Annotated in this window: 45 protein-coding genes, 1 tRNA gene and 1 pseudogene (2 of these 47 cut by a window edge); 30 read left to right on the forward strand and 17 right to left on the reverse strand. The window is 58.7% G+C overall.

Going from position 1 to position 57,671, the window contains the following annotated elements:
• Positions 1 to 49, forward strand: partial view of an H-NS family nucleoid-associated regulatory protein gene (locus tag HDG33_RS11555; RefSeq protein WP_008921239.1) — the 3' end only. 254 nt of this gene lie to the left of the window's left edge; 49 of the gene's 303 nt are visible here — the last part of the coding sequence; its start codon lies off the left edge, out of view; the stop codon is at positions 47 to 49.
• 285 nt (positions 50 to 334) lie between these two features.
• Positions 335 to 1,618: a cation diffusion facilitator family transporter gene (locus HDG33_RS11560; RefSeq protein ID WP_184026045.1), complete on the forward strand. Its 1,284-nt coding sequence runs from the start codon at positions 335 to 337 to the stop codon at positions 1,616 to 1,618.
• 63 nt (positions 1,619 to 1,681) lie between these two features.
• Here the strand turns inward: HDG33_RS11560 and HDG33_RS11565 are convergent, their stop codons facing one another.
• The 3 genes from HDG33_RS11565 to HDG33_RS11575 form a co-directional block, all read right to left on the reverse strand.
• Positions 1,682 to 2,140, reverse strand: coding sequence for an Lrp/AsnC family transcriptional regulator (locus tag HDG33_RS11565; RefSeq protein ID WP_012431468.1), 459 nt, complete (start codon positions 2,138 to 2,140; stop codon positions 1,682 to 1,684).
• A gap of 90 nt (positions 2,141 to 2,230) precedes the next feature.
• Entirely contained in the window at positions 2,231 to 2,863 is a 633-nt protein-coding gene (locus tag HDG33_RS11570) for an exonuclease (protein WP_090802665.1), read from the reverse strand.
• Positions 2,860 to 3,504, reverse strand: a complete 645-nt coding sequence (locus HDG33_RS11575; protein WP_184026048.1) for an MBL fold metallo-hydrolase — start codon at positions 3,502 to 3,504, stop codon at positions 2,860 to 2,862. The genes HDG33_RS11570 and HDG33_RS11575 overlap by 4 nt, the downstream gene beginning before the upstream one ends.
• Positions 3,505 to 4,153: 649 nt before the next feature.
• On the opposite strand from HDG33_RS11575, the gene HDG33_RS11580 reads away from it, so the two are divergent.
• Positions 4,154 to 4,759, forward strand: coding sequence for a septal ring lytic transglycosylase RlpA family protein (locus HDG33_RS11580; RefSeq protein WP_184026050.1), 606 nt, complete (start codon positions 4,154 to 4,156; stop codon positions 4,757 to 4,759).
• A gap of 120 nt (positions 4,760 to 4,879) precedes the next feature.
• Here the strand turns inward: HDG33_RS11580 and rsmI are convergent, their stop codons facing one another.
• Positions 4,880 to 5,764, reverse strand: a complete 885-nt coding sequence (gene rsmI / locus HDG33_RS11585) for a 16S rRNA (cytidine(1402)-2'-O)-methyltransferase (RefSeq protein ID WP_184026053.1) — start codon at positions 5,762 to 5,764, stop codon at positions 4,880 to 4,882.
• A gap of 88 nt (positions 5,765 to 5,852) precedes the next feature.
• Here rsmI and HDG33_RS11590 point away from each other — a divergent pair, with 88 nt between their 5' ends.
• From HDG33_RS11590 to HDG33_RS11615, 6 genes are all read left to right on the forward strand, one after another.
• Positions 5,853 to 6,275, forward strand: a complete 423-nt coding sequence (locus HDG33_RS11590; protein WP_260330406.1) for a YraN family protein — start codon at positions 5,853 to 5,855, stop codon at positions 6,273 to 6,275.
• Positions 6,276 to 6,417: 142 nt separating this feature from the next.
• Positions 6,418 to 7,005 (forward strand): phosphoheptose isomerase, encoded by a 588-nt coding sequence (locus HDG33_RS11595; RefSeq protein ID WP_062125567.1) that lies wholly within the window; start codon positions 6,418 to 6,420, stop codon positions 7,003 to 7,005.
• Between the two features lie 26 nt (positions 7,006 to 7,031).
• On the forward strand, positions 7,032 to 7,823 hold the full coding sequence (locus HDG33_RS11600; protein ID WP_184026067.1) for a BON domain-containing protein: 792 nt from the start codon (positions 7,032 to 7,034) through the stop codon (positions 7,821 to 7,823).
• Complete coding sequence (locus HDG33_RS11605; RefSeq protein WP_184026080.1) at positions 7,823 to 8,176, forward strand: c-type cytochrome; 354 nt, start codon at positions 7,823 to 7,825, stop codon at positions 8,174 to 8,176. The genes HDG33_RS11600 and HDG33_RS11605 overlap by 1 nt, the downstream gene beginning before the upstream one ends.
• A gap of 64 nt (positions 8,177 to 8,240) precedes the next feature.
• Positions 8,241 to 8,316 (forward strand) — tRNA-Ala (locus HDG33_RS11610).
• A 190-nt stretch (positions 8,317 to 8,506) separates the two neighbouring features.
• Positions 8,507 to 9,721, forward strand: coding sequence for a phage integrase central domain-containing protein (locus HDG33_RS11615; RefSeq protein WP_184026092.1), 1,215 nt, complete (start codon positions 8,507 to 8,509; stop codon positions 9,719 to 9,721).
• A gap of 218 nt (positions 9,722 to 9,939) precedes the next feature.
• Here HDG33_RS11615 and HDG33_RS11620 read toward each other — a convergent pair whose 3' ends face one another.
• Entirely contained in the window at positions 9,940 to 10,398 is a 459-nt protein-coding gene (locus HDG33_RS11620) for a hypothetical protein (protein WP_184026105.1), read from the reverse strand.
• A 1,039-nt stretch (positions 10,399 to 11,437) separates the two neighbouring features.
• Here HDG33_RS11620 and HDG33_RS11625 point away from each other — a divergent pair.
• The 11 genes from HDG33_RS11625 to HDG33_RS11675 all read left to right on the forward strand — a co-directional run bounded on the left by HDG33_RS11625 (position 11,438) and on the right by HDG33_RS11675 (position 33,435).
• The gene (locus HDG33_RS11625) at positions 11,438 to 11,821 is read left to right on the forward strand and encodes a hypothetical protein (RefSeq protein ID WP_184026116.1); all 384 of its coding nucleotides are present in this window, start codon (positions 11,438 to 11,440) and stop codon (positions 11,819 to 11,821) included.
• 559 nt (positions 11,822 to 12,380) lie between these two features.
• Positions 12,381 to 15,662: a protein DpdE gene (gene dpdE, locus HDG33_RS11630; protein ID WP_184026129.1), complete on the forward strand. Its 3,282-nt coding sequence runs from the start codon at positions 12,381 to 12,383 to the stop codon at positions 15,660 to 15,662.
• Positions 15,659 to 18,253 carry a protein DpdF gene (gene dpdF, locus HDG33_RS11635; protein WP_184026136.1) on the forward strand — a complete coding sequence of 865 codons (2,595 nt, stop codon included), beginning with the start codon at positions 15,659 to 15,661 and terminating at the stop codon, positions 18,251 to 18,253. Before dpdE ends, dpdF begins: the two co-directional genes overlap by 4 nt.
• Positions 18,250 to 19,179, forward strand: coding sequence for a protein DpdG (gene dpdG, locus HDG33_RS11640; protein ID WP_184026139.1), 930 nt, complete (start codon positions 18,250 to 18,252; stop codon positions 19,177 to 19,179). Before dpdF ends, dpdG begins: the two co-directional genes overlap by 4 nt.
• Positions 19,176 to 22,277: a protein DpdH gene (gene dpdH, locus HDG33_RS11645; RefSeq protein WP_184026142.1), complete on the forward strand. Its 3,102-nt coding sequence runs from the start codon at positions 19,176 to 19,178 to the stop codon at positions 22,275 to 22,277. The genes dpdG and dpdH overlap by 4 nt, the downstream gene beginning before the upstream one ends.
• Complete coding sequence (gene dpdI / locus HDG33_RS11650) at positions 22,268 to 22,984, forward strand: protein DpdI (RefSeq protein WP_184026144.1); 717 nt, start codon at positions 22,268 to 22,270, stop codon at positions 22,982 to 22,984. The genes dpdH and dpdI overlap by 10 nt, the downstream gene beginning before the upstream one ends.
• 18 nt (positions 22,985 to 23,002) lie before the next feature.
• Positions 23,003 to 27,571, forward strand: coding sequence for a protein DpdJ (gene dpdJ, locus HDG33_RS11655; protein WP_184026148.1), 4,569 nt, complete (start codon positions 23,003 to 23,005; stop codon positions 27,569 to 27,571).
• Positions 27,568 to 28,101, forward strand: coding sequence for a phospholipase D-like domain-containing protein DpdK (gene dpdK, locus HDG33_RS11660; protein WP_184026151.1), 534 nt, complete (start codon positions 27,568 to 27,570; stop codon positions 28,099 to 28,101). Before dpdJ ends, dpdK begins: the two co-directional genes overlap by 4 nt.
• On the forward strand, positions 28,098 to 30,362 hold the full coding sequence (dpdD, locus tag HDG33_RS11665) for a protein DpdD (protein ID WP_184026154.1): 2,265 nt from the start codon (positions 28,098 to 28,100) through the stop codon (positions 30,360 to 30,362). The genes dpdK and dpdD overlap by 4 nt, the downstream gene beginning before the upstream one ends.
• A 539-nt stretch (positions 30,363 to 30,901) precedes the next feature.
• Positions 30,902 to 32,554, forward strand: a complete 1,653-nt coding sequence (locus HDG33_RS11670) for a hypothetical protein (protein WP_184026157.1) — start codon at positions 30,902 to 30,904, stop codon at positions 32,552 to 32,554.
• 38 nt (positions 32,555 to 32,592) lie between these two features.
• Positions 32,593 to 33,435 (forward strand): HNH endonuclease, encoded by an 843-nt coding sequence (locus tag HDG33_RS11675; RefSeq protein ID WP_184026160.1) that lies wholly within the window; start codon positions 32,593 to 32,595, stop codon positions 33,433 to 33,435.
• A 143-nt stretch (positions 33,436 to 33,578) separates the two neighbouring features.
• On the opposite strand, the gene HDG33_RS11680 is transcribed toward HDG33_RS11675, so the two are convergent.
• The 6 genes from HDG33_RS11680 to HDG33_RS11705 are packed head-to-tail and all read right to left on the reverse strand — an operon-like array spanning position 33,579 to position 39,146.
• On the reverse strand, positions 33,579 to 33,944 hold the full coding sequence (locus HDG33_RS11680; protein WP_184027183.1) for a 6-carboxytetrahydropterin synthase: 366 nt from the start codon (positions 33,942 to 33,944) through the stop codon (positions 33,579 to 33,581).
• A 56-nt stretch (positions 33,945 to 34,000) separates the two neighbouring features.
• Positions 34,001 to 34,702 carry a 7-cyano-7-deazaguanine synthase QueC gene (queC, locus tag HDG33_RS11685; protein WP_184026191.1) on the reverse strand — a complete coding sequence of 234 codons (702 nt, stop codon included), beginning with the start codon at positions 34,700 to 34,702 and terminating at the stop codon, positions 34,001 to 34,003.
• 14 nt (positions 34,703 to 34,716) lie between these two features.
• Positions 34,717 to 35,793, reverse strand: coding sequence for a DGQHR domain-containing protein DpdB (dbpB, locus tag HDG33_RS11690; RefSeq protein ID WP_184026200.1), 1,077 nt, complete (start codon positions 35,791 to 35,793; stop codon positions 34,717 to 34,719).
• Positions 35,790 to 37,085 carry a tRNA-guanine transglycosylase DpdA gene (gene dpdA, locus HDG33_RS11695; RefSeq protein WP_184026203.1) on the reverse strand — a complete coding sequence of 432 codons (1,296 nt, stop codon included), beginning with the start codon at positions 37,083 to 37,085 and terminating at the stop codon, positions 35,790 to 35,792. The genes dbpB (HDG33_RS11690) and dpdA overlap by 4 nt, the downstream gene beginning before the upstream one ends.
• Positions 37,082 to 38,203 (reverse strand): DGQHR domain-containing protein DpdB, encoded by a 1,122-nt coding sequence (gene dbpB / locus HDG33_RS11700; RefSeq protein ID WP_184026206.1) that lies wholly within the window; start codon positions 38,201 to 38,203, stop codon positions 37,082 to 37,084. Before dbpB (HDG33_RS11700) ends, dpdA begins: the two co-directional genes overlap by 4 nt.
• A 7-nt stretch (positions 38,204 to 38,210) precedes the next feature.
• A complete protein-coding gene (locus tag HDG33_RS11705) occupies positions 38,211 to 39,146 on the reverse strand; it encodes a hypothetical protein (RefSeq protein WP_184026209.1) in 936 nt (311 codons plus the stop codon).
• Between the two features lie 352 nt (positions 39,147 to 39,498).
• Here HDG33_RS11705 and HDG33_RS11710 point away from each other — a divergent pair, with 352 nt between their 5' ends.
• A complete protein-coding gene (locus HDG33_RS11710) occupies positions 39,499 to 40,029 on the forward strand; it encodes a VUT family protein (protein WP_184026212.1) in 531 nt (176 codons plus the stop codon).
• A 268-nt stretch (positions 40,030 to 40,297) separates the two neighbouring features.
• On the opposite strand, the gene HDG33_RS11715 is transcribed toward HDG33_RS11710, so the two are convergent.
• Positions 40,298 to 40,612: a hypothetical protein gene (locus HDG33_RS11715; RefSeq protein ID WP_184026214.1), complete on the reverse strand. Its 315-nt coding sequence runs from the start codon at positions 40,610 to 40,612 to the stop codon at positions 40,298 to 40,300.
• Positions 40,613 to 40,862: 250 nt separating this feature from the next.
• Between HDG33_RS11715 and HDG33_RS11720 the strand changes: the two are divergent.
• The 4 genes and pseudogenes from HDG33_RS11720 to HDG33_RS11735 all read left to right on the forward strand — a co-directional run.
• Positions 40,863 to 41,541: pseudogene (locus tag HDG33_RS11720) on the forward strand (tyrosine-type recombinase/integrase); the annotation flags it as partial.
• A gap of 370 nt (positions 41,542 to 41,911) precedes the next feature.
• Complete coding sequence (locus HDG33_RS11725; RefSeq protein WP_221311385.1) at positions 41,912 to 42,838, forward strand: site-specific DNA-methyltransferase; 927 nt, start codon at positions 41,912 to 41,914, stop codon at positions 42,836 to 42,838.
• A complete protein-coding gene (locus tag HDG33_RS11730) occupies positions 42,835 to 44,868 on the forward strand; it encodes an ATP-binding protein (RefSeq protein ID WP_184026219.1) in 2,034 nt (677 codons plus the stop codon). The genes HDG33_RS11725 and HDG33_RS11730 overlap by 4 nt, the downstream gene beginning before the upstream one ends.
• A complete protein-coding gene (locus HDG33_RS11735; RefSeq protein ID WP_184026221.1) occupies positions 44,865 to 46,205 on the forward strand; it encodes a DNA double-strand break repair nuclease NurA in 1,341 nt (446 codons plus the stop codon). Before HDG33_RS11730 ends, HDG33_RS11735 begins: the two co-directional genes overlap by 4 nt.
• Before the next feature lie 35 nt (positions 46,206 to 46,240).
• Here the strand turns inward: HDG33_RS11735 and HDG33_RS11740 are convergent, their stop codons facing one another.
• Entirely contained in the window at positions 46,241 to 46,462 is a 222-nt protein-coding gene (locus tag HDG33_RS11740; RefSeq protein WP_184026226.1) for a hypothetical protein, read from the reverse strand.
• 200 nt (positions 46,463 to 46,662) lie between these two features.
• On the opposite strand from HDG33_RS11740, the gene HDG33_RS11745 reads away from it, so the two are divergent.
• Entirely contained in the window at positions 46,663 to 47,586 is a 924-nt protein-coding gene (locus tag HDG33_RS11745) for an AraC family transcriptional regulator (RefSeq protein WP_260330407.1), read from the forward strand.
• Positions 47,587 to 47,592: 6 nt separating this feature from the next.
• Here HDG33_RS11745 and antC read toward each other — a convergent pair whose 3' ends face one another.
• Genes antC through antA form a run of 3 tightly spaced genes read right to left on the reverse strand, consistent with a single transcriptional unit; the run spans position 47,593 to position 50,513 of the window.
• Positions 47,593 to 48,621, reverse strand: coding sequence for an anthranilate 1,2-dioxygenase electron transfer component AntC (gene antC / locus HDG33_RS11750; protein ID WP_184026232.1), 1,029 nt, complete (start codon positions 48,619 to 48,621; stop codon positions 47,593 to 47,595).
• Between the two features lie 15 nt (positions 48,622 to 48,636).
• Complete coding sequence (gene antB / locus HDG33_RS11755; protein ID WP_184026235.1) at positions 48,637 to 49,125, reverse strand: anthranilate 1,2-dioxygenase small subunit; 489 nt, start codon at positions 49,123 to 49,125, stop codon at positions 48,637 to 48,639.
• Complete coding sequence (gene antA, locus HDG33_RS11760; RefSeq protein WP_184026238.1) at positions 49,122 to 50,513, reverse strand: anthranilate 1,2-dioxygenase large subunit; 1,392 nt, start codon at positions 50,511 to 50,513, stop codon at positions 49,122 to 49,124. The genes antB and antA overlap by 4 nt, the downstream gene beginning before the upstream one ends.
• 335 nt (positions 50,514 to 50,848) lie before the next feature.
• Here antA and HDG33_RS11765 point away from each other — a divergent pair, with 335 nt between their 5' ends.
• Together HDG33_RS11765 and HDG33_RS11770 are read left to right on the forward strand one after the other, a co-directional pair.
• The gene (locus HDG33_RS11765) at positions 50,849 to 52,381 is read left to right on the forward strand and encodes a diguanylate cyclase (RefSeq protein ID WP_184026252.1); all 1,533 of its coding nucleotides are present in this window, start codon (positions 50,849 to 50,851) and stop codon (positions 52,379 to 52,381) included.
• A gap of 149 nt (positions 52,382 to 52,530) precedes the next feature.
• On the forward strand, positions 52,531 to 53,838 hold the full coding sequence (locus HDG33_RS11770; RefSeq protein WP_184026255.1) for a solute carrier family 23 protein: 1,308 nt from the start codon (positions 52,531 to 52,533) through the stop codon (positions 53,836 to 53,838).
• 62 nt (positions 53,839 to 53,900) lie between these two features.
• On the opposite strand, the gene HDG33_RS11775 is transcribed toward HDG33_RS11770, so the two are convergent.
• The gene (locus tag HDG33_RS11775; protein WP_184026258.1) at positions 53,901 to 55,556 is read right to left on the reverse strand and encodes a Na+/H+ antiporter; all 1,656 of its coding nucleotides are present in this window, start codon (positions 55,554 to 55,556) and stop codon (positions 53,901 to 53,903) included.
• Between the two features lie 312 nt (positions 55,557 to 55,868).
• Here HDG33_RS11775 and HDG33_RS11780 point away from each other — a divergent pair, with 312 nt between their 5' ends.
• Positions 55,869 to 57,155 carry an EAL domain-containing protein gene (locus HDG33_RS11780; RefSeq protein WP_184026261.1) on the forward strand — a complete coding sequence of 429 codons (1,287 nt, stop codon included), beginning with the start codon at positions 55,869 to 55,871 and terminating at the stop codon, positions 57,153 to 57,155.
• Between the two features lie 35 nt (positions 57,156 to 57,190).
• On the forward strand, positions 57,191 to 57,671 hold the 5' portion of the coding sequence (locus tag HDG33_RS11785) for a copper homeostasis protein CutC (RefSeq protein WP_184026264.1). The gene runs 236 nt beyond the window's last position; 481 of the gene's 717 nt are visible here — the first part of the coding sequence; its start codon is at positions 57,191 to 57,193; its stop codon lies off the right edge, out of view.

Below are 57,671 nucleotides of genomic sequence, written 5' to 3' on the forward strand. Positions count from 1 at the left end.
GCGCTGGATTGCAGGTCTTGATCGCGAAAAGTTTCTGATCCAGAAGTAATCACGATCAGGCGGGCGGTGAGGGTTGGCCGCACGTAGTACGAATAGCGGCAATCCACCGCGTTTATAGCCTGCTGCAGAATCTGAAAAAGCCGCGCACCGTTAAGGGCGCGGTTTTCGTCATTTGCGGCGCCGAGTTTTTTGTCGCATGCGCTTCAGGCAGCTGGAACGCGAATGCTTTTCGTTTAGATAAGCGATTGATTTAAAAAGGTTTTTTCCGCTTTTTCCTGCGCGCGCGATTCGCGGCGGGTACAATGACAATAATTGACCTTTCCGCCACTTCAGCATGCAGTCCGCCGCGATCGCCCAAACCACCGAGAAACAACGCGTTGCGCGCAAAAGTACTTTTGCGAGTATTGCGCTCAATAGCGTGTTGATGACGCTGCAAATCGCCATCGGCACGATCGCGCACTCGCAGGCGCTAGTTGCCGACGGTATCCATTCCCTTGCCGATCTTATTTCCGATTTTGTCGTGCTGATTGCCAATCGGCACAGCGGGGCCAAGCCCGACGCGGATCACAATTACGGGCATAGCCGTTATGAGACGGTGGCGTCGTTATTTCTCGGCGCGCTGCTGATCTCGGTCGGCGTCGGCATGTTGTGGCGCGCCGGTACGCGGCTCGCCGACCTGCAAAATATTCCCGCCGTCCACATGAGCGCGCTCGCGGTCGCGGCGCTCGTGCTGGTCTGCAAGGAAGCGCTGTTTCGCTACATGCTGCGCGAGGCGAAGCGCGTGCGTTCCGCGATGCTGATCGCGAACGCATGGCACGCGCGCTCGGACGCGGCGTCGTCGCTGGTGGTGGGGATCGGCGTGATCGGCAGTCTCGCCGGCTTGCGGTTGCTCGACCCGATCGCGGCGGCCATCGTCGGTTTCATGGTCGCGCGCATGGGCTGGACCTTCGGTTGGGACGCGCTGCAGGATCTGTCGGACCGCGCGCTCGACGAAACCGCCGCGGCCGACATGCGCGCATTGCTGATGTCCACCCCCGGCGTGCGTGACGTGCACGAAATGCGTACGCGCAAGATGGGCGATTTCGCGCTCGTCGACGCGCACATTCTGGTCGATCCGATGATTTCGGTATCGGAAGGGCATTACATCGCGGAGTCGGCGCGGCTGCGTGTGCTGACCGACAAGCGCGTGCTCGACGCGCTGATCCACGTCGATCCGGAAAACGATGCGCTCGCGCATCCACCGGTCGATCTGCCGCCGCGGGAGCGCGTGACCGCCGAGGTCGACGCGGCGCTGGCAGCCTGGGGCTTGCAGGCCGCTGGGATAAATCTCCACTACCTGAGCACCGGGCTCGACGTGGAGGTGGTGTTACCGGCGGCGGCGTCCGTTGAAGGGCGCGCTGCAGACGGCCCCGAGGCCGCGCGTCTGCTGGAAAGCGAGGCGCAGTCGCTTGGGCGCGTCGATCTGGAGGCGCTCAAGCGTCGTCTCGGCGCGCGCAAGCTAGACGTGCTGCTGCAACGGGATATCTCGGCCGCGCAAGGCGGTCCGGCGGCGGAACTCAAGACTGGCGTCGCCCCCGGCGGTCGGTCAATCGCCACGGAGCCTCACAACGCCGCCTGAGTCCGATGAGTTTCGGACACCCGATGCCGCGAACCTTCATGCCGCCCGCAGCGGCGGCATGCGTCACAACGGCAACTGCGTATCGAACTTGATTTCGCGCAGCACGACGCTCGTCCGCACCTGCGCGACGGCTGGAATCTTGAAAATGCGTTCGTGCAGGAAGCTGTCGTACGCCTTGATGTCCGGCGCGACGATCTTCAGGATGTAATCGGATTCACCGGTCGTGCTGTAGCACTCGGTCACTTCGGGGCAGGTGGCGATTTCCCGCTCGAACTGCTCCACGCCGCCTTCGGTGTGGCGCGTCAGATGGATATGCGCGAGCGCGCACACATGCAAGCCGAGTTTTTCGCGATCGAGCAGCGCCGTGTAGCGCTGGATCACGCCCGACTGTTCCATGTCCTTGATGCGCCGCCAGCACGGCGTGCTCGACAGCCCGACCTGGTCGGAGATTTCCTGCACGGAACGACGTGCGTCGAGCTGCAGTAGGCGCAGGATCTTCTGTGAGAACGTATCGAGTGTCAACTGCGCCTCCGTTAGCGTCGCCGTATCAACGCATGGTAGAGGGCGCGAAAACGAAACGCAATGTAAAACGGCTCTCGCGAGCGAGATTGCCTAATTTACCGGGTCGGGAGCGGCGTTTTGCCCTGAGCCGTCCCCATCATCCTTGCCGTCCCCCGGCAGCTCGGGCTGACGCGCGCGCAAGTCCTTCAGCATGTTGCAAAAGAGGGCACCCTGCTCGATGGCGTCGTCGAGCGCGACGTGCGTGTGCGGATGCTCGTCGAACCAGTGCTTCGGAAAACGCGGCTTGATGTTCTTGCGGTACGGCAGGCCGGTCATCGCGAACGCGAGCGTCTTGATGTCGAGCGCCGACCACGAAAACGGGCAGCGGCCGACGAAGCGCATCATGTACCAGAACATATAGGTGAAGTCGAAGCCGGCCGGCATCGCGACGAACACCGGCTTGCCCGGCAGCGCCTCGACCCATTCGACATAGGCGGTCAGGGCGGCCTCGGGTTTCTGCAAGTCCTGGCGGCAGGCCGCCCATGCTTCCGGCTGGGTCTTCCACCACGCTTCCTGAACCGGATGCGGCGCTGCACCTTCGAGCAGTTCGAGATTCGCCGAGAACGTCGCGATCAGCTGCTTGTCTTCGGTGTATGCGGCGGATGCGAAGCTCAGCATCGAATGCGGGCCGGGGATCGGGCCGTCCGCTTCGACGTCGGTACTGACATAGATTTCGCTGCTCATGCGCCCACTCCGTCTGCGACGTAGGGATTCGTGCGGCGCTCGGCGCCGAACGTCGAGGTCGGGCCGTGGCCAGGCACGAACGTGACGTCGTCGCCGAGCGGCCAGAGTTTGTCGCGGATCGAGCGGATCAGGTCCGCATGATTGCCACGCGGGAAATCCGTGCGGCCGATCGAGCCGGCGAACAGCACGTCGCCAACTAGTGCAAGCCGGTGCGCGCGGCTGAAGAAGACCACGTGGCCCGGCGTGTGGCCGGGGCAGTGGTAGACCTCGAGGGTTTCGTCGCCGAAATGCACGGTGTCGCCGTCTTGTAGCCAACGGTCCGGCTCGAAGGCGTCGGCGGCCGGGAAGCCGAAGCGCGTGCTCTGGTCCGGCAGCTTGTCGAGCCAGAAGCGTTCGTCGGGATGCGGACCTTCAATCGGTACGCCGTAGTGACTGGCGAGTGTCTTCGCGCCGGCGCAGTGATCGATGTGGCCATGGGTCAGCAAGACCTTGTCGACGGTCACGTTCTGCCGCGCGATCTCGCGCTGGATCATGTCGAGGTCGCCGCCCGGATCGACGACGGCAGCGCGCCCGGTGGCCTCGCAAACGAGCAGCGAGCAGTTCTGCTGGAACGGCGTGACGGGGATCAGGGTGACTTTCATGGCTGGACGAAGCGCTGGAAAAACGTTGATTGTACCGGGCCTCGCGACAGCCTCCGCCGCCCATGCGACGGGGCCGGCTCCCGGCCCGTCTCGGTCTTTCGTATGTCCATTTTTGCGATAAATGTGAAGATTGATCAAGTTTTTGAGCAGCTCGCCATCCCTAAAAAAAGTTTTGGGTATAATGGACTCCATGCACTAGGAATTGTGCTGCCACAAGGCGATGCGTTCCCACAAAAAGGGAATGCCGCTCGCCGTTCAAGTAAGGGCTGTCGGAATGCCGACGGCCATCCAGTATCGATGCGTTCGATGCACACGTCTTGCCCAGCCAGGCGCCGCGCGCCTGCTACGGAATTAATCTCCGTGACGCTGGGTGGGGCCTACGCCGCCGTTCCTGCGCGCTGAGTTGCGCGCGCAAGAACGTGTCATTGCCACGTTCAGTTGGCGGCATGTGGGGTCTGGTCAGGCTGCCGGGGACAGGTTGCGCCAGACGTGAAAATTAACCGTGCGGTAGCGGCTGAGTGAGCCGTATCCGGGCTTTGACGTACTGCGCATTTTCGCGCGGCGCGTTGTCGTCCCTACCGCCGGAGCCGCAAGCAACCTACCCAGCAGTTTGCGGGTGACGCGGCTCGACAATGTGATTGCACGTCTTATGAAAACTCGGCTGACCCGTGGTCTAGGGACTCTTTTTGCCTTTTTTGTACTGGCCGGCTGTGCCACGCCTCCGGGCGCGCGCGATACGTCCGCGAACGACACGCCGCCAAGTACAAAGAACACGCACCTGAGCTCTTTCGGGCCGCAATCGTTCGGTAGCGCGCCGGCCTCGAGCCCGAGCGCGTCGAACGCGCCCGCGTCGCCGCTGGCTGACGCGCAGCCGCTCACCGACGACGGCGTCGACGTCGCGGACTTCCATCAGATCGGACGCGCGTCGTGGTACGGACGCTTCTTCCACGGCCGCCGCACCGCCAATGGCGAGCGTTACGACATGCATGCCCTGACGGCCGCGCATCGCACCTTGCCGCTCGGCTCGTACGTGCGCGTGACCAATCCGGCCAATTCGCGCTCGGTGATCGTACGGATCAACGACCGCGGCCCGTACGCCCGCGGCCGCGTGATCGACCTGTCGATGGCGGCCGCCGCCATGCTCGACATGCGCCACACCGGCACCGCGCGGGTCAAGATCGAAGGGCTCACGCAGCAGGAAGCGCGCGCAGAGCTGAACGAGACGCTCGCGTCGAACTCGGATTCGAACAAGTGATGTGACGTTACGTGGCGATGATGCCGCGTCGGCTGAACCAACCGTCTGCAGAAAATCGAAGGGCCGCGACATGCGGCCCTTTTCTGTTGCCGTCAGCCTTTTACCCGCCGGGCTCGACCCTCACGTTTCGGGCTTGTCTTCCTTCAGCGCCAGCGCGCGCGCGTACAACACGTTGCGCGATGCGCCCGTGAGCGCTGCCGCGACCTTGGCCGCGCTGCTCACCGTCAATTCTTCCAGCAGGATGCCGAGCAGCGCGTCGTGATCGTGCTCGCCGGCCGCTTCGGGCGCCGCGCCTTCGACCACCAGCACGAATTCGCCACGCTGCCGGTTCGCGTCGGCAGCGAGCCACGTTGGCCCTTCGGCCAGGGTGCCCTGGTGCAGGGCTTCGTGTAACTTCGTCAGTTCCCGCGCGATCAGCAGACGGCGTGTGCCGCCGAACGCATCGGCGAGCGCCTGCACCGTCTCGACGATCCGGTGCGGCGCTTCGTAGAACACCATCGCGTGAGGATGTTGCGCGAGCGCCTGCAAGGCGGCGGCGCGCGCCTTCGGCTTCGGCGGGAGGAAGCCGAGGAACGAGAACGTCGCGACCCAGTCGCCGGTTGCGCTGAGCGCGGTGGCGAGCGCACTCGCGCCGGGCAGCGGGACCACCACGAAGCCGGCCTCGCGCACGGCTTCGACGAGCTTGGCGCCGGGGTCCGAGATGCCCGGCGTGCCCGCGTCGGACACGTAGGCCACGCGCTCGCCGGCCTGCAGATACTCGATCACGCGCTGCGCGGCGGTGCGCTCGTTGTGCTGATGCACGGCGACGAGCGGCTTCGAGATGCCGTAGCGCGCGAGCAGCTGTCCGGTGTTGCGGGTGTCCTCGGCGGCGATGCGATCCGCGAGTCCGAGCACGTGCAGCGCGCGCAGCGTGATGTCGGCGATGTTGCCGATCGGCGTGGCCACCACATACAGCGCGGCGGCGGGGTACTGCTGCCCTTGCGCGAGTTCGGAGAGAGGAGTCATGACACGGAAGACACAAACAGACGGAACGAGGCCGACATTGTGCCATGTGGGCTTGCGCGAGCAGGCCGCGCCGAACACTGCGCAAAAGATGCCCATAAACGCCGGTCCAAAAACCGCCCACAACTTTTCCTGCGCTCACCAGTCCAAATCCGTCGGCGCGGCTTTCGAAGCACGCGCGCGAGAATTTTTGCAGCGCCAGCGTCTGCGCTTCGTGGCGCGCAACGTCACCTGTCGGGGCGGCGAGATCGATCTCGTGATGAGTGATCGTGACGGCGCGCTGGTGTTCGTCGAAGTTCGCGCGCGTGCGCAGCGGCATTATGGCGGTGCGGCTGCGAGCATCGGTTGGCAGAAGAGACAGCGCATCGTGCGAGCGGCGCGGCACTATCTCGCGACGCGCGCCAAGACGAACCGCGGCCCGCGCGACGAACCCGCGTGCCGTTTCGACGTCGTCGCGTTCGAGGGCGGCAGGCTCGTGTGGTTGCGCGATGCGTTTCGCGCCGACGAAGTCTGACCGACAGCGCAGACAACGCGCGTGAGTGCGATAAACTTGCGCTCGCGTGCCGCGCGAACTCATCGGCGGCCACAGCCTGGCAGTACGACTTCACAACACGGCCGCGCAGTGCGGTCCATTCGCGGTACAAGATAGAGACTCGATGTCAGTCGAACGCATCCAACAACACTTCCGCGACAGCGCGGCAGTCAAACTCGAAGCCCTCGAAACCCTGTCGATGCCGATCGCCGCCGCGATCGACACGATGTTCGCCGCGCTCGCCAACGGCAATCGCATCCTCGCGTGCGGCAACGGCGGTTCGGCCGCCGACGCGCAGCATTTCGCGGCCGAGCTGATCGGCCGCTTCGAGCGTGAGCGGCCAGGTCTGCCGGCCATTGCGCTCAGCACCGACACCTCCGTGCTCACCGCGATCGCCAATGACTATTCGTTCGAACAGATCTACGCGAAACAGGTCTGGGCGCTCGGTCAGCCCGGCGACGTGTTGCTCGCGATCACCACATCCGGCAATTCCGCGAACGTGCTGGCCGCGATCGAAGCCGCGCATGAGCGCGAAATGATCGTCGTTGCGCTGACCGGCAAGGGCGGCGGACGCGCGCAGGAGGTGCTGAGCGACACCGACATCCACGTGTGCGTGCCGTCCGACCGCACGGCGCGCATCCAGGAAGTGCACCTGCTGACCATCCATTGCCTGTGCGACGGCATCGATGCCATGTTGCTCGGCGAAGACTGAGACTGATTTCGAAGGAGAGCTAGTTGATGAGCGTTTTCCGCATCAAGAAGACACTGGTGAGAACCGTGCTCGTGGTCGGGGTCGCGGCGGGCCTGTCGGCCACGCTGCAAGGCTGCTTTCTCGCTGTCGGGGCCGCGGCGGGCGGCGGTGCGCTGATGGCGACCGACCGCCGCACGCTCGGCGCGCAGACCGAGGATCGCGAGATTCAGGTGAAGGCGCTGTCGCAGATCAGCCAGAATCTGCCGGACTCCGCGCACGTCAACGTCACGGTGTTCAACCGCCGCGTGCTGCTGACCGGCGAGGTCGCGGGCGAGGCGTCGAAGCAGCGTGCAGAGAGCATCGTGCGGAACATGAACAACGTGAATACGATCGTCAATGAACTGGCGATCGCGCCGGCGAGCTCGTTCTCGTCGCGCACCAACGACACCTACCTCGAAACGCGCGTGAAGACCGCTCTGATCGCCGAGAAGAACATTTCGGCGAACAATTTCAAGGTCGTGGCCGAGCGCGGCAACGTCTATCTGATGGGCCTCGTCACGATGAATGAGGGCAATATCGGCGCCGACGTCACGAGCCGCGTGCCGGGCGTCGTGCAGGTGGTCAAGGTGTTCCAGTACATCCAGCCGCAGGAAGCCGAAGCTGCTGCGGCCGCCGGTGCGACGGCGCCGGTGGCCGCCTCGCAGCCCGAGGTCAGCGAGCCGACGGTCGGCGCCATTCCTGATTCGTCGGTGAGCGCGCGGCCGCTCGATCAGCAGGCGCCTGCGCCGGTCAACTCGTCGACGTCGGTGCGACCGGGTAATCCGAAGGCGGTGCCTTGATGCGTGGTATGACGCGTGGGGGTGTCGTGTTCGCGTTGGTGGTGGGCGCGCTCGCCGGCACGATGACGTCGGGTGCTCGCGCGGCCGAGGCGCCGCGCGGCCAGCAGGTCGCCGCCGCGAATGCGTGCATGGGCTGTCACGCGGTCGATCGCAAACTGGTCGGTCCGTCGTTCCAGCAAATCGCCGCGAAGTACAAGGGCGACGGGCAGGCGCCGGCCAAACTCGCGCGCAAGGTGAAGGATGGCGGCTCCGGCGTATGGGGCATGATTCCGATGCCGGCGCATCAATCGATGAGCGACGCGGATATCCGAGCGGTCGTCGACTGGGTGCTCGCGGGCGCGCCGTCCAGATGAGGTTTTCCCGGGGCTGGAGGCTTGGCAAAAGGGAAAATGGCTGTGCTAGAATTATTTTCGTGTTGGGGGGGTAGCTCAGCTGGGAGAGCGTCGCGTTCGCAATGCGAAGGTCGGGAGTTCGATCCTCCTCCTCTCCACCATCACGTGTTCCAGGCAGTTCCAGAGAATTCCGCAAACCCCGCGTCCCGTAAGGCTCGCGGGGTTTTTGTTTCCATTCCGGGATTGTGGTTTCCGTTGACAGCCGGGGGCCTTTCAGAGCAGCTTTAGGGGCATCAGGCTCATTTCTGAGCCCGCCGGAAATTTAGGCCCCCACGCTGTCGGAGGTGTCCCATGCCTCTTACCGATCTGGAAGTTCGCCGCGCTGCGGCTCGCGAGAAGACCTACCGGGTCTCCGACGGCCGCGGAATGTATCTCGAGATTTCTCCGTCCGGCGGCAAATACTGGCGCCTCAAATACCGGTTCAATGACCGGGAGCGGAAGCTGGCGCTGGGCGTCTATCCCGATGTCACGCTTGCCCACGCCCGCAGGAAGCGCGACGAGGCGCGTACGATGCTCGCCGATGGCATTGATCCCGGTCAGGCGAAGAAGGACAAGAAACGCCTGGCACGGCTGAACGCCGCCACTACCTTCGAGGCCGTCGCACTCGAGTGGTTCGAGCAGCAGGCGCCCGGCTGGGCACCGAGCCACTCCGAGAAGATCATGGGGCGCCTGAAGAAGGACCTGTTTCCCTGGCTTGGGTCGCGTCCCATCGCCGACATCACTCCACCTGAAGTCCTTGAAGTGCTGCGCCGTGCCGAAAAGCGCGGTGCTCACGACACCGCACACCGGCTTCAGCAGAACTGCGGTCAGATCTTTCGCTACGCCGTGGTGACCGGGCGTGCCATTCGCGACGTAAGCGCCGACCTGCGCGGCGCGCTGCGGCCCAACCGACATACCCACTTCGCCTCGATTACGGATCCCGAGAAGGTCGGAGAGATGCTGCGCGCCTTCGATGGCTTTTCAGGGACGCTGGTCGTGCGCGCAGCGCTGCAACTTGCGCCATTGCTGTTCGTGCGACCCGGCGAGTTGAGGCAGGCCGAGTGGGCGCAGATTGATCTGGAACGGCGCGCATGGTCCTTTACTGTTTCGAAGACGAAGACCGAGCATCTGGTCCCGCTGGCCAACCAGGCTGTGGAGATCCTGAAGGAGTTGCAGGCGCAAACCGGCAAATGGCGTTGTGTCTTTCCGGGCCGGGATCGTAGGAAGCCCATGAGCGGCGCGGCGATCAATGCCGCGCTGCAGCGACTGGGCTTCGACACGAAAACCGAGATCACCGGCCACGGATTCCGGGCGATGGCTCGGACCATCCTGCATGAGCGGCTACGATTTCCCGCCGAAGTCATTGAGCACCAGCTGGCGCACCGGGTGCCTGACTCGCTCGGCAGCGCCTACAACCGCACGCGGTTCATCGACGACCGGGTCGTCATGATGCAGGCGTGGGCCGATTACCTGGATCGGCTGAAAGCGGGGGCGGAAGTGGGGCCGATCCGGCCGCGGTGTGTTTGAGGCGGAAGTCCTGGCGCACCGCGTTTGTTGCCGATGCGTGGAGAGTCGCTCGTCACTTGTGATGGAGAGGACTTGTTTTCGCGAGAATGTTGAAATTTTGCTGACAACCAGCCGTGGTGTTACTGCACGTTTCCGACGCGATCTTGCACGGTTGAAATCACATTTAGATTCGTTGTGGTTACGTTCTGCGTACATCTCCGTTCATATCGCCTTCACGTTTATAGATTTTCCGTATCCGGTCTGATCTGGAAACTGAACGCATCTTGAACGACCATGGAGCCGGGTTGATTATTTCCGCGCTCCGTCTTTCTGTGAGATGTTGGACCGGTTTGCTGGCGGAGTGAACCCTTTGCCGGGCGGTTGAGAGAAGTCTTTGTGGTGCCGGGTGCGTTGGAAGTGCCATCCGTACGACGAGCGTTGGCGCGTCGTTTCTTCGTCTCCTGCAGCGCGTATCGAAGCGCACTGGCGGTCATGTTGATGCCCGCCTGTTTTGCCTGATCGATCAGTTGTTCGACCGAATACCCTTTGGCGCGGGCCGCATCGATGTGGGCGCGCAGGTCCGGCATCGCGTCGCGTACCGTAATGCGTCGCTCGGAGGGTGGTTTTTCCGGTAGCGCGTCGAGCAGCCGTGCGAACTCGTCCCATTGGGCTTTCGTGTAAGTCTTCGGTGCGGGCATGATGACCTTCCGTTTGCGCTGGTGAGCAGCGTGTCGAACTGATCGTGCATGCCGCTTGTTGGCGCGTCAACGCCGCATTCGTGCGTGGTGTGGACGATGGCGGATTACCTTGGGCGGTAGTGGGACGCTGCGGAACGACGTACTTTTTTCTGTTCGTGGCGGAGGCGCAACGACATCTGTCAAGGCCGTGCCCTGCCGCAGAGATGCGCGTGAAGTTTGGCGGCATCGCGAACCCGTCGAGCGTGCATGTCACTTTCGCTGCCGCTGAAGATATTTGCCCATGTTTACCGCTTAGAATTCGTGCGCGGTATCGGTTATTGTTGGGTGCGATCGGATTACGCGACCCATGGGACGCAGTTTCTTGTCTCTATCCGCCTTGCGTTTACAAGCGGAGGTAGATGCAACGCGCATATTGGCGACGTTCTTGGTGACCCGGATTTGCACCAGTTGGGTAGCGTTCAGGTCTAGTGTGAAGACGTTTGAAAATCCGCGTGCGATTACCGACTCTAGCTGCATCCCTCGCAGACATCCGACATTCAGGTCGCGGCAGTGGACCGGACCACTACGCAGAAATCGGCCTGCTCAGTATGCAGGCTCGATCAATCGACATCCCGCACCATGAGATACGGTGTGCGGTCGGACAAAGGAAGAACAGCGGATTCATGGGGTACATCCCGTGGACGCATCTGGCCACCTTACGGAAATTCCCGGCCGACCTCGCTGAAAGTGCTTAGCCGGGAGACGAAAAACCGAGATTGAAACGAGTGATGGCAGGATAGGCTAGCGCCGGTTTCGGGCGCCATCTACGAAGCTATGGTGTTCGCCCGTGGATCGCTGCATCGGCGGCCGCTGCTCAAGGCAAAAGGCGTCGAAGGGTATCGACTCACCACGAATATCAGCGGAAAGCCGAGCAACGGCACGTTGCTGAACCCGTCGACACTATCGAACGTCGTCAATGCGGGTGCGCTCTTGCAGGTCGCGTCGGGGGCAGAAGCATCTTGCGGACATCAAGCGCGAGCTAAACGAGATCACGACCTCCGTGAAGCGCGTCGAGGAGTTCCAGCAGAACGAGCGCTTGAGCAAGTTGTCCGGCATGCTGGGCTACCTCGAGCAGATTGCACCGGCGATTATGGCCGGAGAGGGCACAACGCATGATCTCGCACAACTCGAAAGCCACGAGCCAACGCTTTTGTCGATTCGCAACCTTTTCACCGATCTCGAAACGGAAACGGCGGCCATTCTTGATGTGAAAGACCCCGATACGTTTGCTTCAGGAGGCGCGGCCAAGGTTATCGCCGATCATCACAAACGCCTTGCGATGCACTTTGAGCAGCGCTTTCTACTTGAGCTCTCATCCGCGGCAGAAAGTCGCAATTCCCCTTGGGACTTAGACTTACGCACATATCGTGCGGGCTCGAAATGAAGGCCGGTATATACGGCGAATGAGCGCTAAAGCAACAGTTACCGGCACAAAGTTTCCAATCCTAGCGTTTACGCCTACTGGCATGAAATATGAAAAAATTGGCAGAAAAAGAAAAAAACGAATTGCACATGCGTTTTATATTTCCATACTTGACGAGCGAGTTTCCGAGAGGTCCAGAAATTCCGGGTAATCCTCGGGCCGGGGAGTGGGCGTTTAGTTAGGTCGGTGGGGTTTCTCTGCATCGGCGCTAACAGGTACGAATAGGTTCGTCCGATCGCCCACCTCGTTTAGCGACGTCGCGCCTTCTCTGCATGTAATCGTGATGCTCACCGCATACTCCTGACCGCGTCGCAATCTCGAGAAATAGCACTCTGCGCGACTCCTCTCAGGAGTCGTTGCTTCTTCCAAGAATATATCTTGTCAGATTATATAGTCCGCGGGCATAGTTGGTTGTTGTCTACGGACCTCGGGGGTGGGTTCGAGAGAAAGGCGGGTTCCGAGAATGTTCGGCCCGCTGGCGGACGACGCGGACAACAAATTCACGTAAGCAAGGTTGACGATGTTCTGTTTGCTAACAGATGCTGAAAAAGACGGCTTGGGTAAGGTCATCCAGCGGGAAGGCTCGCGGGCTGTAGTCGAGTATTTCGACGCCCCGGTTGTTGGGGGGCGGCATTTGGTGGAAGTTCCACTTTCGTCAATCAAGGCGAAGCGACTGGGACGTAATACTCGTGTTTACACTTACAACGAGCTCTCAAACCAGTGGCGCATCGGACGGGTACGGGAAGACGACGGGGAAGGCGTCGAAGTCCGCTTCGCTAACAAGATCGACGTCTATTTGGACTACAACCAGGTCTTCGTCCGTTGGAAGCGCCCGATTCAGGATCCCGTCGTTTTCCTGGGTAAGTTCGTTACCGAGACGCCGCAGTACGCAGAGGCACGTTCCGGTTTTCTAAGAAATTATCTCTACCAAAGGGGCAATGCGTTTGGAATCTCTGCGTTGCTTTCCTCATCCATTGAGTTAGAACCTCACCAGGTCGACGTCGTGCGGCGCGTCTTGACCGATCACTCCCAGCGTTATCTGCTTGCCGACGAAGTCGGCCTTGGCAAGACGATTGAAGCAGGGATCGTCATTAGACAAGCAGTGCTCGACGACCTTCGTAAGCATCGAATTCTTGTTCTGGTTCCGCATGCCTTGGTGAACCAATGGCGGGAAGAATTGATCGTTCGCTTTGGTCTGCGCGACTTCCTTGACGATTCAGTATTTGTTCTTCCCCTGGAAGATAACGAGGATTTACGTGAAGTTCTGCGCGACCTGTCCTTGCTTGTCATCGACGAAGCGCATCACCTGGCCGATCCTCATGCTGACGATAAGATGCAAGGAATGTACCGCCGTATTAGTGACGTGGCGCGAAACACTGACCGCTTGCTTCTGTTGTCGGCCACGCCCATCCTTCGCAACGAAGCTGGCTTCCTTCGCATGTTGCACTTGCTTGATCCAGTCGTGTATCCGCTCGATGACCTGGATAAATTTCGCGCGAAGATCCTCAACCGTCAGGCATTGGCCGAGACTGTAGCTGCGCTCGAACCCTCCAATTCCTTGTTCATGGACGCGGCCCTCGATGATCTGATTGTTCGCGTACCGAACGACCCACGCTTGGTACAGTTGACGCATGCGCTGAGAGAGAAATTACTTGATCTGCCAGACGAAAACGACGCGCAGTTTTGCGTGGCCGTGCGGCAATTACGCGCTCATCTTTCTGAAACCTATCGCCTCAATCGGCGCATCTTGCGCAACCGTCGTAGCCATGTCGAGGGGCTCACGCCCGAACGAAAAGGATCGCAAGTTTGGGCGGTACTGAGATCGCCGATGATTCGTCTGGAATCGACCCTGGAAGACTGGCGCATTGGGGCCTTGCTGTCAGGTTCAAACGATTCAACTGTCTCGCAGGAACTCGAGGCGTTTTACTGGAAAGCGGTTTCTGCACTATCGGAGGATCTGAGTGCATTTTGCCGACTTTGCGCGGAGCGGCGAGGCGGTATTGCGCGTGTCCCCTGTGCGTCTTTCGAGGGAGAGCACGAACTCCTCGATGCCCTCATTGCTGCCATTGACGTGGAGGAATGGATGCAAGCCCGCCTCAACCGGTTGCGTGAGGGACTACGCTCGCTCCCGGATTTGGCCAAAGCGGTGATCTTTTGCGCCAACGGGAGTGCCGCGGACGAAGTATTTATGTCCCTAAATTACCACCATATCGCCGTGGTAAGGCATGACGTTGGCGAGATCGGAATTGAAGATAGTCAGCACGCTTGGCGCGAGTTTCTGACGAACCCAGAAATCCGGGCCATTGTATGTGACCAGGATGCGGAAGAGGGTATCAACCTGCAGGGCGGCAACAAGGTAGTCGTGCACTTCGACCTTCCTCTGCAACCAAATCGCATCGAGCAACGCTTAGGGCGCGTGGATCGTTACGGCTCTGGCGCACCCGTTCCGTCTTACGTGCTACTCGATGAACACGCGCCACTGCAAACGGCATGGTTCAACGTTGTGGACCAAGGTTGGGGCGTCTTCGATCGGTCCATCTCGAGCTTGCAGTATCTGGTTGAGGCAGAGTTGAGTACTTTGGCAGGGACCCTTATCCATGGGGGCGTCGAAGCACTCGACGCTCTGCGGGACAGATTAGCCGGTCCCTCAGGATTGGTGGAGCACGAGATCAAGTTAATCGACCAGCAAGATGCCCTCGACCAGTTGTCGCAGGTGGTTGAATCGGATCTGGATGATTTGTTTGAGGTCGACGGAGAATGGAAAAGATTTCGCGAAGCAATGTTGTACTGGATCGAGGACACGCTCCTGTTTCGCAAGGTGGACGAACCTCGTCGGCCCGGCACCCATCCCGTCGACGTCCCTTTCCGATTGCATTACTGCTCGCCCGATGCTGATAACGCTTCGCCAACGCTCATTTCCTCGTCTGGGTTTATAGACGACTTTTTGGGGGCGATCGACTTTGAGGCTCCTGGCAGTTGCTCGACCCGGCCGCAATCTTATCCATATCTCGTGCATCGCCCCACCGCTGTCAAACGCGGAATCCGGCCCCTGCGTTACGGCACAGAGTTCATTGAGGCCATCAAATCGTTCTCTGACCTGGATGACCGCGGTCGCAGTTACGCAATGTGGCGGCAGGTATTTGACGAATTCTCTCCTTCCGAAATCCGGATCTGCTTCCGCTTCGATTTTGTGGTCGAGACATGTTTGAACGAAGCGCTGATTGTCGCCGCCGACAATGGCCAATCGAGCGAGGTGTTGCACGCCGTCTCGATGCGACGGGGTGACACCTTGTTTCCCCCGGAGGTGATGCAAGTCTGGGTGGACGAAGAGGGAGATGAACTAGCCACGGGATTTGTCGAGCGCTTCTTATCGCCTGAATATGCAAAACAGGGTGGGAATGGCTACATCGACAAAAATCTCGGTCTACCTTATCTGCGCGCATTCCAGAGGATGGCACCGGATACCTTCGCTAACTGGGGTGAACGCTGCCAGCGAACGCGCGATTACGCGCTCACTATAGTTATGAAGAGGCCAGAATTGAAAGAGCGGCAGCACCGAGCGTTGGAACGGGCGTTTGCGGAAGAGGACATCCGCTACGCTCAGTTGGAGACCCGGATACAGTCGCTGAATGGCATTGAAGCACAGGCCGAGGCGCGGCAACTTGAGCTCGAGCACACGCTTAACGAAACCCTTCATCGTGGTATTTCGTCGCCATCTGTGAAAGTCGACGTTGCTGGCGTGGTCTTCCTGACTAGTGAACCTGTTTCGCTCATCGAACGCTTCATCCGGGAAGACGCATGAGTTTCAGCTTTGATGAATTGCAGGCTTTGCTCGCGAACTGGCCAGCCGCCGATGGTTGGCCGGAAAGGGCAGATGACAGCGTGCTGGACCGGCTATGTCAAGTGCTGAGCGCAGCGCGCGCTCAACCTGGCAATACGGCATGGCATGCCGACCTTCAACCCTTATTACGGCAGGTCTTGCTTCGCGCCAGCGACAGTGCTGGCAAAAGTGTCCGGCTGCGAGTCCCTGCCGGTCAGGGATGGCCCGACCAGCCCAGTTGGGGCTACCACGGTGTAGAAGTAATTGAGGCCGGCCCTTCCGCCTATTTGCTAACTGCGGCCGCATGGCATCCGGAGTGGCTGGGTGGCGCGACGGATGGAGTGTTCGCGGCTGCTTTTTCCGACAAAAACGTGCGTCGTATCACGCATTGTGATGCGGATCCTTTTATTACGGATGCCACGGGCTTTGCTAACTATTCTTCCCTTGGTCAGTGTGAGGCTGTGCGTGCCACCTTTTTGATCCCGGAAGGCGACACCCTTATGGTCAATTTGCCCACGGGGTCCGGCAAAAGCTTGGTCGGGCAGGCACCTGCTTTGGTCAATAAAGAAGATGGACATTTGACCATCTTCGTCGTGCCGACGGTCGCGCTTGCTCTGGATCAAGAGCGCGCCATGCAGCAACTATTTCGTAGCAGCGGTCCTGCCCGTCCGGATTGGCCCCTGGCCTGGTATGGCGGACTGTCGAAAGAACAGCGTCTGGGGGTACGTCAACGCCTGCGCAACGGCACACAACGCATCCTTTTTACTTCGCCGGAAGCACTGACCACCTCGCTGCTATCTGCCGTATCAGACGCCGCAAGCGCCGGCATGCTGCGTTACTTCGTTATTGATGAGGCACATCTGGTCACACAGTGGGGGGATGGTTTCCGTCCGTCGTTTCAGGCGTTGGCGGGGCTACGCCACACGCTGCTGCGGCTGTCGCCAAGTGGTTTCCGTACATTGCTGATGAGCGCGACTTTCACAGAAGAAACGGTGGAGACATTGGCGAGCTTGTTCGGTCCCGCTGATCGTGTGCAAATGGTATCGGCGGTGCACCTTCGTCCGGAACCGCAATATTGGTTCTATAAGGCTTCCTCGGCGCAGGAGAAGGAGAAGAGAGTCCTCGAAGCGCTTCGCCATGCGCCGCGACCGTTTATTCTCTATGTCACAAAGCGCGAGGAGATCAGGCACTGGAACAATGTTTTGCGTTCCCGGGGAGGCCTCCACCGTCTTGCTACATTCGATGGCGGGACACCGGATGGCGAACGGCAGCGCATCATCAAGGAGTGGTCCGCCAATCGCATTGATGGCATCGTCGCTACATCAGCGTTCGGGGTTGGACTCGATAAACTTGATGTGCGAACAGTGATCCACGCAACGATTCCCGAGACTCTGGATCGTTACTACCAGGAGGTTGGCCGCGGCGGCCGCGATGGCAAATCGTCGGTCAGCCTGCTCGTGTTCGATGATTCCGACTGGACTCTGCCGGAGCGTCTCGCAAAACCAATGATCATCTCCGATGAACTTGGATTCGGCCGTTGGAAGGCCATGTATCAGTCGCGTTCCTCAACCACGGAAGAGGGCCTATTGGCGATTAACATCGACGCAGTACGTGAAGGGTTGCCGGGGGGCAGCGAATACAACGTGAACTGGAACATGCGCACCCTCATCCTCATGGCGCGCGCCGGTCTCATCGCATTGGAAATTGAGGTCAACCGTGATGAGTTGGATGCGGACTCAGCGGAGAGTGCTTCCTCGATGTTGGCGGCAATGGCGAACGTTCGCGTGCGGATTCGCAATGATGGTCACCTTATACCTCAAATTTGGGAGGCCGCTGTCAGTGCTTCGCGCGGCAAGACGCTAAAGGCGGCCGAGCGGAATTTGCAAATGATGCGGCAACTGCTGCCCAGTTCCATTGGACTGAATCAGCAAATCGGTCAGGAAGTAGGTGCCACGCTTACAGAGTTGTACCGCGTGCTTTCCATGCGTTGGCCGGTCCAGGTGACACGAGTGTGCGGCGGTTGCCCAATGGACGGCTTTGAGGCTAGAAATCGCGCGGACTATGCTGAACCGACGGTGGTACCCGTCAGTCGCGTTTCGCCGACGCCTATCGATGCCTGGCGCGAGAAATTTCCGTGGGTGAATCCTGCCTTCGCCTACCTGTTCTACGACGAGAGCCGTCCCCCGGCCGACACCCGGCAGTCCATCCTGCAATTTGCCACATGGCTGGTCCATTCGTGCGGAGTACGTGAGCTTGCAGTGCATCCCGCATCGGCACTGACGCAACTTCCTGAGTGGAACCGATTGTTCCAATTCGCTCGAGACCGCGTGCTGTTGCATCGGTCAATTTTGGATAGCGAGATGGAACCGTATTCGCCACTGGCCCGCCTGACGATCCTTGAACCCGATTTGTCATTTGACTTCGTCCAACACATTCAGATGCTTCAGCGACCGGTTCACGTCGTTGCGTTGCCGCTTGGCATGGCCGACCCCAGCAATAGCTCGCGTCGTCTTGCCGACGTCAGCCCAAATGCATTGCATCTTGAAAATGTCATTCGCGTGATCACCCAATGAGTATCCTCAATCTTCAATCGGATGGCTTGCCGTCAATCCTCCTTACGATGGCCAGAGTCATCGCTCAAAGCAAAGGCATTTCCCGCGATGATCTGTTCAGCATTTGCTTGCCACAGTCCGGTTCGATGAAGGACGGTGATAAAGATCTGGCTGTCCGGGCACGCGCGACGCTTTCGCGTTGGACCAATCTAGGTTTGTTTGCCGAGGAAGGCGATCAGATCCGAGTGACAGTGGGTATGACGAGGGGAGAGTCGATCGACGCGTTCACCGATCGCTTACCTGACATATGCCGAGGTCTCGCTCTGAGTCAGGAGAACTGCGAGCCATTGTGGCCAACCGATGGCACTGTCTCGGAAGAGACGGCGGGCCGTACTGCCGACTTGTGCCGAGGGTTGGCTTGGTGCCTGGCACAGGATATGTACGATCTACGAACAAGTTCGCCAGGTGAGATCAACAGTTTGCTCACGACCCAGATTGAGGCGGGGCGCTCTATTTTTCTAAACGACACGCGTTGGAATGGCTTTCGAACCTGGGCAAGATTTCTTGGTTTTGCCACCGGTGACGACTCAAGCTTCTTCTTGGACGCGACGGTGGCCGTGCGTTGGGCTTTGACTCAGATCATGCAACCAGATGAATCCGTAAATGCGTCAGAGTTTGTTTCCAGGCTGGCAGAATGCCTACCCGTTTTAGATTCTGGCGTCTATCGCAGAGAGGTAGAGCAGGCGTTGAAGAACGAGTCATGGAAAGGACCGATGCCCGGATACCTGTCCACTTCGCTGTCTTTCGCTTTGCAGCGCTTACAGAAGCAGAAAACGATCGGGTTGGTGAGGTTGGCTGATGCGAGTTCGCAACTGACACTCGTCGGCCAAGGGGGGCGGGCATGGGAGAGCTTTACACATGTTCGCTTGATGAAGGATGCATCATGAGCCTGCTAAATTATTGGCCTACGGACGAAGAAGTCAACCTCTGCATCAACCATGAAGCAGAGGGCGCGCACGATGCTGTTCTCCTGGCCGTACATCAACCCTCGCCGCTGACCTATCAACTGGCATCGACGACGTTGACGTCATCCGGAGAGAAGGTTGTCTCGAACGAGGATGAGCTTTTCAAATACCTGATCACGAAAGATGTGCCATCCGGTGCCCACGTGGTCCCTATCACCGGGGAATCCGGTGTCGGGAAATCCCACATGGTTCGCATACTGGCAGCCCGTCTGCAAAGCGTGAATGAGGACGGTCGCTATGTCATGATCCGCATCCCGAAGAGCGCAAGCCTGCGGAAGGTCGTAGAGCTTATCCTGGATAAGTTGTCGGGAGATGAATACGCCAAAGTAAAGGCTGAATTTGCAAAAGCACTTTCCGAAGTCAACGTCGACACTGCAGTCATCAATTTCCAGAGCCAACTCGATATTGCACTTGGTGAAGTGGCAAAGGAACTGCGATCCAAGGTTCAAGCCGATCCAGGCAATTCTGCACTGAAGGAGCAATTCGGGCACGCGGTAAATCTGCCCAAATTCATAGGCGATCCTTTGCTGGTCGACTACTTCCGGAGCGAGATATTTCCAAAGTTCGTTCAGCGCGCAGTAGGTGGGGCTAAAACAACGGAGCCAGACGCACGTATTGAGGATTTCCATGCCGATGACTTCCTGCTGCCGTCTTCTATCGAAATTACCAAGGCGGCATTACCGACACAGTCTTACTACACGCGCAATCTCCTGATTAGAGAGGGAGAAGGTCGACGTGCGGTGGCGCGTCTCCTCAACGACAATAATGTTGTCGACTTGGCGATTGGTCAGTTGTTCAAGCTACAGGAATCGTTGGGTGGAATGACTTTGCAGGAAGTCATCCTTGAGATTCGCCGTCTGCTGCTCAAGCAAGGCCGTGAACTGGTGATTCTGGTTGAAGACTTCAAAGCGTTGACGGGTATCCAGGACACGCTGCTCAATGTGCTGATCCAGGAGGGCGTGCGCGAAGGAACTAGGGAACTGGCCACTATGCGTTCAGTCATAGCCGTGACTGATGGCTATCTGCGAGAGAAAGATACGATCGCTACCCGAGCTAAGCGCGTATGGAAAGTGGAAAGTCATTTGTCCAGCGACGCCGAAGTCTTACGTCGCACAAAGGCATTGGTCGCCTCGTACTTGAACGCCGCGCGTTGGGGGTACCGCGAACTGGTGCTTCAATTTGAACGAGATGGTGGTGCGCGGTCCGGGCAGCATGTGCGGATTGGGCCCTACGTCGATGACGATGCCGGCGATTCTGCTGTTCTGACTGCTTTCGGGGTGGAGGGTGAAATTCCACTTTTCCCGTACACAGATAATGCCATCGAACAATTGGCGCGCAGTACGCTTACGCAAAACAACGCCTTGGTCTTTACGCCGCGCTTCATCATTGACAACATTTTGCGTGCTTTGCTGCTGCCGGGTAGACCCGCTTTTGAGCGTGGGCAGTTCCCTCCGCCGGACATCAATGCGCCAACGACGAATGCAGAGGTTACCCAGTGGATCGCTTCGTTGGCAGTGTCAAATGAAGTGCGGGAGCGCTATCGACGCGTCGTCGCAATCTGGGGCAATGGACCGAACAAGCCAGCGGAAATTGGCTATATCCCGAAAGAGGTATTCGACGCGTTCAGACTGGATCGACCTAACGTCGATTTTCGTCCGCCTCCTTTACCCAAACCAATCGTCGATGACACGCCGAGGCCGACAACAGAGACAAAACCGGATGACGATTATCTGACGGAGGCCCTCGAAAAGTGGGTGCAGAAAAATGAGCGGCTCCCTCAGTTGCTGGCAAACCAGATCAGGCATTCAATCGCATCCGCTCTTAACGCGCGAATCGATTGGCCCGCGGAGCGCTGCGCGAAATCCGCGATCAACAATAAACAGATATCCATTCCTAACGCCTTCGGTAACTCTGGTCTTGCAGTTGAGGTAGTCGAGGTCGCACCAGATAACACTGATCCTACCGGGCAGGTGCGAGCGGAGCTGGCGGCCGTGACTCGTTTCTACCATCTGAATGCGAGCAAGACGGATTACTTGGGAGTGGATGACGACCTGGTCTGGATCGGTAGCCTGACCGACCGATTGATGTCACAGGCGTTGGCGCTCGTACGGGCCAGCATGTGTCAGAAACTCGGTGTTGCGACTCGTCTTCTCTCCACTAACAGCCGAATTCTAGGTTTAATCGAACGGGGGCGCACCCCCGCAAGTCTAGCTTCTTTCCTATTCGGCGAACCGCTCATCCCTCAACGGTTGCCCGAGGGGGCGCCCACGGAGTTCAGTGATTGGCGAGCCATGCAGGAAGAGGCGCTGCGGATTCGTCCCGAACTGATGCAACTTGTTACCTCCTTCTGCGGGAGTTTTCAAGGTGACGGCAAAACCGCCTACGCCACGGATATGGTTAGAGTGACGGAATGCTTGTTGCCAGAAAGCGAGTCGATCGACCTCAACACTCTCAACACGCTTTCCGCCGATTTGAAGCAGGCCGTGCAGGCGATGAGTGAACCGCGAGTGAAGGCCTTGGCACGCAAAGTATCACAAAAAGCGACCAACAACCGGACCAACGTGACTGCAGAACTCGGTGACACTTTCGACAAGCAAGCGGTAACAGAAGAGCTTAAGGCGTTGGCTGACCAACTGAAAGACTCCGGAGTCTGGAACACGGATGAGATAGGCGTGAGTCACATCGCCTTTAGAACTCTATGTGATGAATTTCGGAGTTGCGCATTGCGCGAGGCGCTATCCGTACTTGCGGCTTCTGGTGAAGGCGAAGAAGGGGCGAACGAGAGCCAGTTGGTCAGTCGTATGGGCCGATTTGATATTCATCCTGTCCTCGTAGCGTCGCGGTTCGTTGAGACTGCACATAAGGTTGTGCGCGCCGCGGAGAAGCGGGCCAAGTCTTTGGAGGAGCAGTTCAAGGGCGTAGACCCTCAGGCAAAGGCAGGGGAGATTCAGGCGTTGTTTCAGCACCTCGTAAATGAGCTGAACGCCTTGGGAACTGAAGGAGAAACAGCATGCTTCTAAACGATGCACAGAACGTCCGATCGCGCTTGGCACAGGCGGAAGCCGCCAGTGTCAACATCGAGGAAGCGGATGCGCTGGCGAGCAAGAAGAAAGAGTTGGACGAGTACAGTGCGCGAATCGTCATGCTGACGCGCCGCTATACCTTGCTTCGGAACGAGGGTATTCAACTCACGGCATTGGAGAAACTCGACGAAGCCCGGCTACTTATTAGCCAGATCAGGGACCGCTTTGCGGAGTCGCCTAAGTCCAGCACCCTGGTAGACAAGAAGCGCTGGAGCAAGTTGATTTCGACGCTCACCGAGTTCGCGGTCTCGGCGGAGACGCAGCAGAAATTGGACTGGAAAACCTATTTCAGCAGCAAACTGTTTGGCGGAGTCCCTCCCGAACAGCGCAAGCAAACCATCATGCAGACTCTGCCAGAGAATCGGAATGCGTTGGATCGCTATACATCCTTGTATCAGCGTTTCAACCAACATCGCATTACTGTACCCAGTAGTATCGAGGCATTGCGTGAGGTGCAGGATTGTTCGAAGCGCCTGGCGGAAATTCGGTTTGTCGAGAACGACGACGTGCCACAATCGGTAAGGGCATTTTTCAATGCCACGTCCACCGTGGGAGGGGCCAGTTTGGACTTACTGACCTCGGAGGTTGTTGATTGGCTGCGCACAAACAAGATGCTGGTCAACTACGTTGTGCGGGCACGGTAATCGAACAGGATGGTCATTTTGGAAGCACGTGAACGCTTTCTTGCCTCGGTGTTGGATCGCATCGAAGAGCGTGAAGCAAGGCTGCTGGCATGGGGCATTGTCGACGGCGCCTTCAGCCATGATGAGATCAGCGACTTGCTTAACCCGCTGATCGACGAAGCCATTAACGATGGACTGGAAGACTTTTTTTCTGCCGAGGAGGTTCTGTCGGAACTACGGCAGCGTAAATGGATTACCGAGGTGCCCAGAAGTGGTGGCGACGCCGCCTACCGATCACGCATGGCGGAAACTGTGCGCTTACTGCAGCGTTTGCGGCAACTGTTCCCGAAGCACGCGGGTCCTACTGGTTGGCAGCAGGCCCCGGGGTTAGTTGCCGACTTCCGCTTTCTGCGTCGTCGTCGTCGCTATCCGGCACGTGACATTTCGGTTGAGCAGGCGCTCGGGATGATAGGCGAGGTTGCCCCGAGTCCGGTGCTGCTGGCGGCGGTGCAAGCGCTACTAACGCCGAGTGATCGTCCTGTGCGACTGTCTGGCTTTCAAGTACGTGCGGCCCAGCGGATTTTGCGCGGCATCGAAACCGGGAAGGAGTTGGCGACCATTGTTTGTGCTGGCACTGGCAGCGGTAAGACTCTTGCCTTCTACCTACCTGCTCTAGCGTCGATTTACCGCCACGTGCTGGTGGAGGGCAAGTCCGAGCGCTGGGTCAAGGTTGTCGCCCTATATCCCCGCACCGAACTGCTTAAGGATCAATTGCGCGAAGTGTTGCAGCGCATCCGCAGCATGCGTGCCGGTTTGCCGCAAAAGGATCAGGTGATTAGCGTCGGCGCGCTCTATGGCGATACACCGCACTCGGCGCAGTTTTGTGAATGGCCAAAGATTGGAGACGATCGGGTTTGTCCGAGTCTTGCATGCCTCGACTGTGGCGGCGAACTGCGCTGGCTGCACAAGGATCGTAGCGAGGGCCGCGAGCGTTTGGTATGCGCTACTTGCGAAGCAATCTTGGACGGCGCCGTGTTCCCGCTTACGCGGAAATCGCTTAAGAGTGCCGTACCTGACATCCTGTTCACCACCACCGAGATGCTTAACCAACGCCTCCCGGATACATCGATGATGCATCTGTTCGGTGTCGGACCAAAAGCGTTGCATCCGCCGGAACTGGTGCTGATGGATGAGGTGCATACATATGAGGGCAAGCACGGTGCGCAGGTCGCCTATCTAATGCGGCGCTGGCAGCGACTACTCGAGCAACCACTGCGCTTCGTCGGCCTGTCGGCGACCTTACGCGAAGCGTCGCAGTTCTTCGCTATGCTTACCGGTTGCCGCACCAACCTTGTAGACGAAGTGTCGCCCCTTGCCGATGAGATTGAGTCCGAGGGCGCGGAATACATGATCGCCCTGCGCGGCGATCCAGTCTCGCGCACCGCACTGCTGTCTACCACCATCCAAACTGCGATGTTGCTGCAACGCTGCCTCGACCCAAAAGCGGCGCGGCCGGAACAGTCAATCAGTCGCGGTATGTTCGGCCAGCGCACCTTTGTCTTTACCGACAACCTGGACGTAATCAATCGCCTGTATTTCGACTTGCTCAGTGCGGAAGGTCGCAATAGCTATGGCGACCCCGATATACGTCATGCGCGCGACGGCGGCCTGGCCATTCTGCGCGAAACTGGATCTTCGCACTTGCGCTATGCGAACGGGCAAGACTGGCGCTTCTGTCAAGACTTACATCAGGGACTTAAGGAGCGACTCGTCGTCAAGCGGGTCAGCTCGCAGGATCGCGGTGTTGATGCCGGCGCGGACGTAATCGTTGCTACTGCTGTACTGGAGGTGGGGTTTGACGATCCGGTGGTCGGCGCGGTGATTCAGCATAAAGCGCCACGTGGCACGGCAGGGTTCCTGCAGCGCAAGGGGCGCGGCGGCCGCACGCGCGGCATGCGGCCTTGGACGGTAGCCGTGCTGTCTGATTATGGCCGCGATCGCGCTGCGTACCAGAGCTATGACCTGCTATTCGATCCGGAATTGCCGGTCCGTACACTGCCCATGGCGAACCGATACATCACGCGCATGCAAGCGGTGTATGCCACCATCGACTACTTGGCACTTAGACTGCAGGACGCTCCCGCAGGTAGCGTATGGACCGACCTCACCGGTGGCGACAATAACTACAACGCACAGCGAACCCAGCGACTGCTACGCGAACTACGTAACATACTCGAGACCGAAACTGGTACCCGGCGTCTGGCCGAATACCTGCGGCGTGCGTTGCGTCTATCTGAGGAGGAGTTGTCGGCGCTATTGTGGGAGTATCCGCGACCGCTGCTGACCACTGTGCTGCCGACTGCGCTACGACGCCTCGCGAGCCACTGGAGTGCCGACGGTAAGCCGCAGCAGGATTATCATGCCTTCAACAATCCGCTCCCGGACTTCATTCCGGGCTCTCTTTTCGCCGACCTTAACTTAGCCGAGGTCACGATCGATCTGCCAAGTGCAGATTCCGCAAGTCCTTTCAATGCCCCCGCGATGTCGGTCTACGCCGCTTTGCGCGAGTTTGCGCCAGGTCGCGTCAGCCGGCGCTATGGCGTGCGCTACCGCACCGAGCGCCACTGGATCGCGCCATCGCCGGATTTCCAAAGCGGATTGGGCATGTGTGGTGGAGCCTTCGGTCTGGAGGTCGATGGCATTGGCAGCCATGTGCTGCTCGGCCAGTATCTGGTGCGCGGGGATGGGGGGGCAGTAGCACTGCCTGTCTACCGTCCGGTATGCCTGGCACCGAAAGCACCGCCGAAGACGGTGAAAGATTCTTCGAACTCCTCCCTGAAGTGGCATAGCCAGATCGTCGCGACTATCGAACCGGCTTGGCTTTCGCCACCCGCCGGCAGCCTGTGGGCCCAGCTCATCTCCCGTATTGGCTTTTTTACCCACTCGCGCCACGCCCCGGTCGAGGTTCGGCGCTTCGCCGTGGGGGCTTCGGCAGAGATCGGCGTCGGCGCGGAGAAGGTTAAGGTTGACACGGTATTCGAACGTGACGGTCAAGCGGTGGGGTTGGGGGCGCAATACTCCGCCGACAGTATCGTCTTCCAGATCCGTATCCCGCCGGACTTGCACTTGCGCCGTCTGCCCGGCGACGAAGGGAAGTGGCGTGCGTTACGCAGCATCCGATTTGTCGACCTTGCTTGGCGCGGAAAGCGATTGGCCATGGTTGGCAATCCCTTCATGCGAGAGTGGTTGGCGCAGATTTACATGTCTGCGCTGACTTATGAAGCCATGCACAGACAGATTGGTTTGGCCGAGGCCGACGCGTCGATTCGAAGGGGCCAAGCTTCGATCTCGCTAACAGATGTGTTGAGCCTACTATTTCAGTCGCAAGTGGTGGAGGTACAGGGAGACGACGAGACGGCGGCCAGTCCGGATAAGTTGCGTCAGGAACTGAATATCTGCCTACACGATCCGGTCGTGATTGCGGAATTGCACGAGTTTGGTGCCATGCTTTGGGAGCCGATCGATGCAGACTGGGAGTTGTGGCTGCGTGGGGTCTACCATTCCACTCTCGCTGCGGCAATGCTGCGCTCCATTACCGACCTATGCCCAAGCATCGATCCAGAAGACCTGACGGTGGATTTAGACCGTGGTCCGACGTTACCTGATCAGGCCGCCGGCTTCGACCCAGAAGCGGTGGAGGTGTGGTTTACCGAGCGCAGTCCGGGGGGCAACGGACTGATCGAGGAATTTATGCGGCGCTACGCAGAGGATCCGCGCCGTTTCTTCGCCACCGTTCGTGCGAATCTAGGCATGGGGGAGTTTGAGTTGATCGATCACCAACTCAAACAAATGGTCAGCGTGCTGGCTGAGGACGACGGCAGCGGCCGTTCGGAAAGCGCTGCACTTGTACGCCAATTTCGTGCTGCCGAAAGCCAAGAGCAGATGGCACAGTCGTTCCGGCGCCTGCGTCGGGCGCTGATGCAGGAAGGTTTTACGCCTTTCCACGGGTTCTTGGTTGCGCTCGGCAACCGCGTCCTGCGGCCGGGATCGGGACCTGCGACTGATCTCTACCTTTCTCGCGTGCTCGATCTGTGGCAGCGAGAGGAGGCGCGCATTGGCATCGAGGTCGATTTGCGCGTGATGAGTTATTACCTGAGCCAGTCGGACGAAATCGACCGCGTTGTGTCCGACATCGGGGCACCACCCGGCAACGATCGCGTTGCCTGGCGCATCGGCGCTATCTATGGTTTGTTGTGGCCACGCGGTAGGGCGATTCGGCAGTCTGCGCTGCAGATGAGAAATCCCTTCTGCGAGTTGTCAATGATCGAGCGCCTGTTAGTGGTGGAGACAATTGGCGATGATCGTGTCTGCATTTCGCTGCTGGACGAAGACTGGTTACCTCAAACTGCCGAACAACTCATCGCCGGCCGCCAGGTAACGCTAACTTGTCCGGAAGTCGAGCGTGCTCGCCTTGCTGCCGCTCTCAATGCGCTAGTAACCAATTCGGTTGAGTCTGGTTATTTGCGTGCTTATGCTCGTCTTCAGGGTATCCGTCAAACTCAAGCGATGATTGAGGCAGATATCGAACTTGTCGAGGCAGCGCAATGAACATTAGCTACCGGCGAATCTTCAAGAACCAGGCCACAGGTGTCACTACTATCCAGGAATTGCTGCAGACCATGTTCGTGGCTGAAGTGCTGCAACCTGGCGAAGAGATTTGGATCGTGTCTCCTTGGATTAGCAATGTTGTCCTGATCGACAACCGGTCCGGCTGCTTCGACGCCCTCAATCCTGAATGGGGGCGCCGTGAGATTCGCCTTACCGACGTGTTGGCGACGTTGATGAATCACGGCACGAGGGTACATATCGTGACCCGCAGTGAAGCGAGTAACGATGCCTTTCGTTCCCGGATCGCCGATGCGGCGCGCGAGCACGGGCTGGGAGATCAACTCGCGATTCACATCCACGACCAATTGCATACCAAGGGCATCCTGCTTACACGCTGCCTGTTGATGGGTTCCATGAACCTGACCTACTACGGTATGGTGATAAACGATGAGTGGGTCGAGTTCTCGCTCGATCCGCACGATCATGTTCGTACTCGTCTCGAGTTCGCCCGCTACGCGGAGGCCGCATGATCGATGCATTGCCAACTCAGGAACAGTACTGGCTAGAGCGCTTCTTTTCCGGGCGTAACTCGCTGCAGTGGGGCGCCATTGCCGGCAGCACGGCACCAGCAACATGGTTGGAGCAAGTTAGTCCGTGGATTACAGCCTTTACCACCCAAGGCCCCCATTTGCCTATCGTGCTGCCGGTGTTTGATGCGCATGGACCGTGCCAATGGTATGGCATGGCTGCCGATGAGGCTTCGGCAGCTGCATTGACGCAGGAGTTGATCGCTGTCGTCGGTCCCAGTTACAGCGATTTTCGTGGCCAGTCCCTGCAGGCGGAAAGTGATGACGAGATCGAATGCGCTTTGCAGAAGCGTTTTGGCCGTTACGTCTTCCGCTTTGAGCCAGTCGATGGGAGGGCACGCGACGACATTGCCCAAGCCTTGAAGTTGTACCTCAGTTTGTTGGGACGCCGCCCAGACATTCCTGATCGCACGCAACGTCCGTTCGGCAGAATTCGTGCTGAATTTGATTTGGCCTTGTTGGCGGGCAACGAGGCAGACGCGCAGCGCTTGCGCGACGAATTGATTGCCAGTGGCCGTGTCGATGCTGAGCAACAGAAGTACCTGGAAATCCGTATGTTGGCCGGTCTCGGTCGACAGCATCAACTGGCGCACGATTACTCGCTGATCAAAGCGGTTCTGGGCCTGTCTTTACCAGCTCAAATCATTTCCGACCTGGTCGAGGCGCTCTATGCGACTTATATCGCTGCCATTGAGAACGACCCCAATGTCGACACCGTCCTAACTGCCTTTCGGAACGATATCGCGCGTCACTTCGGCCCACTATTTCAGGAGCGAAAGGGCATTCGCCAGCCCAATGTGTTGAAGGCCTTCCTGCTCTACGAACTGGTGCAGGACAAACCGAATGTGACGCGCTGCGAGGCTATTGCTGCCGCCTGTCCAAGTCATGCCGAACGCGAGTTGATCGAGCGTTGGTTCAGCCGTTTGGTGTCGGTCCCACCGGCCCCTTCGGATCGATTTGAATTGGTGCGCCAGGCATTGGCCGATGAGGATTATGAGTTAGCGCTGCGCTTGTCGTTTGAAGCTATCCCCGAAGCATGGACCTACAGTGCGTTGCTGCGCTGCGCCGTGGAGTTGGAGGATGCGCAAATCGCCTGCCGGGTGCTCGAAGCGGTTGGCGCTGCACCCGATGCGGTGCGGGAAAATTGGAAAAAACGCGACCTGGCACGACTGCAGCAGGTGCAGTCGGAGTTCTCAGGCGCTCCCGAGACGCCTAGGGAGACGCAAGCTCGACATGATTCCGACTGGCTGTCCTGGGCTCGCTACGTCGAATCTGGCAGCTACGATCGTCCTCCGTTGCAGATATTGGAGGAGGCACTTACGCGGTGGAACGCTGAGGCCTATGTCTCGGATCCTGAGGCGTGCCGCCAGTTGGCAGAAAAGATTGGCAACGCTAGTGGTGAGGCAGAGAACGTGTTCCGCGATGCTTTCGTGGCCTTGGTGGAATTCTTCGTCGATCGCCCGGCACATCCGGTCCGTGGCTTCATGCCGCTCTACATCACGCTAATCCGCATCGTGGCATGGACCGGAACAGTGTCCGCTAACGAACTTGAGTTGGCCTCTGTCTTGATGCAGGTGATTGTCAGCCTTGGGCCGCCAAAGGACGACTACATAGAGGCGCTTGACGCGTATGCCGAAATACTTGCGGCTAACAAAGCACCCAGCAATGTTGATTGGGCGCTCAATGCGGCCGAGATACTTGCCCTGCAAGCGTCCCCAGACAACGAGTCGGGGCTGCGTTTTTTTGTGGCTGTCGTGGAGATGGCGCGTGCTTATGCCCATCGCATTAATCGGGCGCAATATGCGGTCCTGTCACTACTGGCAAAGGATTATGGCTGTGCCGAATTACTGCAGAGTTTCCCATTTCCAGGTGGCGAACATACTGGACTAGTTGCGCATGCCGACTTCGACGGCTTAATTGGTATCTATACCCTAACTGAGTCCGCCGGGCAGCGCGCCCGGCAACTCCTACTAAAGTTCTTGCCATCGTCTCGGGTGGAGTTAAATGCCGACTTGGTAGCAACCGATAAACTCAAGCATCTGGCGGGAAACGCCGATATCTTTGTCTTTGCTTGGAAAAGCAGCAAACATCAAGCTTATTACGCGGCGAAGGATGCGCGAGGCGACCGGCAAACTCTACTTCCGCTAGGAAAAGGAAGCGCCAGCATCGTGGACTGCGTTTTAGGGGAGCTGAAACTTGTTTGATAGCTTATGACCTCGTTTCACTTGATTCACTGAGGACTTTGGGCGTGTGATCGGCATAGCCGTTAATGTCGAATCATCATGCATGATGGCGGTTCAGCCTCTAACTTTGCGAGGAATTGGGTCTCGTGTTGAGCGGCAGGGGCAGTCCCACTTCGGCCGTTCGCCGTTGCGTCAAGGAGTCGGTGGCCTGCCGGTGATCTCGGTGCTTCAGGTTGGCATACCCTTTTCGAGCTATTGGCGTTGTACGTGACAGTTGGGCGGCGCAGTTTCATACTGGTCACAGAGGTATTACGCCTGCTAGACTTCGGAGAGTTCCTTGTAACCACTCTGAGCGCATTGTCCGGGTGACGCTCGGCGGAGTGAATCCTTTTTGGAGCCGCACTTACCCAAGTTCGATTCTCAGTACGCGAGTTGGGTGCAGTACACATTGTGACGACCGCTAGGGTTGGAACCAAGGCTGTCTAAATCTGCTTTGAGTTGTGGCGCAATCGTGTGCGCTTCTTGGCGGCGCTGTTGGATGTTCGATAGGAGAAGAAATAATGGGCGCGTACGAGTACATTGGCCAGCTATACAAGCAGGGCTCGTCGAAACTAGAACTTGTCAATTTTTGTGCCACAGCTAAAGACATAAAATCGTGGGGGGGAGTGCCAGCGAAGACCGAGCGGTTTCATGGCGGTTTTCAGCGCGCGCTCTCAGAGCGCTATAAGAAAATTACACGATATTTCGATGATGGCCAGTGCTCTCCCACTAGTATTGTCGTTGCCTTCCGACAAGGCGCACTAAAGGTTTCCGAACTTGCGTATCCGAGCACATCGTGGCCGTCTGAAGAAATCCTCAGCGAAAAACCGACTTTTGTGCACCTTGCGCTCAATGTCGATATCGAGGATGAGGATGATATCGCGCTTTCCGAGTTAAGAAAGCGGGTAAGCGAGTTTCTTGCACCACGTTTGCACATTGGCGAAACAAGCGGGCTTGGCGATACCGCCGACACGGAGGCGAGCGAAAACGACGACGATGAATCCACCGATGAAAGTGACGAAGTCTTGCAAAGCGACGGCGTACTTGACGTACCCATTGAGGCCAGTGATGCGGAAGTGCTGGAAGATGCGGATGGTTCTGACGCGGAACTCGATGTCGGCCACTCAAAACTTCGAGCCTTCTATGATTTCATTACAGATGAGAAAAAGATCGAGCAATGGCTGAATGACGCGAATGTCAAGTACGCGCAAATTTCTGCCAAGGTTAAGAAAACACCGAAAGAAAATGATTTTCTGGAGTATTCTCCCGAGCAAAGGCTGAGATACAGTCTTGTTTCGCTTTTGCGCCCCGCAATGATTGTTGACGGGCAGCATCGCGTATGGGGTGCGTACAATTCAAAATCGGCTGGTGACATAAAATTCACGGTTTGCGCGATAAAGGATACCGACTGGATTGAGCAGGTATTTCAATTTGTCGTTTTAAATAAACTCGCACATCCGATATCCCCGGGATTCCTAACAAGCTTGTTAAATACGTCACTTACAAACAGTGAGGTTTCTGAAATAGAGGAGCGTTTTGATGTCATCGGAATAAAGAACGTCGATAGAAAGATTATTAAATATCTTAACCATAACGAGGTAAGCCCGTTCTATCAGATGGTATCTGAACCGTCGGAGCTGCAGGGCGTCGACAATGAGGGGAAGTTATCTGACAAGGGAATGATTCGGCTCGCCAAACGTTGGATCGGTGTTACTCGGGCGAAGAAAGAGTTGGAGATGTTCGTGCCTGCTTTGGGTGTGCCATCGATTTCAGCCGCGCGGAAGAAGTGGGAGAAGGATGAAGCATGGATTGAATATTTCTTTGCTTTCTGGACGTTGCTTAAAAACAAATATCAGGAAGGAGGTGTTTGGGAGAAAAAGACTGGGCATTTGCTCTATATTGTGACAATGAGTGCCATGCAAGATTTGTTTCTTCGGAAGAAAAGTGGTGGAGATGCAGAGTTTAAAAATCTTGAGGACTTCAAGGCGCAGGTTGCAAAATTTTTTGACCGCGTTTTGCCAACATTTTTCATGGATTGGCAATTGACAGGTTTGCAGTCGGGCGACGGTCCAGACTGGATCAAGAAAGGAATTGAAGCATTGCGGGATGGCCAAAGCTTACAGGCCGTTCGCGACACGTCTGAATTGTTCCAAACGCAAAAAAAGAAGAACTGAGACTGATGCAGCGGCGAGTTGAGTCATTTGACTTCTTGATGTCACTGTTAACTGACGGTGATAACAATGAGGATAGGAAGCGTTTAAGTCGTTTGCCTGGTGTGCAGCAGGACATTTTTCAGAACTCGCTCACAGCAGTGACAAAGATTTTAGACTTTGATCGCGGCGAACTAGAGGCACAAATCGCCTTGCTGCTTTCATTTAGATTGATATGGCGGATGATTCCGCGTAAATTATTTGAGGCTGTTGACCCAAATTACGAATCGCTCGCGTTTTCAGCACTTAAGGCCGAATTTGGCGCGGATCCCGATAGAATCGCCGTTAATCAACTTTCGCTGATTTTTAGGCGGCTCAGGTTCGGTTATGGATCGCGTAAGGGCGTAACGTCACTGGACCTTTCTCGCCCGGCACATCGGCGACTTTTCGATAGTCAAATGGGACGGTGCCCAATTTGCGGTTATACTTTTCAGCCGGGTGATATAGCGGCATCCAGAGATGGTGATGAAGTGTACGCGCAGGAGGCGTATCAACCCATTGATGGCGAGCTATTTCTTGACGTGTACTTTCGAAGCCCAGTGCTTGATCATATCATCCCTTATTATCTCGGAGGCGATGGTCCTGAGAATTGGCAGATCCTATGCCGAACTTGCAATGGCGGAAAGGGAGAAGCACTTTCTTGGATTCTGCGTCGAGGATGGATGCCACCTTCGCGCATCTCCGAAATTGTCAAGCTAACGCCCTCGCTCCGATACGCTGCCTTGTCGAGGTATCATTTAGAAAATTCGAGCTGTGTTATTGACGATGGGGAAACATTGCGTCTCTTTCTTCGCGATACCCGAAAAATGGTCATGCTAGACAATTTGGATACGCGGTCGAGTTAGTTGACGATACGTTTTCCTTGAACGCTGCGTATCTTGGATTCTGCGCTTGGAGTGACGGCTAACCTCCCGGGCGAAAACACCACGCATGTCGTGGGTCAATTACAAAGGCGGCATTTTGGCGAGTCAGCCGTGAAAAGAAAATTCTAGGCTATGGACAGTTCGCAAGCGTCACCGCTTGCGCTTCTCTCAATGCGCACCTTGGTGACATTGGGTACGGCCGCGGAGATGTGACGAAAAATAAAAGCGCAAAGACTTTCTATGGTCGCCGGCCCCAACTCAGGTATCTCATCCAAAAAACGATGATCTAGAAGATCGCGAACCCGTTCAATTTCTCTGCGGAGAAATCCAAGGTCTACAAGCATCCTCGTAACGGGGTCAGGTGTGCCACGAACGAACACCTGAGCATGATAAGTATGCCCGTGGATGCGTCGACTGCCCTCTGCGTCGATTTCGCGATGGAGAGTATGGGCAGCTTCAAAATAAAATTTTTGACTTAGCTCGTAATTCATCGGATAGAAGGCCATCTGGATTGCGAACGGACGTCACATGCCGGAAAATTTGACTGCTACGCTATCTGTGAAGCGAAAATTCTGTATCCATTTCTCCGCAACTCACAAGCAGGGCACTCGCCACATCCGTAGCCCCATTCGTGCTCCGTTGTGTGATCGCCCACATAACACGTGTGGGTATCTCGCCGGATTAGGTCAATTAGCACCTGTCCGCCCAATTGGGCCGCCATCTCCCAAGTCTGAGCCTTGTCAATCCACATAAGCGGGGTTTCGATAACCAAAGGTTGATCCATACCAAGAGCGATGGCGACCTGAAGTGCTTTAAGCGTGCCATCCCTACAATCGGGGTAACCGGAGTAGTCGGTCTCACACATGCCGCCGACCAGCACCTGCCGACCACGTCTATACGCCACGGCGGCGGCAAGCGTGAAGAAGAGCAGATTCCGTCCCGGCACGAACGTATTGGGCAGTCCGTTTTCCTGCATTTCGATTGCCTTGCCGCTCGTGAGTGCCGTATCACTGATTTGCCCGAGAATTGACAAATCAAGCATATGATCATCGCCCAGTTTGCTTGCCCACTTGGGGAACTGTTCTCGGACGCTGCCCAGTACCTTCGTTCGGCACTCGAGTTCAATCATGTGACGCTGCCCATAATCGAACCCAATGGTTTCGACGTGCTGGTAACGGTCGAGTGCCCATGCGAGACAGGTTGTCGAGTCCTGCCCACCGGAGAAGAGAACCAATGCATGCGTTTTCATGAGCATTTCCTCATTTATGAATTCGCGACCTGACGAGGCTTCCGAAGCGCGCGCTTCATCGAGCGAACCAGATAGTTCGTCAGCAGGTCAATATCGCTCGGCGTGTTCTGAATGCCATTCCACGGACGCTCGTCGTATGGTGCAAGTTTCCACTGACCGCTCGTCCAAGCAGTGTATTCCTTCAGCAATTTGAGACCATGCTCAAACTCGGCCCGAGTCGTGGCACCCTCACTGGAATAGAGAAACTCCATCACGAATCCCATGGCCACGATGCCGGCACCATGACGCAGACGGGATGTCTTGGGGCTCATGCCGATCCATTCGCTTCCAAAAACGGCCACAACTGCCTCGAAGAAAGCGTTCACGAATTCGTATGCACGATCCTCAAAATCTCCGTCCTTGATGAACTCGCGAATAGCACCGTCGGAGGCTGAGTTCATCACGAGTTTCTGCATGGCGGTATCGCTCAGGACTCCCTTGGGGTTCGTATGCTGCCGGATCTCACCATATAGCGCGGAACCACGTGTAAAGTTCAGGCGGTCAACAATGCGTGCAGCAAATTTGCGTGCCGTAAAGCGCTCGGGCAACCCTTCGACGTTTGGCAGCAACTCATAAATGAGCGTCTTGGGCAGCGGGCGCGTATTGTTGATCAAGACAAACTGCTGCCGCAGTTCGTTGTAGTCTTTGCAGATAAGAGCCGAGACGAACACCTGGAATCCGGGCTTCGTGATGCCCGACAGTGCGCTCAGTCGCTGCTGACCGTCAACGACGAAGCCAGGTTTGGCGTCGCCGACTTTGATCTCAATGTCAACAACGCCATCGCCCTTGTCCTTTACCTTGACACTACCGATGAAGGCGACAATGAGCGCATTCGGCAGAAGCGCGTCTTCGCGCCGCAGATAGTCCCGAATCTCTTTGATATGCGTGGCGATCTGGTGCCGCTGGAAGCCACGCAACTGGCCGTTCTCCTCCCGGCCTACGCGTTCAATTTCTGAAAATCCCCAAATCTGCTCTGGTGTTGCCGCAAATGTAAAGACATCGTGCTCCGGGGCCTGTGATGCACGAATTGCCTTGAATCGGTAGATGCTCACAGATGATTCTCCAGAGTGCGTTGTACGTGTTTGTGATAAACCCCGAGGTTATGAAAACCTCGGCGCTTGTTTCTGTTGCTCGAACGGAAGATGATGACGTCGACTCCCGCATTGCTGCAGATTGAGCAGCGGCAGCGTTTCCACGGTGCATCGTGGAGCGTGCGCTCGACGAGCGCTCGCATCTTCAGGAGTTCCTTCTCGTGTTTTTCAATTGGCAGTCCGTCGCCAAGTGTCAGGAACTGCTGATAGTCCATGACGGCATCAAGTGCCTCGGTAGCCTTCCCTCCACCGCTATCAAACCTGCGCAGCGCGGCCAGTGCTTTCTGCTCCCGCTTCTGAAGGTCCTCAGCACGAAAAATCCCGCGCTTGATACCCTGCATCAGGCGCGGATTCTCGATAGCCTGCGGAATGCGGATGGCCGCGTAGTAGTCCAGCCCCCCTTTGGGTGACTCCATGTAGTAATTTGCCTTCGCATCCTTGAACGCCCGGATGAGCGGAGATGTGGAGTCGAAGCTGGTAATGCCGAAATTCGTGAACTGATGGATGGTGTCGGCTTTGGCAAACCCGAGCAGATGTATCTTCGTTTCCGGCTTGATGGCATTACGCAGTGCGTGAAGAACCTGCTTGATGACATCTACCTTCAACGGAACGAGACCTCCGATCGCCAGATAGCGATACCCCATCTTTTCGAGTCGGACGGCGGCATCGGCCATGCTTGCAGGCGACCAACCTTGGACGGCTCCTAGCGGTTCGAACGGGTAATCTTCTGCGTCCGTCAGGCGCAAAAACTCCTCTGCGTTCGCTAGTGTGATGTCAAAGCGCTCAACAACGCCGGGTGCCGTTGCGCTGGCCGGCGGGTTGTCCATCAAGCAGTCGAAGATGATATGGTCAGGTGATATGCCGTGGGTGAAACCCGCATCCGAGTAGAACTCAACGACCTCCTGGGGCGGATAGGCTGGAGTCTTGCTGTTGGCATAAGCAAAGGCGCCACAGTCACCGAGGACCATCGCGTTCTTAAACTTTGGACCGCCATACCGCAGAAACTTCCGGACACCATCTCGCAGCATTCGCTGCTCTTCGGCCGTCGTATATCGCACTTTCGAGTTGGCAACACCAGCAGCCTGCCGGACGGCACTCATTGATACGAGCAGTCCGTCGTACGGCGATGGCGTCATGAGTTCGTGCGCATACATGTCATCCCAGTAGCGACGCCGACCGGGAGCATTTACATCGTTTATGAAGTCGTACCCCGGATCAACATAGTCCTGGGTATCGGAATAGAGAAATTTCATTGTTTCATGGTGCTCGTATAAGCTCGGACCAGTGCGTCCTGCAGCTTTCTGATATCGCGATGCGTGTTCTGGATTTCGTTCCATGCCAAACCCAGCGATTCCCAAGTGCCTTTGGTCCAGCAACAGGCAGGCGCCATCTTTTCAAGCTCCTTGCGCACTGTCTTGTAGTCCTCGCCAAGTCCTGAAAGACGGGCGTAGATCCGGTCCATGAGCACGCCCATTGCCTCGATGCCTGCTGAGTGCATCAAACGACTGCTGCGCGGATCGGCACCCCACGCTTCCGGGAATACGTCACGCACTGCGGACCAGTAAGTTATGAGGACGTGGTACATGCCCTCAACATCTACGCCATCCCGACCACTTGACTTGTAGGGGGCAAGCGCCCCCAGTGGGTTGTTCATACTGTTCCGGATCATGGCGATGACGGCCGTATCCGTGATCACGCTGGTACTGCTGCCTTTCTCCGAAATCCGCTTGATCAACTTGTGAAATGGAGATTCGGGATCACGATTGAGCAGATTGCAGATCTCCGACGGAACCTTGCGCACACTCAATTCACGAGGCAGCAAAATACTGCGAGTCTCTGGCAGTAGTTCATTGATTAACCGGGTTGGGAGCGGCTTGGCCTTGTTGACAAGAATGAACTGCTCGCGCTGGATTTCCAGACTATCAGAAACAAAGCCGACAACCGGCACGGGAATGCTCTTGCTTCCCGTCTGCGACAAGGCAAGTGATCGCTGCTGCCCGTCGACAATCCAGGCAACCCGTTGTCCTTCGTCGTAGACAGGGATCGTCAGGGTACCCGCTTGCGCAATTCCCTGGTCGCCAGTTGGCTTCGTACCACGAGCTGCAGAGAAGTGAACTTCGGGCGACATGGCCAAGATGATCGCGTTCGGGAATAGCACATTCCCTTGATTTAAGTAGTCGACAATACCCTTCACATGCGAGCGAATTTCAGGACGCTGGAAGCCCTTGAGTTCGTCAGACTCATCGCGCTCTACCCGCGAGATGTCCGCGACCTTGATGATGTCTGAGCCCTGAATGAAAAAAGCAAAAACATCCAGTTCCGCTCCTTGGGTCGTTCGCAGCGCGCGTACCACGATCTCTTTTTTCGCCATGGTGCCATCAACCCTTGTTGGCCAGATCTTGTTGGAGACTGCACCACAGACTGCGGAACCGCGACTGTTCGCAGGCAACTAATGCCTCGTCGCGCAGATACCTGAGCAATCGTGCTGATGCACCGTCAAACCGATCCCAGTTTTTGCGCAGAAGAGCCAGAATTTCGCTGTCAGTTTTGCGTTCTCTTGCTGGGATAACCGGCTTCGTTAGTGCGTGCATGGCTGCCGAAACAGATGCCCTTGCGTCATCGATAGGCAGTTGGTGTCCGCTCAGCACCTCAACGAAATGGCGGAGCGCACGCTGGGGAAAATCGGTACGCGTGCCCACATATGTCGACCCTTCCAGACGTTCGTCGTAAGGCAGTGCGACATGGCGAGCATGCTCGGGCACAAGAGTCCGTCCGTGATCGGACGTGATGATCCGAACTCTGCTGAGTTGCCGCTGCGTCAGGGACGCCAAGTCTTCTGCAATCAGGGCGATGTAGCTTCCCGGAAGTGCGAAGAGCGCGAGGGCATCCGAATTTTTTTCGAGCAATGCTCGGACGGAGCGTTGCTGACCCAATTCTTTGGTTAGCACCATCCACCAGTCACTCGGTCTCTTGCCTAACTGAGTTAGCAGTGGCTTCAGTGAGTTGTCACCTTCGGAAACAGTCAGGTTGTATGACGGGATCGCCTCTGCAGCACCAACAACCCCCAGTCCCGCAGAGATGATGTGCAGAGTACCGCCTAGCGTGGCGGTCACCTGTCGTGCCTCAGAAAAGGCGCGGCCCATGTAGATGTCCTGTGCCTGCTCTAAGGGTGGCACTTTCCTGATTGCCCTGCCCCAGCGCGCGGCCACCGATGACAGCGAACCGCTCATGTCGGCAGCGGTGAGGGTGACCGTGTCGTCACTGACACGCTTTCTGTTGGTGCAGTTGGTAACAACGATCACTTTGGAAGTCATAACTGCGCCCACGATCGTAAAATTTCTCCCGAAAACTGCACATCAATTAGTTGTGTAGTTTCGCACTTGTCGTGGCAAAATTCCAGTGATGTCCAGATTTAGCTCCGCCTCAATTGGGTGTGTAGCTCACGCGCAACAGTACCGCGATGAATTTTGGGGATCGATCAGGGCGGCAGAGAGGCGCGGCGCGGCCTAGGGTCAGGTTAGCGGCGTGGCGTACAAGAATCCGGGAGGACGGAGCGCGCACGACCTGAGCATGCGGCAGTTGATCAGATGCAGATCAATATCGCGGCAATCCCCCACTACTGCTGGTCAAGAACGGCCGCACTCGCCTTATCCCTGCAGAGGAACTATGTACGTTTTCATCTATATCGCAGCCGTCGTCGCAGCGAACCTGAGCGTCGCGCACTTCGGACCGGCGTCCACGCCGATTAATGCATTCGTGCTCATCGGTCTTGACCTCGCAATTCGCGATCGCCTGCATCTTAACTGGCGAGGCAGTGCACTATGGGCGCGCATGTTTGGTCTGATCGCTGTTGCGGGCGCAGTGAGTTTTGCACTCAATCCAGCATCCGGTGTGATCGCGTTAGCGTCCCTCATTGCATTCAGCGCGGCAGCCGTTGCGAGTGCCCTCGTGTTTCAGGCAACGCGCCGCTACCCGATTCTGGCGCGCGCGAATGGCGCCAACGTCGCTGGCGCTGCTGTGGACTCCCTCATCTTCCCGCTAATCGCATTCGGTACCGTCTTCCCGATGATCGCGGGGCTGCAGTTTCTGGCCAAGGTTGTCGGCGGCGCTATCTGGTCGTGGGTCGTTTTCCGCAACGCCCGCGCCATCCTCGCAGCGTTGTCTACTGAAGCGGTGGATAGGCCTGTGCAAATGTAAGATGCCAAATGAGACTCCTCCGACAAACGCGTCGGAGTTACTCCCACGGCCCACAAGGCCATGCGCCGCAGCTTTCGTGCTTACAGGCGATCAGTGTGCGGTTCGTGCCGAACGAATTTTGCCCACCGCCGACGGACAATTGATCCGGGGTCGAGGCCGGTCTGTAAGATGACCGGTTGCGGAAACCCCTTCTCTTCTCACCGACGAACCGCATCACCTAAATGTGCCGGTCTCGCTTCCCCGAAGAACGGGATCCGGATGACGACATTCAAGCGTGACCTGCCGCCCGAAGTCCGGCGGAGACCGGCGAAAAAATTTTGCCGCAGATAGCGATTCCCCTGAACGCCGTGCCGCGTGCATTGCCGGCATTCGCGTTTTCGACGCGCATCTCTAGTTTCGTCGGGAGCGGCGGCGCGCCGATCACGATCTGGTTGCGTGTGGATCCGAAGCGGAGATTGGAGTACGCTTTCCATAGCGGTGATTGCGGAACTGGCGCAATGATAGGCGGCGAAACTGTCGACCCAGTCGAAATGGTCGTGAGTTTGATTGCCGATTTCAGTGAGTTGCCGGCAAGCCCTCCCATGGGGGCATTTCTGGAGTCACTGTGAGCCTCTCTGCCGCGCCCGGCGCGCCTTAGCGAGATTGTTCGATCCTCCTCCTCCCACCAGGAATACATCCAAGGTTGTCCGAGTAAATCCTAAAACCCCGCAGCCAATAAGGCTTGCGGGGTTTTTTATCGCCCATGACGTCCGGTGCGATCCACTGACATCTTGGCGAATGTTGGGGTACTTCTAGGGGTATCCGGCATGCCACCAGAAGGTGATACCCCCTAAATGGCCCTTACCGACACAACAGTCCGGAACGTAAAACCTGATGAGAAGGCTCGCAAGCTGTTTGACGGCGGCGGTCTGTTCCTGTTTGGTCACGCCGGGCGGCGGTAAGCTCTGGCGGCTTAAATACCGGTTCGCCGGCAAAGAAAAGCTGCTGGCTCTCGGCGCCTATCCAGACGTAAGCCTGAAGAATGTCCGGGAGCGCCGGGATGCTGCCCGCAAGCTGCTGGCCGGAAACGTCGATCCCGGCGAAAACCGAAAGGCTCAGAAAGCTACGACACTGGCGCGCGCGGCCGACTCCTTCGAGGTTATCGCCCGGGAGTGGTTTGCCAAGTACGCGCCCACCTTGGCTGAGACCCACTCCAGCAAGATCATCCAGCGATTGGAAAAGGATGTCTTCCCCTGGCTGGGCGCACGGCCAATCGCGGAGGTGACTGCCACTCAGTTACTAACGGTCCTGCGCTGGATCGAGGACCGTGGTGCACTCGATACGGCTCTTCGGGCAAAACAAAACTGCGGACAGGTTTTCCGGTACGCCGTTGTGACGGGGAGGGCAGAACGTGATCCTTCGGGCGATCTACGGGGTGCTCTCGCGCCGGTCAAGCACGAAAACTTTGCAGCCAACACTGATCCGGCTCAGGTAGCCGAACTCCTGCGGGCTATCGATGGGTTCAGGGGTACTGGTGACGTCTTTTTACCGACAACAGGTGAGCTTCCCAGATAAAATCGTACCATTGGGCTGCGAAAGTGCGGCGTGACGACGCTCGGCGCGGCGGCCGATCAAGCAAATGGCACGCCATCCATGCGGAAAGAGACGTTGACCACGAACGCCGGGGAAACTGCCTCAGTGAATCCACAGCCGCGTCACCGACCAGCATCGGGGTCGTGGTTCGGTACAGACAATGACAGCTAAAGACACTCAGGTGGAAACGCAAAATGCGCCAAATCTCGCCATTGGCGAGATCCCGGGCACGGGGAGGAAGGACGAGCCTCCTCTCCGGCTTCCGAGGACCGGGAACTGCGAGTATCGCACCCATGGAGGTGCCTACTATGTGGGTGACTCCAAGAAGGTGCTGAAGTCCAAGCCGTTCGAAAGACTGGGGGGCAAGGTCCAGTTGATACTTACTTCCCCACCGTATCCGCTCAACGAAAAGAAGAGCTACGGCAATTTGACCGGGGAGAAGTACCTGAAGTGGGTGGAGTCGCTCGCGACCGTGTTTTCCGACTTGCTCACCGATGACGGCTCCATTGTCATAGAGCTCGGGAACAGTTGGGAACCGAATCGCCCCGTGCAAAGTCTGCTGGCTTTGGAAGCGCTACTAGCGTTCACGAAGGCTCAGGGCGCTGGGCTGCGACTGATTCAACAGTTTGTCTGTTACAACCCGTCCCGGCTCCCATCACCCGCGTCATGGGTCACTGTCCGGCCATTACGCACGGTCGACAGCTTCACCCACGTGTGGTGGCTCGCGAAGACAGATTACCCAAAGGCGGATAACCGGAAAGTTCTGCGCCCATACAGTGACGCGATGAAGCGCCTTCTCAAGCGCGGCTCCTACAACTCCGGAGCGCGCCCTTCCGAGCACCACGTCAGCGACAAAGGCTTCCTCAACGATCGAGGTGGCTCGATACCACACAACTTCTTTGAGCTCGAGCCAATGCAGCCGGAGAGGCCTGTTCGACTTCCAAATTCGTTTTCGCTTTCAAATACCGCGTCAACGGATTTCTTCCATCGGGCCTGCCGTGAACGGCAGATCGTTCCCCACCCAGCCCGCATGCCGGCTGGGCTCGCCTCGTTCTTTATCGAATATCTGACGGACCCCGGCGACCTAGTTCTCGATCCGTTCGGGGGCAGTAACACCACCGGATACGCGGCGGCGTTGTCAAGCCGCAGATGGGTGGCCATCGATGCACAGAAAGACTATGTGGAGCAATCAAAGCTCCGATTCCTTGACCCGCTTCTCAACGAGACCGCGACATGAGCATCACGGATAACATCACAAAAGTCGATTTCTTCAAACGTAAACAGGAAGCCGGCAAGTGGGAGTGGGACACCGGCAAGTTCGTGGGGCGTCCGTTCAAGATTTCGTACACCGATGCCTCGGTACTCGTTGCTGACTCTTGGAAAGAGAGGGCACAAGGTATTCCCGAAGGTTGTTTCCTGTTGGCTTACTATGACTGCGACCCCGACAGATTGGGACTACAGGAAGCTGTCTTGTTGCGGGTCATCGAGCCCGCCGAGTTGCCTACTGACAGGGACGTTGTCAGCTCGATGGTCGAGTACTACAAGGACACCATCCGCACTGGATCGGACAAGCAAAGCCAGTTGGATCAGTACTCCCGGTATGAGTTCGGGTTCAGCGGCGTGAGATGCAGCATTTTGGGATGCTTTTATCCGGATGAAAACGGAAACTTGCTCTTTGGTGCAGACTTAGAAAACTTCTATAGTGCGCACAACTACTCGGTCATTAAGCCGAATGATGAGCTGCTTACGGTCATCGTCAACTATCGCGACAAGGGTGTCCCAGGCGGGGCTGGTGACATCCGTGTAGGTAAGGTTCGCTACAGCTCAAGCAGACGCTTCGCATCCAACCAGGCAGACGTCCCTGTATATGTGAAGGCGAAAGACTTTGCGGGGAAGCGAACCGCGCTGTTCGGCATGACACGAACAGGTAAGTCCAACAGCATAAAGAAAATTATCCAAGCCAATGAGCAGATGAGTGCGCTGGCCCCAATGAAGTTGGACTCATCAAAAGAGTCACCAGAGGAATCTCTCGAACCGTTTAAATCCGACGCTCCTAAGTATCCTATTGGTCAAATTATTTTTGACATGAACGGGGAATATGCGAACAAGAACCTCCAAGACGAGGGGACTGCAATCTTCGATATTTATAAGGACAAGACTGAGAGGTATTCGATCGTCGAGAAGCCAGGCTTCAAGGTCATGAAAGTCAACTTCTACAACGAAGTTGAGTCCGGCCTTGAACTAATGAAAGCCTTCCCTAGTGTGGCAGACGATGCGACGAAGTTCATGGTGGGCTTCCGCTCGGTGTTCCTCGACAAGCCGGAGAACTACAGCACGGATGTTTCGGCACGAACTCGTTACGACAGAAGGGTGGCCGTCTACCATTGCATTCTCTACCGGGCCGGTTTCAAGGAGCCCACCGCCTTTAAGGTCAAGTGGGAGGCCTCGGCTGAAATCTGCAGCGAGATCAATAAGGCTCTGAAACCATCCGCTGGCATCTCTCTCGAAGAAGCGTGCAATTGGTGGGAGCAGTTCTGGAAGATCTACGACTCGTCCCCTACCGCGCAGGATTACAAGAAAACCAAAGGTCGGGAATGGGCCGACGACGATTTGAAAGCGCTGCTTGTAATGCTGACTCGGTGCCGCACATCGGGAGGTACGCCTGACTGTAACGGCTACAGAAATCTTCGGCCCGTTGCGGCGCAGCACACCCCGTTGACAAAGACCGCGTTTGAACTAGACATCTTGCAGGCATTGAGGGCGGGAAAGATAGTCATTGCAGACCTTTCTAGCGGCGACGAGGAACTGCAGCGCATGTACTCGGAACGAATCACGCGAAAGGTGTTCCGGGACGCGATGGAAAGATTCACCTCCGCGAGGCCGAATAACTTTATCCAGTTCTACTTCGAGGAGGCACACAACCTCTTCCCGAAAAAGGAAGATAAGGACCTGAGCCAAATTTACAACCGCCTAGCCAAGGAAGGTGCCAAGCTTCACATTGGTCTGGTTTACGCCACGCAAGAGGTTAGTTCAATCAGTGGCAACATCTTGAAGGCTACCCAGAACTGGTTCATCTCCCACCTGAATAACGAGGACGAGATCAAGGAGTTGAGGAAGTACTACGATTTCAGTGACTTCAGCGACAGCCTCATACGCTTCAGTCAGGACACCGACAAAGGGTTCGTGAGGGTAAAGACTTACTCGAATGCATTCGTCGTGCCGGTACAGATTGATAAGTTTTCTGCACCTAAGGCAGAGACAAAATGAGCTATTCCTCTTCCGGACCCAAGCCCTACGAACGTGCGAGCAAGTCATCGCATCATCACGTAATCAATGATGTGACTGTGTCGGAAGCCTTGAAGGCGCTCTACGTGCCGCCAAGGGGCGATATAAGTGAAGTCAAAAAGTACCTCGTCAACTTCGAGCCAACTGCGTCGCCGATACAGCATGTTGTCGCCATTGACGGCGGCTACACGGAGGTGCCAATCCGCGAAGGATTTCCGTCGGCCGCAATACATTTCTTTCAGTTCGGTGCGCTTCACTTTCGAATTGAGGACTTGGTGAAGCTTGAGCATTCGCAGCATGTTGCTCCTGAGGACATGCAGAAGCTCAAGAATATTGACCGTTTGAAGCTGCCACTCGCAACGGCAGGAGCTCGCCGGAAGGACTGTGCATCGCTAAAGGAGTCTGTGCGAAAGACGCTTTATGAGTTTTTTGCTGGCGAAAACCTTGGTGAGGACGTTAGTCTGCTGGACACGTTGGCGTGGTTCGTTTTCAGACGCTATAAGAATACACGTACGGCGGAGGACCGGAACTGGGAAGTGAGCACCAGTCCCTTCGATGTACCGGGAACTGTTTTGTTCGATGAATCTAAGATGTCGAATAACTACACGTTCCAGTGCCCTGAAACCGGTGGCACCCTGTATTTAACCGATGCGTTCCGCTTGCACGAGCGGATAGAGGAGGATGCCGGTGCAGCAGGCGTGGCTGGCTACATCGCAGGGGTAGTCGAACATCTTGTATTGATACATGTCATTCGGAACCTGCTTAAAAAAAATGCAGCGGCGTTGAAGCAAGTACTCTTCATCATGGACCGCCCGACTGGCTGGTTTGGCGTAACGGCGCCGATGCACAAGCTCATGTTGGAACTGAACAATTGGCTGTTTGATAGCCATAACTTCTTTGCGGCAGGGCTTGAGAAGAGCGGTGCTTTTGTCGAGCATGCTGCTGAGATTCGGGAGCACATCCCCGCCGGTAGCATCCTGCTTCTTAACGATGCCTATATCTACAAATACATCTCACCGGGTGAGGAAGACTCGAAGCGGGCGTACGCCGAAACTTCGTACTACGGACACAAGGTAATATTTCGTTCCCGTCAAGGACAGATGTATGTTGTGTCAATGCCTGTAAGAAGATTAAAAAAGGCGCCTTTGCCGACGGACATTCCGAATCTCCACCTTGTTCTTACGCATATCGAACAACTGCACTGCGATATGTACGAGAACGCGCTATTGCCAGTTGCTCTGGCGAACAAACTCGTAAGTCTCTCTGCGCACCCAAGTTCGCAAATATTGAAGACCTTCGCCAAGTCTACGATTAGTTGAGGTTGGCAGTCGTCCGGTCGAGATCTATAGGCTTATCATTTTCCCATGATGTCGCTGATGCGCTGCGTCGTGTTGACGACCTCGGGCCGGCCACTGCGCCGCCCTTCGGCGCCATGACCGATAAAATAGAAGCTTGCACGGTTTTGCGCGTATTTAAAATGCGTGATGAACGCATGGCCTTTCGTTTGAATTTCGGTCTCTCTTCCATTTGGCAGCAATTCTCCATGCCAGCACAGCGGTGCTTTACCCGAGGACAATGTTTCATTCGTCCACCCGGAGCGGCCACGGTTGAGGTAGGCTTAGCCAATCCCATCATGTCTCCCGTTCTGCGCCCTGATGGACTGTCTGCCCTCGGGGCACGCACCCCAATAGCTCGTCTCCACGTATGTCAACACCGGACCCCGGCAATCGCGACCTCCGTGCCGCGTTAAACGACCTAGACGGCGCACGCAACTGGATGGCGTCCATCTGCGGCCCTCACGGCCTCCAGGTCAGTCACCCAGAGCGCTTGCGCTTCCACCAGTCCGGCACCGTACTTCGTTCGATGGCGACGACGATAGGCTACGTCGAATACGGCACCGACGTGACGGTCGCGGTGAGCGAGAGCAGTCCGCTGAACTGCTACAGCGTGAGCCTGCCGATGGTCGGTCAACAGGAGCTCGCAGCACACGGCAAGAGGTGGTTGTCGGATCAGGACTGCGGTCTGATCGTCAGTCCGCAGGAATCGCAAGATCTCGCGATCACCGGCAATTGCCGCAAGCTGCACGTCGCGATTCCTCGCTCCGCGCTCCAACAGGTGCTGCAGACGATGCTGCAACGCCCCGTCGAAGCGCCGCTCATGTTCCAGCCCGACATGGACGCAGCCACCGGCGATCAGGCATCGTGGTGGCGCATGGTCAAGTTCCTGGCCGGCGAGATGGAGCGCTCGGGACCATCGCTAGGGCAGCTTTACATGTCCAGCGAGTTCGAACTGACGTTGCTGAAGGGGCTGCTGCTGTCACAGCCGCATAACTATTCGGAACAGTTGGCCAACGCGACCGCGCCGACGCCACCGCATTATCTGACCCGCGCGCGCCAGTTCATTCACGACAACGCGCGCGAGCCGATCACGCTCGAAGACATCGAGCGCGCGTCGGGTGTGTCGCGCTTCAAGCTGTTCGACGGCTTCCGTCAATATTTTGGCTGCGCGCCGATCGCGTATCTGAAACGCTACCGGCTCGAATCGGCGCGGCGCGATATCCTCGACGACCGCTCGGTGCGCAATATCTCGTCGGTGGCGCTGGGCTGGGGGATGTCCCATCTCGGCCGTTTCTCGACCGAGTACAAGGCGTTGTTCGGCGAGTCGCCATCCGAGACGCTGAAGCGCGCGGCGCGGCGTTAGAACGTCCTATCGCGCGTTGCTTTCGCCGAACTTCTCGTAAAACAGCCGGTAATCCTGAATACCCTGTTCGGTGAGCCAGGTCTTGATCGCTTCGACCATCGGCGGCGGTCCGCACACGTACATGTCAAAACCATTCGATTCGAAAAACGATAGGTCGAAATGCTCGGGAATCAGCCCGGTCTTGCCCGACCATCCCGGCGCCGGATTCATCACGACCGTCTCGACCGCGAATCCTTCGATGCTCGCCTTGTAGCCGTTGATGCGCCCGGTCTCGCACAGATCGGCTGCATTCGTGACGCCGTAGTACAGATGCACCGGATGCGCGACATTGCGTTTCGCCGAGATGTCGTCGAGCATGCCGAGGAAGGCAGAGAGTCCCGTGCCGCCCGCCACCATCACGAGCGGACGCTCGACCTGGCGCAGATAGAACGCGCCGAGCGGCGCCTCGAACTCGACCGTATCACCGGCCTTGCAACGTTCGCGCAGATAGTTGCTCATCATGCCGTCGGGCAGCAGACGGATCAGGAATTGCAACTCGTTGCGCGCGTTCGGATGATTCGCGAACGAGTACGAACGCCATTCTTCGGTGCCGGGCACCTTAACGCGCGCATACTGGCCCGGCAGAAAATCGAGCTGACGCGCATGCGCGCTCGCATCGACACGCAGAATCGCGGTCGTCGCCGACACCAGCTCGACGCCGACCACGCTCGCGCACACGGTGCTCGTGCCGGCGCCTTCGCACAGCGTCGAGTCGAAGTCGAAATAGAACGACGCATCCGACTTCACGCGCGTCTGGCACGAGAGGATCTTGCGCTGCGCGAGGTCCTCTTCGCTGAGCGTTTCCTCGTCGACGTAATCGAGCGTGTAGTCGCCCGATTCGCAGCGCCCCTGGCAGGTGCCGCACACGCCTTCGCGGCAGTCGAGCGGAATGTTCACGCCGTTCTTCAGCGCCGCGTCGAGCAGCAACTCGTTCGGACTCACATCGAAGAACGCGGTTTTGCCATCGGCAAAGCTCAACGCGACTTTATGTTTCATCGTCGTGCTCCCGGCTCACAGATGGTAGAAATCCAGCACCGCGTTGATGTGGTCGTTCAGCAGCAGCACGTGCTTGCGCTTGATCTTCCAGCTATCGCCCGACGCTTGCAGGTCGTACACCGCGCGGCCATAGAAGTAGTCGGTCGAGCCGTGACGCGTGTACAGCGTCGACCAGTTCACGTTCGCTTCGACGCTCGAATCCTCGCGCTCGCTCAGTCGCACGTTACTGATCTGATGCATCGTGCGCGGCAGCGGCGTCGACGCGGCCGACTTGCCGGTGCGCAGCCGGAACACGCGGTCTTCGAGACCGGCGCGATCCGAGTAGTAAATCAGCGACATGCCTTGCTTCGGATCGGTCGTGTACACGTGCTCGGAATCCCACTGCGGCACATGAAACACGCTCTGCGGATCGAAGAGATCGAGGTATTCGTCCCATTGCTGCTTGTCGCACAGATCGGCCTTCAGATACAGAAACTGCTCGACGGAGTGTTGGAGTTGGCTCATGCCTGCTCTCCCTGCGATTCGATGGATTTGTCGAGACCCTTGAGGATCGTGTCGCGCCAGGTGCCGTGCTGGTTCACGTAAAGCCCTTCGTGGGTCAGCTCGGTGCCGGTCAGATTCGGCTCGATGCCGAGCAGCGTGGTGTTCGCGGTCGCGCCGCTGGCCCACTTGTGATGCCCGCGCGAGATGTCGCTCCAGCGTTCGAGGCGCGCCTGGAAGCCGCGCTGCTGCTCGCGGAACTCGACGAGATCGTCGGGCGTGCCCATGCCGGACACGTTGAAGAAGTCTTCGAACTGACGGATGCGGTTCTCGCGATCCTTCGCCGACTCGCCCTTCACGCCGATGCACTGGCTGATGACCTCGGTCTTGTTCCACGCGACCGGCCGCACGATGCGCAGCTGCGAGCTGATCTGGTCCATGAAGAACAGGCTCGGGTAGACATTCAGATTGCGCAGCCGGTGCATCATCCATTCGGCCTTGTCCTGGCCATAGGCTTCGACGAGCCGCGGCATCACGCTCTCGTAGCCGGGACGCACTTGCGGATTCGGCATGTCGCTGAACAGCACGCTGTGGCCATTCCTGAACGCGAACCAGCCGTCGTCGGTTTCGCTGTCGCCGGCGCCGAGCTTGCTGTAGTCGAGCGTGCCGCCGGGGTTATCCCCTTTCTTCGCATTCGATTCGATGCGGTGCTGCACGGTCGCCACGTAGTTGTAGTGCACGGTGCTCACGTGATAGCCGTCGAGACCGTTCTCGTTCTGCAGCTTCCAGTTGCCGTCGAACGTGTAGGTCGACTTGCCGGGCAGCACTTCGAGCTCGCCGGTCGGCGACTGCGCGACCATCATGTCGAAGAAGATGCGCGCGTCGCCGAGATAGTCTTCGAGCGTGTCGATGCCGTCGACGTCGAGGCTCACGAACACGAAGCCCTTGTAGCTCGCGATGCGCGCTTTCTTCAGGCCGCGCACCGACTTGTCGAAGTCGTCGCAGTATTCGCCCGGCGCCTTCACCTTCACGAGCCGGCCGTCGTTCTTGTAGCACCAAGCATGGAACGGGCACGTGAAGGTCGACTGGTTGCCCTTGGTCATACGCGTGAGCGTCGCACCGCGGTGCTGGCACGCGTTGATCATCGCGTTCAGGTTGCCGGCGCCGTCGCGCGAGATGATCAGCGGCTGGCGGCCCGCGCGCATCGTCAGGAAATCGTTCTTGTTGGGGATCTCACTTTCGTGGCACGCATAGATCCAGGCCTTCTCGAAGATGTGCTCCATCTCGAGCGAGAACAGCTCGGGCTCCGTGAACATTTCGCGGGCAATCCGGTACACGCCTTCCGCGGGGCGGAAGTCCAGACAGCCGCTGACGAATTCGCGCCATTCCGAGGCGCTGCGCTTCTCGCTCATGATGTCTCTCTCTCCTTGTGTTCAATCGTTTGAACGTGACAGGCTCGATTGAATACCCAAGTGGCGAGGCCAACTATCCAGCCAATTCGCATTTGCTATCCGAATAATTGGACGGCACCCGGATAATCTGGCGATCGGGCGCAAACCCCCCGTCGGACGGGACTTCTGGCGTGCCGTTCTGGCGCATGCGGGCAAAAACCCGGCTACGCAAACGTTTGCCTGTACTCCATGTCTGCTACGCTTACGTTTTCGTAGGTCGCGGTTTTGACGGTGATTGCCGAGACGCGGCCGCTTCTTCACGCGCGACGTTCAGCGCATGTCAGAACCAAAAACGCATGGTGACGCGCCGACCGAACAACGTGATTGCGATCAGTGTCTTGCTGGCTGGCGCGATCCTCGCGATCGCCGTGTCGCTGCTCGCACAGATGCGCGAAGATGCGTTGCGGCGCGCGCAGGACTCCGTCGCCAACATATCCCTGCTGGTCCAGCGCGACGTGTCGCGCAATCTCGAGATCTACGACCTGTCGCTGCGCGCGGCGATCGACGGACTGAAGCAGCCGGGCGTGCTCGATCTGCCGCCGGAGATCCGCCAGATGGTGCTGTTCGACGGCTCGATCAGCGCAAAGGACATGGGCTCGGTATTCGTGCTCGACGAGAACGGCAACGTGCGCTTCGATTCACGCGCGTGGCCGCCGCGCGCAAGCAACCATGCGGACCGCGATTACTTCAAGGCGCAGCGCGCTTCACCCGAGGTGGGCCTGTACATCAGCCATCCGTTCAGCCCGAGCGGCACCGACGATGACCTGCGCATCGCGCTGAGCCGGCGCATCTCGAGGCCGGACGGCAGCTTCGGCGGCGTGGTGGTCGGCACGCTGCGCCTCACGTATTTCCATCGGCTGTTCGACGGCATGAAGCTCGGGCCGAGCGGCTCGATGGCATTGATGCTCAGCGACGGCACGATGTTGATGCGCCGTCCTTACGATTCGAAAACGATCGGCATCAACCTGACCGGCACGGCCAACTTCTCGCGCTTCATCAAGCGGCCGAGCGGCGACTTCTTCGGCACGGCGGCGATCGATCGCGTCGAGCGCTGGTATGCGTTCCGCCATATCGACGGCTTTCCGCTGATCCTCGACGTCGCGCTCTCGACGCGCGACATCTACGTCGAGTGGCGGCGGCGCGCATGGATCATCGGCACGCTGATCGGCGCGCTCGACGTGACGATCATCGCGCTCGCGATCCTGTTCTCACGCCAGTTGCGTCTGCGCCGCGCGGCCGAGGAAGAGTTGCGCGAACTGGCGCGCACGGACGGGCTGACCGGCCTGAACAACCGCCGCGCGTTCGAGGAGCACGTGAACGACGAATGGCGACGCGCGCAGCGCACCGGCCGGCCGCTGTCGCTGCTGCTGATCGATGTCGACAACTTCAAGGGCTTCAACGACCTGTACGGCCATTCGGCCGGCGACGAAGCGCTGATCGGCGTCGCGCGCTGTATCGCGCAGAACGCGCGACGTCCGGGCGATACGGCCGCGCGCTTCGGCGGCGAGGAGTTCGCGGTGCTGCTGCCGGACACCGACGCGACGGGCGCGCAGCGGATCGCCGAGCAGATTCGCGCAGCGGTGCAGGCGCTGCAATGCCGCCATGTGGCCAGCACGCATCACGTGCTGACGGTGAGCGCAGGCGCTGCGACCGCGCAGGGCGCGGCGCTCGCGACGAGCCGCGCGCTCGTCGACGCCGCCGACGAAGCGCTGTATCGCGCGAAGGATGCCGGCCGCAATCGGGTGATGCTTTACGGCGCGCCGACGGACCACGCCGCGCGGGACGGCGCCGCGGTGACGCCGGACATCGACCCGCGCCGCGCGAATTGACGCGCTTCCAGGGCTCGTTTCCCGAGCCACTTGTCGGCCCGCTTGCCAGCCCTTATTGCTCTCCGTAAACTCGCGCGTAACTTTTGCCGGACCCACGCGGCAGCGCGTGATCGGCACACACCACGCCGACCCAGAGGAGAATCCCCGCGATGGCCGCATCCTATTTCCCCCGCTGGCGCCGCCAGCCTGCCGCCGCCGAGGGCGGCATCGTCGGCATCGACGAACGGCTCGGGTGGCCGCAGATGTTCGCGATGGGCGTCCAGCACGTCGTCGCGATGTTCGGCTCGACCGTGCTCGCGCCGCTGCTGATGGGCTTCGATCCGAACCTGGCCATCTTCATGTCGGGGATCGGCACGCTGCTGTTCTTCGTGCTCGTCGGCGGGCGCGTGCCGAGCTATCTCGGTTCGAGCTTCGCGTTCATCGGCCTCGTGATCGCGGTGACCGGCTACGGCGGACACGGCGCGAACCCGAATATTGCGGTCGCGTTGGGCGGCATCATCGCGTGCGGCGTCGCGTACGGGGTGATCGGCCTGATCGTGGCGGCGGTCGGCACGGGCTGGATCGAAACGCTGATGCCGCCGGTCGTGACCGGCGCGATCGTCTGCGTGATCGGTCTGAACCTCGCGCCGATCGCCGTGCATGGCGTGAGCGGCAGCAATTTCGAGTCGTGGATGGCGCTCGTCACGGTGCTGTGCGTCGGCGCGGTCGCGGTGTTCACGCGCGGCATGCTCCAGCGTCTGCTGATCCTGGTCGGCCTGCTGCTCGCCTACGTCATTTACGCGATCGTCACGAACGGCCTCGGCATGGGCAAGCCGATCGATTTCTCGATCGTCGCGAACGCCGCGTGGTTCGGCATGCCGCACTTCATGTCGCCGGTGTTCGACCCGCACGCGATGACGCTGCTCGCGCCGATCGCGGTGATCCTCGTCGCCGAAAACCTCGGCCACATCAAGGCCGTCAGCGCGATGACGGGCCAGAACCTCGACCGCTATATCGGCCGCGCGTTTCTCGGCGATGCGCTCGCGACGATCGTGTCCGGCTTCGCGGGCGGTACCGGCGTGACCACGTACGCGGAGAACATCGGCGTGATGGCGGTCACGAAGATCTATTCGACGCTGGTGTTCGTGATCGCCGCGTTGATCGCCCTCGTGCTCGGCTTCTCGCCGAAGTTCGGCGCGGTGATCCAGACGATTCCGGGACCGGTGCTGGGCGGTGTGTCGATCGTCGTATTCGGGCTGATCGCGGTGACGGGCGCGCGCATCTGGGTCGTCAACAAGGTCGACTTCTCCGACAACCGCAATCTGATCGTCGCGGCCGTCACGCTCGTGCTCGGCGCCGGCGACTTCTCGCTGAAGCTCGGCAGCTTCGGGCTGGGCGGCATCGGCACCGCGACGTTCGGCGCGATCATCCTGTACGCGCTGCTGAGAAGAAAGCCGACGCAAGGGCCGGTGGCCTGAGCGTCTTTTATCGGCACTGGCATTGCAAGCGCCGGTGCCGATGCCGATGCGGCAGCCAACTCCTACCTTTTGCGCGCGGTCAGCGCCGTCTCCGACAGATCTACCTCGCGCATCAGCTTGTTCAGCGTCTCGTCGTTGATGCGCTGGGTGTCGCGCAGGTCGAGCAGCGTCTTGCGCTCGGCGCGCATCGCCGCGAGCTTCATGCGGAATTCGAGGGCATCGGCGCTGCGCGCGAGTTCGCGTGGCGCCTGTTCGTCGTCGAGCGTCGCGAGGCGGCGGCGGTACACGTCCATTACCCGTGCGGTTACATCGGTCGCATACGCCTGAGCCGATTCCTCGAGGTCCGCGCATTCCGTGTCGTGCAGATGATCGACCGCGCGAATCGCCGACTGCGCGGCGAGCGTACGCGCGAGTGCTTCCTCGGCGGCATGCGGGTCCTTGCCGCGCCGCCAGCCGCGCAGCAGCAGCGGCAACGCGGCCACCGCCACCAGCAGCGACAGCAGGATCACCCCCGACGCGATGAAGATCGCGAGATCGCGTCCCGGCAGCGGCGTGCCGTTCGGCAGCACCTCCGGCAGCGACAGCACGCCCGCGAGCGTCACCGCGCCGCGCACGCCGGCCACCGTCGTCACCGACACCATGCGCAACCCAGGCACTGCGTTCGCGACGCCGTGCTTCGTCGCGCCGCGGCTCGCGAACCAGCGCAGCAGCCACACCCACGCGAAGCGCATCGCGTACAGCGCGAGCGCCACCGCAACGATATAGCCGATCAGCAGCGCGACCTGCGCGTCGTTGGTTTCGTGCGCGTCGAGCAGCGCGCGGCCGAGGATGTGCGGAAACTGCAGGCCGAGCATGATGAACACCATGCCGTTGAACACGAACTCGATCATCGTCCACGTGCTCGAGGCCCGCACGCGCGAGGCGACCTGCCATTTTTCCGTGATGCTCGCGTAGTTCATCATCATGCCGGCGGAGACCGCGGCGAGAACGCCCGACAGCTCGAAGCGCTCGGCGGTCAGATAGGCGGCGAACGGGATCAGCAGGGTCATCACGACGCCCGGCGCGGGATCGCCTTCTTCGGTGAGATTCAGGAAGCGCGTGGACACGAAGCTGAACACCGCGCTCACCGCCGCGCCGACCGCGAGGCCGCCCACCGCGATGATCACGAAGCTCACCGACGCTTCACGCAGCGAGAACGCGCCAGTCAGCGCGGCGGCGATCGCGAACTTCAGCGCGACGAGGCCTGACGCGTCGTTCATCAGCGCCTCGCCTTCGAGGATATGCATCAGCTGGACCGGAATCTTGCCCTTGCCGGCGATACCGGACAGCGCGACCGCGTCGGTCGGCGACAACACGGCGGCGAGCGCGAATGCGACCGGCAGCGAGATCTGCGGCACCAGCGCGTGCACGAAGTGACCGACCACCAGCACCGTCATGAACACGAGGCCTAGCGCGAGCATCAGGATCGCGCGGCGCGCCATGAAGAACTCGCGCTTCGGGATGCGCCAGCCGTCCGCGAACAGCAGCGGCGGAATGAACAGCAGCATGAAGATTTCCGGATCGAACGCGACGTGCAATTCGAGGCGCGGCCACGCGAGCATCGCGCCGATCGCGATCTGCACGAGCGGCAGCGGCAGCTTGAACGGCAGCGCGCGGGTCAGCATGCCGGACGCCGCGACGGCGAGTAGCAGGATCAGGACGGTAAAGACAATTTCCATCGTGTGTTTCGGGGGATGAAGGGGTTGTCCCGGGTGAGAGCGCGATGCGCAGGGTCGAGTGTAGCCGGCGGCGCGCGCAGTTGCCGCGAGCTTCGCCGCGACGCGGCCTGCGAATCCGTGCACCGCAACGGTGCGTGCGCCGCCCACGGGCGGCGCACGAGCGCTGTCGCCGGTGCAATCTTTCGGCCGAGTTACAGCGCAGTGTGCGCCAGCGTGCGCATGGACCTTGCTTAACCGGTAACGATGACGCACATTTTGAGAGTTCGTTGCCGGTCGCGTTCGAACCGGCCGGCTCTCGCGTGAGAGGATTGCATGACGATTGCGCAACAGGACAGGGCGGCGAGCATGCCGCACGGCTTCGAGGTCGAGGTGAGCTCGGGCCTTCAACGCTATTCGGTGCAGCACGGCGAACTGACGCTTACCAGCGTGTTCCAGCCGATTTTCAGTCTGTCGCACCTGCGCGCGGTCGGCTATGAGGGCTTGCTGCGCGCGCACGACGCGCTCGATCGCGCGGTGTCGCCGCTCGATGTGTTCGGCGAGGCCGCGCGCCTCGGCGACGCGCTGCAGGTCGACCGGCTGGCGCAGACGCTGCATCTGGAGAACTTCAAGGTGCTCGGCGCCGAGCGCGAATGGTTGTTTCTGAACGTGCACCCGGGCGTGCTGACCGACCCGTATCTCGCGGCCGCTTTGCTCGCCAATCTGCGGCGGCTCGATCTGTCGCCGCGGCGCGTCGTGCTCGAAGTGCTCGAGCAGAGCGCCGAAGATCTCGATCGACTTGCCGACGCGGTGCGCGAGTTTCGCGAGCGCGGCTTCCTGATCGCGCTCGATGATTTCGGCGCCGGCCATTCGAACATCGAGCGGATCTGGCAACTGAATCCCGACATCGTGAAGCTCGACCGCGTCATGCTGTCGCATGCCGCGCATCGTGCCGACATGGCGACGATCCTGCCGGGGCTCGTGGCGATGCTGCATGAAGCGGGCAAGCTCGTGCTGATCGAGGGTATCGAAACCGAGCACGAAGCGCAGATGGCGCTCGCCTGCAATGCCGACTTCGTGCAGGGCTTTTTCTTTGGCCGGCCGAATCCGGGTGTTGCCGATCCGATCCACGCGGCGGTTTGCATCGGCGAAGTCACCGAGCGTTATCGTGAGCAGGCCGAGGCACGCGAGCGGCGCAGCGCGAGTCGGCTCGCGCCGTATCTGCGCGCGTTCGAGCGCGCCGCGGAGCGTCTCGCCGCCGGTGAGCCGCTTGACGAGGTGTGCTGGAATTTCCTCGCGCTCGATCACGTGGCGCGCTGTTTTCTGCTCGACGCGAAGGGGCGCCAGGCCGGCCGCAACGTCGTGCTGCGCGCCGATCGCGCGGCGCACGAAACGCGCTTTCTGCCGCTCGCCGACGCGCAGGGCGCGAACTGGCTGCGTCGGCCGTACTTCAGCGTCGCGATCAATGCGCCGGAGCGGGTGCACGTGACGCGGCCGTATCTGTCGATCAACGAGGCGTTGCCGTGCGTGACGCTGTCGGTGGCAACGCGCGTCGGCAGCGAGACCTGCGTGCTGTGCGGCGATATCGACTGGGTCGAAGACGAACGCGACGCGCGCATCTGACATGATGTCGTTTTCAACGACACCAGGTTGCGCTCATGTCCGTGCTGCTCGAAGTGATTGCCACGACCGTCGCCGATGCGCGCGCTGCCGCGCAGGCCGGTGCCGACCGTCTCGAACTCGTGACCGCGATGGGCGAGGGCGGACTGACGCCGAGTGTGGGGTTGATCGAGGCGGTGGTTTCAGCGGTCGGCGTCCGGGCAGCCGGCGTACCCGTGAACGTGATCGTGCGGCCGCATAGCCGCGCGTTCGTCTACGACGCCGACGACTACGCGGTGATGCTGCGCGACATCCGGGCCGTCAAGGCGGCCGGCGCGAACGGCATCGTGATCGGCATGCTCGATGCCGAGCGGGCGATCGACCGCGAAGGTCTCGCGCGCGCGTGCGAAGCTGCCGATGGACTCGCGATCACGTTCCATCGCGCGTTCGACGAGGCGCGCGATCTGCGCGAAGCGCTCGACGTATTGCTCGGTTTCGAGGCGGTGACGAATGTGCTGACGTCGGGCGGACAGCCGTCGG

Source organism: Paraburkholderia sp. Cpub6, assembly GCF_014201065.1.
Classification (GTDB): Bacteria; Pseudomonadota; Gammaproteobacteria; order Burkholderiales; family Burkholderiaceae; genus Paraburkholderia; species Paraburkholderia tuberum.

Coding starts and splice junctions, on each gene's coding strand:
- HDG33_RS11675 (WP_184026160.1), top strand. CDS start 32,593: ATGTCACTGTTAACTGACGGTGATAACAATGAGGATAGGAAGCGTTTA.
- HDG33_RS11605 (WP_184026080.1), top strand. CDS start 7,823: ATGCGTGGTATGACGCGTGGGGGTGTCGTGTTCGCGTTGGTGGTGGGC.
- dbpB (WP_184026206.1), bottom strand. CDS start 38,203: ATGGCGAAAAAAGAGATCGTGGTACGCGCGCTGCGAACGACCCAAGGA.
- HDG33_RS11600 (WP_184026067.1), top strand. CDS start 7,032: ATGAGCGTTTTCCGCATCAAGAAGACACTGGTGAGAACCGTGCTCGTG.
- HDG33_RS11710 (WP_184026212.1), top strand. CDS start 39,499: ATGTACGTTTTCATCTATATCGCAGCCGTCGTCGCAGCGAACCTGAGC.
- HDG33_RS11680 (WP_184027183.1), bottom strand. CDS start 33,944: ATGAATTACGAGCTAAGTCAAAAATTTTATTTTGAAGCTGCCCATACT.
- HDG33_RS11575 (WP_184026048.1), bottom strand. CDS start 3,504: ATGAAAGTCACCCTGATCCCCGTCACGCCGTTCCAGCAGAACTGCTCG.
- HDG33_RS11735 (WP_184026221.1), top strand. CDS start 44,865: ATGAGCTATTCCTCTTCCGGACCCAAGCCCTACGAACGTGCGAGCAAG.
- HDG33_RS11620 (WP_184026105.1), bottom strand. CDS start 10,398: ATGCCCGCACCGAAGACTTACACGAAAGCCCAATGGGACGAGTTCGCA.
- queC (WP_184026191.1), bottom strand. CDS start 34,702: ATGAAAACGCATGCATTGGTTCTCTTCTCCGGTGGGCAGGACTCGACA.
- HDG33_RS11770 (WP_184026255.1), top strand. CDS start 52,531: ATGGCCGCATCCTATTTCCCCCGCTGGCGCCGCCAGCCTGCCGCCGCC.
- HDG33_RS11670 (WP_184026157.1), top strand. CDS start 30,902: ATGGGCGCGTACGAGTACATTGGCCAGCTATACAAGCAGGGCTCGTCG.
- dpdE (WP_184026129.1), top strand. CDS start 12,381: ATGTTCTGTTTGCTAACAGATGCTGAAAAAGACGGCTTGGGTAAGGTC.
- dpdF (WP_184026136.1), top strand. CDS start 15,659: ATGAGTTTCAGCTTTGATGAATTGCAGGCTTTGCTCGCGAACTGGCCA.
- HDG33_RS11705 (WP_184026209.1), bottom strand. CDS start 39,146: ATGACTTCCAAAGTGATCGTTGTTACCAACTGCACCAACAGAAAGCGT.
- dpdI (WP_184026144.1), top strand. CDS start 22,268: ATGCTTCTAAACGATGCACAGAACGTCCGATCGCGCTTGGCACAGGCG.
- antB (WP_184026235.1), bottom strand. CDS start 49,125: ATGAGCCAACTCCAACACTCCGTCGAGCAGTTTCTGTATCTGAAGGCC.
- dpdD (WP_184026154.1), top strand. CDS start 28,098: ATGATCGATGCATTGCCAACTCAGGAACAGTACTGGCTAGAGCGCTTC.
- HDG33_RS11730 (WP_184026219.1), top strand. CDS start 42,835: ATGAGCATCACGGATAACATCACAAAAGTCGATTTCTTCAAACGTAAA.
- HDG33_RS11780 (WP_184026261.1), top strand. CDS start 55,869: ATGACGATTGCGCAACAGGACAGGGCGGCGAGCATGCCGCACGGCTTC.
- HDG33_RS11775 (WP_184026258.1), bottom strand. CDS start 55,556: ATGGAAATTGTCTTTACCGTCCTGATCCTGCTACTCGCCGTCGCGGCG.
- HDG33_RS11615 (WP_184026092.1), top strand. CDS start 8,507: ATGCCTCTTACCGATCTGGAAGTTCGCCGCGCTGCGGCTCGCGAGAAG.
- dpdA (WP_184026203.1), bottom strand. CDS start 37,085: ATGAAATTTCTCTATTCCGATACCCAGGACTATGTTGATCCGGGGTAC.
- HDG33_RS11580 (WP_184026050.1), top strand. CDS start 4,154: ATGAAAACTCGGCTGACCCGTGGTCTAGGGACTCTTTTTGCCTTTTTT.
- HDG33_RS11560 (WP_184026045.1), top strand. CDS start 335: ATGCAGTCCGCCGCGATCGCCCAAACCACCGAGAAACAACGCGTTGCG.
- antC (WP_184026232.1), bottom strand. CDS start 48,621: ATGAAACATAAAGTCGCGTTGAGCTTTGCCGATGGCAAAACCGCGTTC.
- HDG33_RS11595 (WP_062125567.1), top strand. CDS start 6,418: ATGTCAGTCGAACGCATCCAACAACACTTCCGCGACAGCGCGGCAGTC.
- antA (WP_184026238.1), bottom strand. CDS start 50,513: ATGAGCGAGAAGCGCAGCGCCTCGGAATGGCGCGAATTCGTCAGCGGC.
- HDG33_RS11590 (WP_260330406.1), top strand. CDS start 5,853: ATGCCCATAAACGCCGGTCCAAAAACCGCCCACAACTTTTCCTGCGCT.
- dpdH (WP_184026142.1), top strand. CDS start 19,176: ATGAGCCTGCTAAATTATTGGCCTACGGACGAAGAAGTCAACCTCTGC.
- dpdG (WP_184026139.1), top strand. CDS start 18,250: ATGAGTATCCTCAATCTTCAATCGGATGGCTTGCCGTCAATCCTCCTT.
- rsmI (WP_184026053.1), bottom strand. CDS start 5,764: ATGACTCCTCTCTCCGAACTCGCGCAAGGGCAGCAGTACCCCGCCGCC.
- HDG33_RS11715 (WP_184026214.1), bottom strand. CDS start 40,612: ATGGGAGGGCTTGCCGGCAACTCACTGAAATCGGCAATCAAACTCACG.
- HDG33_RS11570 (WP_090802665.1), bottom strand. CDS start 2,863: ATGAGCAGCGAAATCTATGTCAGTACCGACGTCGAAGCGGACGGCCCG.
- dpdK (WP_184026151.1), top strand. CDS start 27,568: ATGAACATTAGCTACCGGCGAATCTTCAAGAACCAGGCCACAGGTGTC.
- HDG33_RS11765 (WP_184026252.1), top strand. CDS start 50,849: ATGGTGACGCGCCGACCGAACAACGTGATTGCGATCAGTGTCTTGCTG.
- HDG33_RS11745 (WP_260330407.1), top strand. CDS start 46,663: ATGGCGTCCATCTGCGGCCCTCACGGCCTCCAGGTCAGTCACCCAGAG.